The 56820-nt window shown below is 64.8% G+C and carries 48 protein-coding genes (1 of these 48 only partly in view); 13 read left to right on the top strand and 35 right to left on the bottom strand.

Going from position 1 to position 56820, the window contains the following annotated elements; translation table 11 throughout:
• Window positions 1-890 carry the 3' portion of a polysaccharide deacetylase family protein gene (locus tag E8F06_RS22745; protein ID WP_280371276.1) on the top strand. It extends 22 nt beyond the left edge of the window, so 890 of the gene's 912 nt are visible here — the last part of the coding sequence; its start codon lies off the left edge, out of view; the stop codon is at window positions 888-890.
• 233 nt (window positions 891-1123) lie between these two features.
• Window positions 1124-3082: a methyl-accepting chemotaxis protein gene (locus E8F06_RS22740; RefSeq protein ID WP_280371274.1), complete on the top strand. Its 1959-nt coding sequence runs from the start codon at window positions 1124-1126 to the stop codon at window positions 3080-3082.
• 184 nt (window positions 3083-3266) lie between these two features.
• Here the strand turns inward: E8F06_RS22740 and E8F06_RS22735 are convergent, their stop codons facing one another.
• The 7 genes from E8F06_RS22735 to E8F06_RS22705 all read right to left on the bottom strand — a co-directional run bounded on the left by E8F06_RS22735 (window position 3267) and on the right by E8F06_RS22705 (window position 12417).
• Entirely contained in the window at window positions 3267-4226 is a 960-nt protein-coding gene (locus E8F06_RS22735; RefSeq protein WP_280371273.1) for an HlyD family secretion protein, read from the bottom strand.
• Between the two features lie 3 nt (window positions 4227-4229).
• Complete coding sequence (locus tag E8F06_RS22730) at window positions 4230-4580, bottom strand: DUF3302 domain-containing protein (RefSeq protein ID WP_280371271.1); 351 nt, start codon at window positions 4578-4580, stop codon at window positions 4230-4232.
• Window positions 4581-4721: 141 nt separating this feature from the next.
• Window positions 4722-7250, bottom strand: coding sequence for an MMPL family transporter (locus E8F06_RS22725; RefSeq protein ID WP_280371270.1), 2529 nt, complete (start codon window positions 7248-7250; stop codon window positions 4722-4724).
• Between the two features lie 18 nt (window positions 7251-7268).
• Entirely contained in the window at window positions 7269-8321 is a 1053-nt protein-coding gene (locus E8F06_RS22720; RefSeq protein ID WP_280371268.1) for a YCF48-related protein, read from the bottom strand.
• A gap of 71 nt (window positions 8322-8392) precedes the next feature.
• Entirely contained in the window at window positions 8393-9751 is a 1359-nt protein-coding gene (locus E8F06_RS22715; protein WP_280371266.1) for a DUF1329 domain-containing protein, read from the bottom strand.
• Window positions 9752-9792: 41 nt separating this feature from the next.
• Window positions 9793-11715, bottom strand: coding sequence for a DUF1302 domain-containing protein (locus tag E8F06_RS22710; protein WP_280371263.1), 1923 nt, complete (start codon window positions 11713-11715; stop codon window positions 9793-9795).
• A 132-nt stretch (window positions 11716-11847) separates the two neighbouring features.
• The gene (locus tag E8F06_RS22705; protein WP_280371262.1) at window positions 11848-12417 is read right to left on the bottom strand and encodes an alpha/beta hydrolase; all 570 of its coding nucleotides are present in this window, start codon (window positions 12415-12417) and stop codon (window positions 11848-11850) included.
• 375 nt (window positions 12418-12792) lie between these two features.
• On the opposite strand from E8F06_RS22705, the gene E8F06_RS22700 reads away from it, so the two are divergent.
• Window positions 12793-13797 (top strand): AraC family transcriptional regulator, encoded by a 1005-nt coding sequence (locus E8F06_RS22700; protein WP_280371362.1) that lies wholly within the window; start codon window positions 12793-12795, stop codon window positions 13795-13797.
• A 396-nt stretch (window positions 13798-14193) separates the two neighbouring features.
• Here the strand turns inward: E8F06_RS22700 and E8F06_RS22695 are convergent, their stop codons facing one another.
• The 8 genes from E8F06_RS22695 to E8F06_RS22660 form a co-directional block, all read right to left on the bottom strand.
• The gene (locus E8F06_RS22695) at window positions 14194-15204 is read right to left on the bottom strand and encodes a putative sulfate exporter family transporter (protein WP_280371260.1); all 1011 of its coding nucleotides are present in this window, start codon (window positions 15202-15204) and stop codon (window positions 14194-14196) included.
• Window positions 15186-15536, bottom strand: coding sequence for a Rieske 2Fe-2S domain-containing protein (locus E8F06_RS22690; protein ID WP_190833953.1), 351 nt, complete (start codon window positions 15534-15536; stop codon window positions 15186-15188). The genes E8F06_RS22695 and E8F06_RS22690 overlap by 19 nt, the downstream gene beginning before the upstream one ends.
• Window positions 15533-16201, bottom strand: a complete 669-nt coding sequence (locus E8F06_RS22685; RefSeq protein ID WP_280371258.1) for a DsbA family oxidoreductase — start codon at window positions 16199-16201, stop codon at window positions 15533-15535. Before E8F06_RS22685 ends, E8F06_RS22690 begins: the two co-directional genes overlap by 4 nt.
• On the bottom strand, window positions 16201-17502 hold the full coding sequence (locus tag E8F06_RS22680; RefSeq protein WP_280371256.1) for an MFS transporter: 1302 nt from the start codon (window positions 17500-17502) through the stop codon (window positions 16201-16203). Before E8F06_RS22680 ends, E8F06_RS22685 begins: the two co-directional genes overlap by 1 nt.
• A 113-nt stretch (window positions 17503-17615) precedes the next feature.
• Window positions 17616-18668: a 3-keto-5-aminohexanoate cleavage protein gene (locus E8F06_RS22675; protein WP_280371254.1), complete on the bottom strand. Its 1053-nt coding sequence runs from the start codon at window positions 18666-18668 to the stop codon at window positions 17616-17618.
• A gap of 69 nt (window positions 18669-18737) precedes the next feature.
• Window positions 18738-19586, bottom strand: a complete 849-nt coding sequence (locus tag E8F06_RS22670; RefSeq protein ID WP_280371252.1) for a TauD/TfdA family dioxygenase — start codon at window positions 19584-19586, stop codon at window positions 18738-18740.
• 10 nt (window positions 19587-19596) lie between these two features.
• Window positions 19597-20577, bottom strand: coding sequence for a quinone oxidoreductase (locus tag E8F06_RS22665; RefSeq protein WP_280371250.1), 981 nt, complete (start codon window positions 20575-20577; stop codon window positions 19597-19599).
• Between the two features lie 297 nt (window positions 20578-20874).
• Window positions 20875-21837: a hypothetical protein gene (locus tag E8F06_RS22660; protein WP_280371248.1), complete on the bottom strand. Its 963-nt coding sequence runs from the start codon at window positions 21835-21837 to the stop codon at window positions 20875-20877.
• A gap of 363 nt (window positions 21838-22200) precedes the next feature.
• Between E8F06_RS22660 and E8F06_RS22655 the strand changes: the two genes are divergently transcribed.
• On the top strand, window positions 22201-22509 hold the full coding sequence (locus E8F06_RS22655) for a hypothetical protein (RefSeq protein ID WP_280371247.1): 309 nt from the start codon (window positions 22201-22203) through the stop codon (window positions 22507-22509).
• A 31-nt stretch (window positions 22510-22540) separates the two neighbouring features.
• On the opposite strand, the gene prpD is transcribed toward E8F06_RS22655, so the two are convergent.
• A complete protein-coding gene (gene prpD, locus E8F06_RS22650; protein ID WP_280371245.1) occupies window positions 22541-24025 on the bottom strand; it encodes a 2-methylcitrate dehydratase in 1485 nt (494 codons plus the stop codon).
• Between the two features lie 142 nt (window positions 24026-24167).
• Between prpD and E8F06_RS22645 the strand changes: the two genes are divergently transcribed.
• A complete protein-coding gene (locus E8F06_RS22645; protein WP_280371243.1) occupies window positions 24168-24311 on the top strand; it encodes a hypothetical protein in 144 nt (47 codons plus the stop codon).
• A gap of 730 nt (window positions 24312-25041) precedes the next feature.
• Here E8F06_RS22645 and E8F06_RS22640 read toward each other — a convergent pair.
• The 3 genes from E8F06_RS22640 to E8F06_RS22630 all read right to left on the bottom strand — a co-directional run bounded on the left by E8F06_RS22640 (window position 25042) and on the right by E8F06_RS22630 (window position 29122).
• The gene (locus E8F06_RS22640; RefSeq protein WP_280371241.1) at window positions 25042-27492 is read right to left on the bottom strand and encodes a TonB-dependent siderophore receptor; all 2451 of its coding nucleotides are present in this window, start codon (window positions 27490-27492) and stop codon (window positions 25042-25044) included.
• 89 nt (window positions 27493-27581) lie between these two features.
• A complete protein-coding gene (locus E8F06_RS22635; RefSeq protein WP_280371239.1) occupies window positions 27582-28547 on the bottom strand; it encodes a FecR family protein in 966 nt (321 codons plus the stop codon).
• Between the two features lie 83 nt (window positions 28548-28630).
• A complete protein-coding gene (locus E8F06_RS22630; protein ID WP_280371238.1) occupies window positions 28631-29122 on the bottom strand; it encodes a sigma-70 family RNA polymerase sigma factor in 492 nt (163 codons plus the stop codon).
• Window positions 29123-29315: 193 nt separating this feature from the next.
• Between E8F06_RS22630 and E8F06_RS22625 the strand changes: the two genes are divergently transcribed.
• Window positions 29316-29879: a hypothetical protein gene (locus E8F06_RS22625; protein WP_280371237.1), complete on the top strand. Its 564-nt coding sequence runs from the start codon at window positions 29316-29318 to the stop codon at window positions 29877-29879.
• A 137-nt stretch (window positions 29880-30016) separates the two neighbouring features.
• Here the strand turns inward: E8F06_RS22625 and E8F06_RS22620 are convergent, their stop codons facing one another.
• From E8F06_RS22620 to E8F06_RS22610, 3 genes are read right to left on the bottom strand one after another with little or no spacing between them, the layout of a single operon-like run.
• Window positions 30017-30244 (bottom strand): DUF2798 domain-containing protein, encoded by a 228-nt coding sequence (locus E8F06_RS22620; protein WP_280371236.1) that lies wholly within the window; start codon window positions 30242-30244, stop codon window positions 30017-30019.
• 15 nt (window positions 30245-30259) lie between these two features.
• On the bottom strand, window positions 30260-30826 hold the full coding sequence (locus tag E8F06_RS22615) for a flavodoxin family protein (protein WP_280371234.1): 567 nt from the start codon (window positions 30824-30826) through the stop codon (window positions 30260-30262).
• A gap of 38 nt (window positions 30827-30864) precedes the next feature.
• Window positions 30865-31350, bottom strand: a complete 486-nt coding sequence (locus E8F06_RS22610) for a DUF2938 domain-containing protein (protein ID WP_280371232.1) — start codon at window positions 31348-31350, stop codon at window positions 30865-30867.
• An 81-nt stretch (window positions 31351-31431) separates the two neighbouring features.
• Between E8F06_RS22610 and E8F06_RS22605 the strand changes: the two genes are divergently transcribed.
• Window positions 31432-31866, top strand: coding sequence for a helix-turn-helix domain-containing protein (locus E8F06_RS22605; protein WP_280371230.1), 435 nt, complete (start codon window positions 31432-31434; stop codon window positions 31864-31866).
• Window positions 31867-32046: 180 nt separating this feature from the next.
• Window positions 32047-32433: a VOC family protein gene (locus E8F06_RS22600; RefSeq protein WP_280371228.1), complete on the top strand. Its 387-nt coding sequence runs from the start codon at window positions 32047-32049 to the stop codon at window positions 32431-32433.
• 494 nt (window positions 32434-32927) lie between these two features.
• Here E8F06_RS22600 and E8F06_RS22595 read toward each other — a convergent pair whose 3' ends face one another.
• From E8F06_RS22595 to E8F06_RS22570, 6 genes are all read right to left on the bottom strand, one after another.
• The gene (locus E8F06_RS22595; RefSeq protein ID WP_280371226.1) at window positions 32928-34040 is read right to left on the bottom strand and encodes a helix-turn-helix transcriptional regulator; all 1113 of its coding nucleotides are present in this window, start codon (window positions 34038-34040) and stop codon (window positions 32928-32930) included.
• 66 nt (window positions 34041-34106) lie between these two features.
• Window positions 34107-35078, bottom strand: a complete 972-nt coding sequence (locus E8F06_RS22590; RefSeq protein WP_280371224.1) for a PDR/VanB family oxidoreductase — start codon at window positions 35076-35078, stop codon at window positions 34107-34109.
• A gap of 65 nt (window positions 35079-35143) precedes the next feature.
• Window positions 35144-36592 carry an NAD-dependent succinate-semialdehyde dehydrogenase gene (locus E8F06_RS22585; protein ID WP_280371223.1) on the bottom strand — a complete coding sequence of 483 codons (1449 nt, stop codon included), beginning with the start codon at window positions 36590-36592 and terminating at the stop codon, window positions 35144-35146.
• Between the two features lie 58 nt (window positions 36593-36650).
• Entirely contained in the window at window positions 36651-37772 is a 1122-nt protein-coding gene (locus E8F06_RS22580) for a ring-hydroxylating oxygenase subunit alpha (protein ID WP_280371221.1), read from the bottom strand.
• A gap of 237 nt (window positions 37773-38009) precedes the next feature.
• Window positions 38010-39623 carry a BCCT family transporter gene (locus tag E8F06_RS22575; RefSeq protein ID WP_280371219.1) on the bottom strand — a complete coding sequence of 538 codons (1614 nt, stop codon included), beginning with the start codon at window positions 39621-39623 and terminating at the stop codon, window positions 38010-38012.
• Between the two features lie 214 nt (window positions 39624-39837).
• Entirely contained in the window at window positions 39838-40920 is a 1083-nt protein-coding gene (locus E8F06_RS22570; protein ID WP_280371217.1) for a tartrate dehydrogenase, read from the bottom strand.
• A gap of 109 nt (window positions 40921-41029) precedes the next feature.
• Between E8F06_RS22570 and E8F06_RS22565 the strand changes: the two genes are divergently transcribed.
• A complete protein-coding gene (locus E8F06_RS22565) occupies window positions 41030-41941 on the top strand; it encodes a LysR substrate-binding domain-containing protein (protein ID WP_280371215.1) in 912 nt (303 codons plus the stop codon).
• Between the two features lie 253 nt (window positions 41942-42194).
• Here the strand turns inward: E8F06_RS22565 and E8F06_RS22560 are convergent, their stop codons facing one another.
• From E8F06_RS22560 to E8F06_RS22540, 5 genes are all read right to left on the bottom strand, one after another.
• On the bottom strand, window positions 42195-43646 hold the full coding sequence (locus E8F06_RS22560; RefSeq protein ID WP_280371360.1) for a HAMP domain-containing sensor histidine kinase: 1452 nt from the start codon (window positions 43644-43646) through the stop codon (window positions 42195-42197).
• A gap of 298 nt (window positions 43647-43944) precedes the next feature.
• Window positions 43945-44769 carry a class I SAM-dependent methyltransferase gene (locus E8F06_RS22555; RefSeq protein WP_280371213.1) on the bottom strand — a complete coding sequence of 275 codons (825 nt, stop codon included), beginning with the start codon at window positions 44767-44769 and terminating at the stop codon, window positions 43945-43947.
• 139 nt (window positions 44770-44908) lie between these two features.
• On the bottom strand, window positions 44909-46345 hold the full coding sequence (locus E8F06_RS22550) for an efflux transporter outer membrane subunit (RefSeq protein ID WP_280371211.1): 1437 nt from the start codon (window positions 46343-46345) through the stop codon (window positions 44909-44911).
• Between the two features lie 5 nt (window positions 46346-46350).
• Window positions 46351-49482: an efflux RND transporter permease subunit gene (locus E8F06_RS22545; RefSeq protein WP_280371209.1), complete on the bottom strand. Its 3132-nt coding sequence runs from the start codon at window positions 49480-49482 to the stop codon at window positions 46351-46353.
• A gap of 27 nt (window positions 49483-49509) precedes the next feature.
• Window positions 49510-50667, bottom strand: a complete 1158-nt coding sequence (locus E8F06_RS22540; protein WP_280371207.1) for a MexC family multidrug efflux RND transporter periplasmic adaptor subunit — start codon at window positions 50665-50667, stop codon at window positions 49510-49512.
• Window positions 50668-50834: 167 nt separating this feature from the next.
• Here E8F06_RS22540 and E8F06_RS22535 point away from each other — a divergent pair, with 167 nt between their 5' ends.
• On the top strand, window positions 50835-51386 hold the full coding sequence (locus E8F06_RS22535; protein WP_280371205.1) for a transcriptional regulator: 552 nt from the start codon (window positions 50835-50837) through the stop codon (window positions 51384-51386).
• Between the two features lie 35 nt (window positions 51387-51421).
• Here the strand turns inward: E8F06_RS22535 and E8F06_RS22530 are convergent, their stop codons facing one another.
• Window positions 51422-51814, bottom strand: coding sequence for a GFA family protein (locus tag E8F06_RS22530; protein ID WP_280371203.1), 393 nt, complete (start codon window positions 51812-51814; stop codon window positions 51422-51424).
• Between the two features lie 109 nt (window positions 51815-51923).
• Complete coding sequence (locus tag E8F06_RS22525) at window positions 51924-52880, bottom strand: LysR family transcriptional regulator (protein ID WP_280371202.1); 957 nt, start codon at window positions 52878-52880, stop codon at window positions 51924-51926.
• A 463-nt stretch (window positions 52881-53343) separates the two neighbouring features.
• Here E8F06_RS22525 and E8F06_RS22520 point away from each other — a divergent pair, with 463 nt between their 5' ends.
• From E8F06_RS22520 to E8F06_RS22510, 3 genes are all read left to right on the top strand, one after another.
• A complete protein-coding gene (locus tag E8F06_RS22520) occupies window positions 53344-53673 on the top strand; it encodes a DUF485 domain-containing protein (RefSeq protein ID WP_280371200.1) in 330 nt (109 codons plus the stop codon).
• Window positions 53670-55319 carry a cation acetate symporter gene (locus E8F06_RS22515; protein WP_280371198.1) on the top strand — a complete coding sequence of 550 codons (1650 nt, stop codon included), beginning with the start codon at window positions 53670-53672 and terminating at the stop codon, window positions 55317-55319. Before E8F06_RS22520 ends, E8F06_RS22515 begins: the two co-directional genes overlap by 4 nt.
• 124 nt (window positions 55320-55443) lie before the next feature.
• On the top strand, window positions 55444-56706 hold the full coding sequence (locus E8F06_RS22510) for an OprD family porin (protein ID WP_280371196.1): 1263 nt from the start codon (window positions 55444-55446) through the stop codon (window positions 56704-56706).
• The last annotated feature ends 114 nt before the right edge of the window (window positions 56707-56820 follow it).

Genomic DNA, 56820 nt, shown 5'->3' with positions numbered 1-56820 from the left:
GCTACAGCGGCAAGCCGCCCCACCCACACTGGCCGGGCGATGCGCGGGTGGCGCTGCAGTTCGTGCTCAACGTCGAGGAAGGCGCCGAATCCTGCGTGCTCAATGGCGACGCCCAGTCCGAGGCCTACCTGCATGAACTGCCGGGACGGCCGGCGCGCATCGGCGAACGCGACCTGAGCGTGGAAGGCCTGTACGAATACGGGTCGCGCGCAGGCGTCTGGCGCATCCTCGACCTCTTCGCCGAACGCGGCCTGCCGCTGACCGCCTTTGCCGTGGGACGCGCCCTGGAGCTGACCCCGCAGATCGGCCACGCCCTGCGTGCTGGCGGCCATGAGGTAGCCGGGCACGGCTATCGCTGGCTGGACTACCGGGAAATTCCCGAAGACGAGGAGCGGCTCCACATCCGCCTGACCATCGAACTGATCGAGCGCATCTGCGGCCGTCGCCCGCTGGGCTGGTACACCGGCCGGGTCAGCGCCAACACGCGCCGGCTTCTGCGTGAGGAAGGCGGCTTCCTCTACAGCTCGGATGCCTACAACGACGACCTGCCCTACTGGCTCCCCGGCGCGCCGCCACATCTGGTGATTCCCTATACGTTGGTCAACAACGATGCGCGCTACCTGATGCCCCACGGCTTCGCGTCGGGAGAGGACTTCTTCCAGCAGCTCAAGGATGCCTTCGACTACCTCTGGCTGGAGGGCGCACGGCAACCGAAGATGATGAGCATCGGCCTGCACGGCAGGATCAGCGGCCACCCCGCGCGCGCCATGGCCCTGGTGCGTTTTCTGGACCATGTGCAGCGACATGAGGGGGTGTGGGTTTGCCGGCGGGAAGAGATCGCCCGCCACTGGGCCGCCGAACAGAGCACGCCTCACGGCCGGTCGGCGTGAAACTATCCCTGTCCGTTACCGGACTATTCACCTGCGCTGTCCCAGGCGCCTTTTTTGCCAGGCGTTACGGCAGCCGCTACGCCGCCAGCATGCTGCTCTGGCGGCCGGAATCACGGCCTCGCCCGTCCATCGCTCAATTTTATTGACACTACGTCAAACAATTTGCACGCTTCTTGCAGAATTTTTTACGCGTCTACCTCTCTGTCACCCATCTACACGCGGAGTCTCACGACATGCCGTTGCGCGTAAAACTGGCCGTCAGCTTTCTGCTGATCGGCCTGATACCAGTGTTGATCATGGCTTTCACGGTGTATCAGCAGGCCAGCCAGGCCCTGCGCGAGCAGGCGCTTGATGCGCTGGAAGCCGTAGCGAATATCAAACAACAGCAACTGCAAGACAGCTGGCAAGCGCGGCGCAACCAACTCGCTGCCCTGGCGAGCAACCTCGGTACCAGCTACGCCGGACTGGACGCCACATCCTTGATCACCAGCGCCAACTACGACCGGCCGATCTTCGAGAATTTCGTCGCCACGTTCGGCTATCGCGAACTCAAACTGGTTTCCCCTGACGGACAGGTGCTTTTCAGCCTGCAGCGCGGTGCCGACTACCAGCAGAACCTGGGCGATGCCGCCTGGCGCGACACGTCGCTGGGTCGGGTCGTGCGCAGCGCCTTGGACAGTGGTCAGGTGCAAATCGGAGACCTGGCCGTGAACGCAACGAGCAGTGAACCCAGCCAGTTCCTTGCCACGCCGATCCGCGGCGAAGAAGAACTCAAAGCACTGCTGGTGCTTGAGCTGCCGCTGTCCGAATTGAACCGGGTGATGCAGGCTCGCCAGGGCCTGGGCGAAGCCGGCGAAACCTACCTGGTGGGTACCGACGGTCACATGCGTTCCGACTCGGCGCGCTTTGCCGAGCACCGGGTTCAGCGCGCCGACGAACAGGCTGTCCCCCTGCCCGGCGAGGCGATCGGCCGCGCCCTGAATGGCGAGCAGGGACGCCTGGCAGAAGCCGGTCTCAACGGCCAGCCCGTGCTCAAGGCCTTCGTTCCCCTGCAACTGGACGGCCAGCGCTGGGCACTGATTGCCGAGATGGATCAGGAGCAAGCCTTCGCCCCGGTACGTGCATTGATGTGGCGGGTCCTGCTGCTGGTGGCACTGACCATGGCCGCAGTGGCCGTGGCCACCTGGCTGGTCAGCCGCAGTGTGATGCGCCCGCTGGGCGGTGAGCCACGACGCATGGCTGAGTTGGCCCAACGCCTGGCCGCTGGCGAGCTGCGCCTCGGCACCGATACCAGCGGGCACAGTGGCCTGATGCAGGCCCTGCACGAGATGGCCCGGGCCTGGCGTCAGGTGGTCGAGCGAATGCACCAGGCCAGCCATGCGGTGGACGCCGCCAGTGGTGACATCCTCGGGGCCGCCGGACACACCAGCAGCAGCCTGGACCAGCAACAGGAAGCCCTGGAGATGGTGGTCAGCGCCGTCGACCAGATGGCCATCACCGTCCAGGGAATTGCCGACAATGCCAGCCAGAGCGCCGATGGAAGTGCCGCCGCACGCGACGCATTCGCGACCGTGCAGGGCAGCCTGCAACGCATGATCGGCCAGCAGGACCGGCTGCTCGCCGGCCTGCGCGGCGCTGACCAGGTGGTGCAAGCCCTGGCAACCGACAGCCGGCAGATCGGCTCGGTGCTGGAAGTGATCCGCGCCATCGCCGAGCAGACCAACCTGCTTGCCCTCAATGCGGCCATTGAAGCGGCCCGTGCCGGCGATCAGGGCCGCGGCTTCGCCGTGGTGGCCGACGAGGTACGCAATCTGGCGCAGAAGACCCAGCGGGCCACCGAGGAGATAGTCGCGATCGTCGCCGCCCTCGGCGACTCCTCCGGCGAGGCGCAGTCGCGCATGGGAGCCTCAAGCGAACAGGCGCGCGCGCTCGAGCTGGAAACCCAGGCCGTGCTCGCCTCGCTCGCTCACTTGGACGACTCGCTGAAGGACGTCCACGCCCTGGCATTCCAGATCGCTGCTGCGGCCGAACAGCAGGCGGCCAGCACTCAGTCGGTCAATCAGCACATGCACAGACTCAGTGACATGACCGTCGAGAACCGTCGCACCGCTGCTCACACCCGCGAATGCGGCGAGCACTTGCGAAGGGTGGCCGGAAGCCAGGAGCAATTGGTGGCGCAGTTCCAACTCTAGGTGCGGAGCTGCTAGGCGAGTTTCCCCGCCCGCGGAATGTCCGCACCTTTTATGGCAGCAAGCGTGCCCCGGTCCGAAGCGATGCAGGCCTTGACCGGGCACTCAGCAATGGCGGGCTGACGCGGAAACACCCAGGAAAGGCCGCCATGGCCTACAGCGTTCCATGGCGGCCCCTCACCCGAACCTAGTGGAACGGGAAGATGTAGTTCATCCAGGCTGCCATGCGCAGGAGGATCTTGCGCATGATCGCCACATGGTGGAAGTGCTTGCTGTAGAGCGCCGCCTGGCCATAGGAACCTCCGGGCATCAGGGCCGCGTACTGGGCGTATTCCGGATCGGTGATTTCGATGAACACCGGCACGCGGCCCGGTGGTGGCGACCCGGTGAAGCTGATCAGCGTGCCGGACGGTTGCACCTGGCCTTCGCCGATAACGGGAATCACCTGCTTCACCTCACCCTTGAAGACGCGGCCGGGAATGCCGTCGAAGGCCACTTCCGCCTCATCGCCAGTGCTCAGACGCAGCTGGCTGTTCTGCCGCATCCAGGCGATGAAATAGAACCCTTCGTCAGGGATGAAGACCATGGAGGGACGCAGCGGCAACTTCACCGCACGCACGCCCGGACGCAGGGACACATGGGAGACGAAGCCCTTGCTCGGCGCGCGCACCACGGTGTTGTCGAGATCGAACTTGGCGATATTGAGTTGCGCCTGCAGGTCATCCACCCGCGCCGTGGTGAGGTCCACGTCGCGGCGGTTGCCGACATTGCGTGCGGCCAGTTCACGGGCGCGGGACTGGTCGGCACGGGCCGAGATCAATTGCGCCTGGATGGACTTCAACTTGTTCTCGAATGGCGTCGGGTCGATGCGGAACAGCACATCACCCTTTTCCAGGGGCTGGTTGGCCTTGACTGGTACTTCGATCACCTGGCCGGACACCTCCGGCACGATGGGCACCGAAACGAAGTAGGTCCGCGCCACTTCCGAATAGGGGTGGTTGTAGTTCATCAGGAAGATCAGCGCGCCGATCAGCACGATGCCGCCCAGCACGGCGGTGGGCACGCTCCACTTGTTCAACGGGATCTTGAAGATCTTGAAGATGGCAACGCAGAACGCCGTATAGGTGAGGACTAGTAACAGATCCATGGCTTAATCCTTCTTCTCGCCCGGGGAGGCCGGCGTGCGTCCTTCGAGCTGTTCGATGCGCTGGCGCAGCTCCGCCAGTTCCTTTGCCAACTCAGCGTCCTGGGTGGCGCCGGGCTTGCCGTGGTCGAAGCCCCATCCACGGTCCTCGCGGTACAACATGGCCCAGATCCACAGGAAGGGCCACAGCGCATGGAGGGTGAACAGGCTCACCCAGCCGGCGGCATGGATAGCGTCCTGGTGGGGATGGTTACGGTGTACGGCAATTTCGTAGGGAATGTCGTGGAGGACGATGATGCCGTAGAACAGCACGATCCCCACGAAGAAGAGTACGCCCAGCGCGAAGTAATCAAGCATGTTGTTATGTCCTTGGAGACGGCCTTCACAACATGGAAGCAGGCACGTCGACGAATCCGAAAACGGTATCGCCGCCTGCCGCAAAGCGACCGGCGGCGATCCCCCGTTTTCCAGATTAGTCCAAGTTCCTTCGCTTGCGGGTCAGGGTTGCACGGACTCCATCCGGCTGCTTTGCGCGGCCTCGGTGGTCGAGTTTGCGACCGGTTCATCGGCCGGGGTGACCGGACGCGTCGCTTCGCCGCGTTCGCGCAGCAGGAAGTACGACAGCGCCGGAATCAGGATCAGCGCGCCGATCATGTTCCAGACGAACATGAAGGTGAGCAGGATGCCCATGTCGGCCTGGAACTTGATCGGCGACCAGGCCCAGCACACCACGCCGGCGGCCAGGGTAATGCCCACCAGCCCGACGACCCGTCCAGTGAACGACACCGCCTTTTTGTAGGACTCCGCCAGCGAAAGGCCCTGGCGCTGGAACTGCAGCTGCACGCTGAGCAGGTACAACGCATAGTCGACGCCGATGCCCACGCCAAGCGCAATCACCGGCAGGGTGGCGACCTTCACGCCAATACCCATCACCACCATCAGCGCCTCGCAGAGCACCGAAGTGAGCACCAGCGGCAGCAGCGCCACCAGGGTCGCCCGCCAGCTGCGGAAGGTGACCAGGCAGAACAGGGTTACCGCCAGGTAGACGTAGAGCAGCATGGTGCGGTTGGCTTCGCGCACGACGATGTTGGTCGCCGCCTCGATACCGGCGCTGCCCGCCGCCAGCAGGAACTGGCGATCTTCGCTGCTGTTTTCAGCGGCAAAGCGGTCGGCGATGGCCACCACCTCGTCCAGGGTCTGGGCCTTGTGATCCTTCAGGAACGCGATCACCGGCATCAGCGAGCAGTCGGTGTTGAACAACTCGGGGGTGTTCACCGACGCCTGTTGGGCGGCGTAGTTGAGCACGTCCTGGTTGCGCTGCAGGCTGAGGAACTTCGGGTTGCCCTCGTAGGTGCCGGCGGTGATCTGCCGAACCGCGTTGGCCAGGGATGTCGTGGCCTGCACGTTCGGGTGCTGTTGCAGGGCCCAGGCCAGACGGTCGGCCTGGATCAGGGTCTGGTAGTTCAGGCAGCCCTCGGGCGCCGTCTTCACCATGACCGCGAACAGGTCGCTGGACAGTGCGTAATGACTGGTGATGTAGGCGTTGTCACGGTTGTAGCGGGACTCCGGACGCAGTTCCGGTGCGCCGGCATCCAGGTCGCCGATCTGCAGGTGCAGGCTGACCATGAAGCCCGCCACGCCCAGCACCGAGGCCAGGGCGACGGTGGTCAGGGCCCAGCGCTTCTCGGTGAAACGGTCGAGGAAGTCCCAGACATGGCCGAAGCCCTTGTGCGCGGCGGCGTTGGTGTCGATGCGCAGGGCGCGCTCGGCGGCTTTCTTGCCCACGCCAACGTAGGACAGCGCCACCGGCATCATCAGCAGGGTCGTGAGAATCAGTACAGCCACGCCGATGCTGGCGGTGATGGCCAGGTCCTGGATCACCGGGATGTCGATCAGCATCAGCACCGCAAAGCCCACCGCGTCGGCCAGCAGCGCGGTGACGCCGGCCAGGAACAGGCGGCGGAAGGTGTAGCGTGCCGCCACCAGGCGATGGGTGCCCAGGGCGATGTCCTGCATGATGCCGTTCATCTTCTGCGCCGCGTGGGACACGCCGATGGCGAAGATCAGGAACGGCACCAGGATCGAGTACGGGTCCAGCGCGTAGCCCAGCCAGGCGACGATGCCGAGCTGCCAGACCACCGCCAGCAGCGAGCAGACGATCACCAGCAGGCTGCTGCGCAGGCAGCGGGTGTAGGCCAGGATGATGAAGAAGGCGGTGACCACGGCCAGGCCGAAGAAGGCCATGACGCGCATCAGGCCGTCGATCAGGTCACCCACCAGCTTGGCGAAGCCGATGACGCGGATCTTGATCGCGCCCTGCCCTTCTTCGCCCGAAGCCTGGGCCCTGGTATCGCCGGCGTATTCGAAGCGCAGGCGGAACTTGTCTTCCAGGGTGCGGGAGAACTGGTGGTAGTCCACGCCTTGGCCGCCGGCAGTGGCCTGGTCCAGCAGCGGAACCACCAGCATGGTGGATTTGAAGTCGTTGGCCACCAGGCTGCCGACGATGCCGGCGCGGGCGATGTTCTGCCGCAGCTGCTCGATGCTGGCTGGCGAGCCGTCGTAGCCATCAGGCATGACCGGGCCGCCCTGGAAGCCTTCCTCGGTCACTTCGGTCCAGCGCACACCGGGAGCCCAGAGGGACTTCATCCAGGCGCGGTCGACGCCGGGGGTGAGGAACAGCTCGTCATGCACCTGCTTGAGGGCGTCGAGGTAGGCCGGGTCGAAAATGTCGCCCTTGGTGTTCTCCACCACGACCCGCACGCTGTTACCCAGGCCGCGCAGGGCCTTGCGATTGTCCAGGAAGTTCTGGATGTACGGATGCCCCTGGGGAATCATCTTCTCGAAACTGGGCTTGAGCTCCAGGCGGGTAATGGCCATGTAGCCCAGCAGCAGGGTCACCAGGAGGATGCCGGCCACGAACGACAGCCGGTTGTTGAACACCATGCGCTCGAGCAGGTTGCCGCTTCGCGCATCGAAGTCTTTCAGATCCCGGATTACCGGCATCGCGGTTTGTTTAATGCCGCCCATGATGGGGTCGCCTCGCTCTTATTCTTGTTTTCCAGTAGCCACGGTGCGCTGGGCAATGCCCCGCGCGCCCACCAGCAGCAGGCCGTTGTCGGTTGACGCCAGGGCGCCGTAGACCGGTACCGGCTGGCCGATGTCCAGGTGATGGAAGCTGCTGCCCTGATCGGTGCTGGCCAGGGCCTGGCCGGTCTGGCCGAACAGGTAGATCTGGCCGCGCGCATCGCGAGCGGACGCGGTGATGCTGGCGTTAAGCCCGGTCTCGACCTGGCTCCAGCTTGCACCGCCATCGACGCTACGGTAGGCGTGGCCGCGCAGGCCGTAGGCCAGGACCACGTCAGGCTGGACGCTGAGCCCGAAGAAGCTGCCCTGGTAGGGCGACGTCAGGGCCTGGAAGCGCTCGCCGCTGTCGTCGAGGCGCAGCAGCAGGCCTTGTTCCCCGGCGATGAATACCTGCTTGCCATCGCCAGCAATGGCGGCGAGGTGGTAGCCGGAGGGGTTGTCGGTGCGGTCGGCCCAGGGCTGCCAGCTCTGGCCACCGTCGCGGGTGCGGAAGATCAGGTTGAAGGCGCCGACCACGAAGCCGTTTTGCGCATCACTGAACCAGACATCGAGAAAGGGCTTGTCGGCGCCTTCGGTTTCGATGCGCTTGCCTTCGTCGAGCCATTGCGCGGCGTCGGGCTGGGTTGCGTAGTAGTCCTGCATCAGGCGGCCGAGCTGGCGGCCATCGAGCTGTTTCTCCCAGCTGGCGCCGCCGTCACGGCTGTGCAGCACGACGCCGTCGTGCCCTACCGCCCAGCCATCGCTGGCCGTGGGGAACTGTACGGCATTGAGATCGGAGCTGACCGGAACGCTGGCCTGGGTCCAGGTGCCGCCCTGATCGTCGGAATAAAGGATATGGCCACGCTGGCCTACGGCAACCAGCCGCTGACCGGCCTGGGCCAGGTCCAGCAGGGGGCTGCGTACCGCCAGTTCGCTGCGCTGTGCCGGCAGGTCGAGCACATCGACCAGGGACGCGGCTTGGGCATTACCCGCCATGAGGGCCATGCCCAGGGCGATGAACTTGAAAGAAAACATCGGGACTGTCCTCTGAAAAAGAAAGCGGTTGCCGCTCCCCCACACTCAAAGGGAGCGGCAACCAACCTGGCTTAGCGAATGCCGGCGCCAGCCAGGGACTCTGCTGCCCACTGAGCCTTGGTCAGCGGGTCGATATAACGGATGCCGCCGTACGGGCCAACGATGCCGTTGATGTTGTAGGAGTTACCCACCAGGTCGTAGATCACGAACGGGGTGGTGTCCGGTACTTGCTTGTCGTAGCTCTGGCTGAGGAAGGCGAAGGAGCCACGGTAGATCTGCCCACGGGCGTCGTACTGGTCGGAAGCCAGAGCGACCCAGCTGTCCTCATCCAGGTAGAAGCGGCGCTTGGCGTAGATGTGACGGGCGCCGGCCTTCAGCGTGCCTTCCACAACCCAGACGCGGTGCTTCTCCCAGCGCACGTAGTCGGGTGCCAGGTGGTTGGCGGTGGTCAGGGCCTTCGGGTCCTGGGCGTAGGTCAGCTTGTAGGTGTTGTAGGGAACGATGAGTTCCTGCTTGCCAACCAGTTTCCAGTCATAGCGGTCCAGGGCGCCGTTGAAGACGAACACGTCATCGTAGGTGCCGGCACCGGCGGTACCCGGGTTCGGGGTGTCGTAAGCCAGGCTCGGCGCGAGCTTCACGCGGCGCTGGCCGGGCAGGTACTGCCAGGCGCGGCGCGGCTGCTCGACGGCGTTGGCGGCGTCCTTGAGCATGATCGCCTCGCCGGCGCGGCGGGCCGGACCCGAGTAGTACAGCTTCATCTGGTAATACACGTCGGTATTGGCGATGGGCTTGTTCAGGTCTTCGTAGATCGGGTAGTTGATGAAGGCCTGGCCGGTGGTGGCCAGGGTAGCCACGCCCGCGGCGTCAACGTTCCAGGAGTCGTACTTGGAGTTGATGGTCACACCCTGGTAACGCAGCAGGTGGTTCCACATGGCTTCGGCGCCCGACTGCGGGATCGGGAACGGTACGCCCGGCAGGACGTTTTCCAGAGCCAGGCCGTCATTGGCGGTCTTGGCGCCGGTGGCGTTCTTCACCGCGTTGTCCAGCACCGGCTGCGGCATGGCCACGGTACGGTGGGTCGGGTAGACATCAACGCGGAAGTCCGGGTAACGCTTGGCCAGTTCCACGGTAGTGGCGCTGAGCAGGTTCTTGTACTGGTCGACGTTCTTGCCGTCGATCGACATCACCGGCTTTTCGCTGGCGAAGGGATCGGGGCGCATGCTGTCGCCGGCCTTGAAGCCAGCCGGAGCGGTGGTCAGGCCACCGTCATAGGCCGGAATCGAACCATCGGCACTGGCCGCTTTCTCGGCCCCTACCAGGGTCAGGTTGTTGCCCAGCTTTGCGGCTTCGGCGGGCGAAACGGCGGCATGGACGGAACCAGCGAAGGCCACCGCGAGGGAAGCCGCCATCAGAGTTTTCACGAATTTCATCTCGTTGTTCTCCTGCTCTATTTTTTGAGCTATGCGGAATGTCAGAAGGTGGTCTTCAAAGTCAGGTACACCGCGCCACGGTCTTCCGTGGTAGCCCCGCCGCCGGAGAAGGAGGAGTAACCCCCGGCAAAGCAGGTGTAGCGCTGCGTGGCGTCCAATGCGTTAGGTGTCGAGCCGTCGGTGGCTCCGTTTTCACACTTATCGGCATCGCCGAAAGAGTCCACGTACTTCAGGTCCACGAAGTACTGGTTGTAGATGGCCGCGCCGATGCCGACCGAGTAGGTGCCGGTGTCTTCGGCGCCGCCGCCTTGGACCGGAGATACGCCGTCCAGACCAACGTTGACGGACATCGGGGTGGACAGGTCCACGCCCGGGAACACCTGGTACCAGGTGGGGGTGAAGTTCACCGCGACGCCCCAGTTGTCGCGGGTCGGCTTGTCGATGCCGCGGTAGGTGTCCTTGCCCTTGTAGAGGGCCTCGTTCTTGCTATCGAGCTTCAGCAGGTTGCTGTAGTAGAGCTCGCCCAGCAGAGACGCCGAGTCGAACAGCGGCGTGTCGCCGATGGTCATCAGGCCGTTGACGGTCCAGTGCAGCGTGTCGCCGGTGGCGCTCATGCTGTCGCCGCTGCTCGGAATATCGGTGACCACGCCGGTACCCGGAACGCGGGGCGGCAGCAGGCCGAGCCCCCCCGCCAGGCCGCCGCGGCCGGAGGCGCTGACGATGGCCGGGATGCTCGCCAGGGGCATGTTGTGGCGGACGTTCAGGTCACTGGCCACGCTGACGCCACCGACGTCCTTCGACAGGCTCAGGCCGAAGATGTCGATGTCGTCGCCATAGGCGAACTTGTAGTTGGTGGTGCTGATGGAGTTGCGCACGTTGGCGATGGGACCGCCCGCGCCGCGCGCCGTCAGCCCGGTACCATCGAGCACCGCCTGCGGCAGGATTTCCGCAGTATTGCGGTAGTAGGCGCCAAGGGTGCCGTCCAGCCACTCCGGCGACCACTTCAGCATCAGGCCCCAGTCACCGCGCTTGTCCGGGGTGATGTCGTGGCCACGGGCGATGCTGGTGAGGGTGCCGTTCGGACCCGCCAGGCCCGGACCGCCGGTGTGGCCGAGGATGAAGGACTGGGCGCCGGTGCCCACCAGGTCGGAGCTGCCGTAGTAGGTGCCGGCCTCGGGCAGGCGTGCTTCGTCCCAGTCCAGGAAGTACTGGGCGGCAACGGTCAGCTCGGGGTTGATGGTGAAGGACGCGGAAACCTGGTTACGCGGAACGAACAGTTCCTTGGCCTCGGTGCCCGGCGCGGCGGCGAGCTTGGCCAGGTCCAGGCCGGACTGGCCGTAGCTGATGCCATGCACCGGGTTCAGGATGGTCTCGCCCCAGTACACGTTGTGCTGGCCGGCCTTGACGCTGAACATCGACTCTTCGCCAACTTCAGTGCTGTAGAACACGAAGGCGTCGAGGATTTCGCCGGACGGGCCGCTGTAATAGCGCTGGGCGTAGTTGGAAAGGTGCGGACTGCCCAGAACCGCATTGTTGGTGCCGGGCTGGCCGGCAATGCGGGAGAAGGCCTCGTTGCCGTTGACGAACGGGTTCGAGTTGGAGCCGGTGTTGTCGTAGGCCTTGTCGTACCAGCTGGCGGCACTGACGCGGAAGCCCTTGTTGCCCTGGTGGATCACGTCCAGCTCAGTCAACAGGTCGACGCGGTTGGTGATGTTGGTGCCGGAACGACGGAAGTTGTAGTCGCCGTCGTTGTTGTTCGGCGTGGCCAGCATGCGCTTGTCCGCGCTCTCGGTGCGAACGCCGTAGTTGTACTTCACGGTATTGTCGAAGCGAACCGACCAGTCCGGATTCCCGGTGTTGACCTCGAAGGCCTGCACCACGGCCGGCACGCCCAATCCGGCAGCAATGGCCGAGGCGAGCAGGCACCTGCGCAAGTTGAGGTTGTGATTATTCTTGTTGTTCATGCGTTGGCTCCGCTTCTTGTTGTAGTGGCTACCGCAACCCTTTCCGTGCTCCTTGCTTTTCAGCGCGCAGCCGGTTGCTTGGCTGCGTGCCATCTCGCCGGACTCCCCGGCGGACTTCGATTGATTTGTGCTTCAGCGATCCAGCATCTGGATCAGTTCATGAGCGTAGGGCCATTCGCCGTAACCCGATGCCGGGTTGAGGTGCCCTACTTCGCCCAGTTCGACGAGACTGCTTTCCCAGTCGCTGGCCATGCGGCGTACCGCTTCCAGACTGGCGAGGTGGTCGTCGTCGCTGGCGCAAACGAGGGTTGGGAACGGCAACGGCTCGCGCGGCAACGGGGTCCAGCCATTGGCATGCAGGGACGCCGGGCTCGGATAGTTCTCGGGCCAGGTGGCGTCGAGATCCGGCGGGGTCGCCAGCAGCGCGCCTTTGATCGGCCGGCTGTAGCGGGCTGCCCAGTGCACCACCATGAGTGCGCCGGCGCTGTGGGCCACCAGGATCACCGGGCCGTCGATCTGCTCCAGCTCACGCTGGATGGCCTCGACCCGTGCCGGCAGGCTCAGCTTGTCCTGCTCCAGCGGCGGTACGCTGCGGACCTTGGGCAGTTGTTCTGCCAACAGGGTCTGCCAGTGCTCCGGCACATGGTCCCGTAGGCCCGGGACGATGAGGATGGTTGTGCTGTTTTTATCGTTGTCGTTCACGTCATTAACCTGTTGCGTCTGATGGGATCGCCATCGCGGCGGAAGGAACTTCGTGATGCAAACAGTAGAGATGCAAGGGGGTAGCCGCTTTGCATAGAACGTCAGGTGCTTCGCATTTCATGACAGCGCGATTTTGCCCCGCCTGACGGTTCGTTCGAGGGCCATGCCCGCCGTCCGTGGCCTGGGCCAAATTCCACGGATTGGCTTTACTTCCATCTGGCCGGAACAGGGAAAAATGCCGGCGTTGTCATGAAAGACAAATTCAAAGACTATCCGCGACGACAGACTCACTTCGCTTTATCTGACAAGAACAATCGGCGCATGCCTACAGGCAAGCTCCGGTACAACGACAGCGTGGCGATCAACATGACCCCAATGGTTCGCGCGGCGGCCCTTACCAACTACATGGAAGTGGCCCAACACCTCGGTCTCAACCCGCAACAGATGCTGCGCCAGGCTGGCCTCAGCCAGGCACTGATAGAAAACCCCGACCAACGCCTGCCCACCTCGGCGGCCGCTACTCTCCTGGAAGACTCCGCCCGCGCCAGCGGCTGCCTCACCTTCGGCCTGCGCATGGCCGAGTCCCGCCAGCTTTCTGACTTCGGCGCCATCAGCCTGCTGCTGTCGCACCAGCCGACACTGCGCGACGCGCTGGAGACCATCGTCCAGTACCGTCACCTGCTCAACGAATCCCTTGCGCTGTTCGTGGACGAGGTGGGCAAGACGGTGGTGCTGCGGGAAGAGATCATCACCGACCCGCCGGTGGCCGTGCGCCAGGGCATCGAGTTGGCCATCGGCGTGCTGTTCCGCATGTGCAGCGCCCTCCTCGGCTCGGGCTGGCGTCCGCTGGCTGTGAACTTCTCCCACGACGCGCCGCCCGACCTGCAACTGCATCGGCGGGTGTTCGGCTGCAAGGTGGAATTCGGTAGCGAATTCAACGGCATCGTTTGCCAGGCCGCCGACCTGGACAAGGCCAACCCCCTGGCCGACCCCGCCATGGCCCGACATGCGCGGCGCCTGGTGGAGTCCCTGCCCGGCGCTGCCCAGCAGTCGACCCTGAACGACGTGCGCAAGGCCATCTACCTGCTGCTGCCCATGGGCCGCGCCACCATTGAGCAGATCGCCCAGTCCCTCGGGATGAACGTGCGCACCCTGCAGCGGCGCCTGGAAGAAAGCGAATTGACCTTCTCCGACCTGATCAACGAGGTGCGCCGCGACCTGGTCCTGCGCTACATGGAGAATCCCCGCTATTCCCTCTCCCGCATCGCCGACCTGCTGGGCTATTCGGTACCCAGCTCCTTCACCCGCTGGTTCACCACCCAGTTCGGCACCGCTCCGGCGGCCTGGCGTCGCGATCATCAGGTGAAGGCGGAGGAGTAAGCGGCGCCGGCCGGCATTGGATGGTGGATGTGAAGGGCGACATCCTCCCTACGAAACCATGAGCGCCGTGCTCTCGTAGGGTGGATCACGCTTCACCGATCCACCATTCGGGTTCGCTGATGGCACGAATGTTGGGCTTCGCTGCGCTCAGACCAACCTACGAGAAGCCTGCGGCTTCCACCCCGAAAGAGCACCGTAGGATGGGTTGAGCTTGCGATACCCATCAGCCCGGTCCGCATGGGTCCGGTGGTCCGTTTCGCGAACGAATTCGCTCCCACAAAAAACGAAGGCAAAAAAAACCGCGCTACGAAACCCGTCCCAGGAGGCTTCGTCGCGCGGCAAAGTGCCCGCTGTGGCAGGCGTCGATGACCCCCTTACGGGAGCAGGAGTAGGGTTTCAAAACCCCCAATGCAGCATGGCCAGTACCAGGACGGCGAGGAAGGCGGTCTCCCCCACCATCAGCAGGATGGGCTTGATACCCACCGAGGCCAGGTCCTTGAGCTGGGTTTTCATGCCCAGAGCGCTGATGGCGATTACCAGGCACCAGCGCGACAGTTCATTGCCGGCCTCTTGCACCACCGGCGGAATCACACCCGTGCTGTTGATCGCAGCCAGGATCACGAAGCCCACCGCGAACCAGGGCAACAGCGGCGGCCGCTTGCTGCCCGGCTCGGCGCCGCGCATGCGAGTGATCATTGCGGCGCAGACGATCACCGGCAGCAGCATCGCCACGCGCATCAGCTTGACCACGGTGGCGCTGTCGCCGGTCTCGTGACCCATGCTGTAGCCAGCGCCGACCACCTGGGCCACGTCGTGGATGGTGCCGCCGATGAAGAACCCGGCATGCAACGGCGAGAGCCCAAGGGCCTCGGCGATCATCGGGTAGAGAATCATCGCCAGGGTGGACAGCGCCGATACGCCGATCACCGTGAACAGCGTCGCGCGTTCCTTCTGCGGATGGCTCGGCAGCGCCGCCGCCAGGGCCAGGGCCGCCGAAGCGCCACAGATGGCCGTGGCGCCACCGGTAAGCAGGCCGAACAGGCTGTTGAAGCCAAGCAGACGCGCCACTGCGACTGACACAAGGATGGTAACCACCACCAGTGCCACCACCATGGCGACTGGCTGCCAGCCGAGCGACGCGATCTGTTCCAGGGTGATGCGAATGCCCAACAGTGCCACGCCAACCCGCAATACTTCGCGGGCGGTGAACTCGATACCGGGCTTGCACGCACCGTCGGTCGCCAGGAAGTTCACTGCAAGGCCCAGCAGAAGGGCGAAGAGCATCACCGGAGCACCGTAGTGCTCGGAAAGAAAGGTGGCCGCCGCGGCGACCACGGCGCTGACGATCACACCTGGCATCAATACCCGGGTACGCGATCCCAGCGCGGTTATTGCTGTTGCAGACATACGAGTGATTCCTGCGGACGCGGCCGCGACAGATCGATGAAACAACGGCCCTGCTGCAGCTCCACCGCGTAGGTGGCGACACCAAAGCCTTTCACGCCGGCCACGCAGCCGCTGGCGAGATCGAAGCGCAGGCCGTGGGCCGGGCAATGCAGCAGGCGCCCGTCCAGGCGGCCACTGAACAGCGACGCGCCGTTGTGCGGGCAGCCTTCGTCGATGGCGTAGAGCTCGCCGTTCTGGTTGAACAGCACCAGCGACTTTTCTTCATGGCGGAACAGGCTGCGCCCGCCCACGGGCGGCACCTGCGCTGCCGGAACCTCCACCAACCGGGTCATGCGGTGCAGACCTCCGCCGCAGCACGCAGCTCCAGGGCACGTTGCAACTGGGCCAGCATCAGCCACGGCGGTTGAGCGCCGGCCAGCGACAGGCGCTGGTCGATCGCAAAAGACGGCACTGCCTGGGTAGCCGGGACGGCCTCGCTACCGACATAGGGGCGACCGTCGTCGAACAGCGCGGCTTCCAGGCGACGCGGGTCGAAACCACACTGCCTGGCCACGCTCAGCAGCAGCTCGCTGTTGCCCAGGTCTTCGCCGGACTGGAAGTAGCCGGCGAACAGGCGCTCCAGCAGGGTTTCCACCTGCCGCTCACTGCCCTGCTCCTTGGCCAGAGCCAGGAGGCGATGGGCATTAGCGGTATTGGGCATGACTTCGATACGGCGCAGGTCCACATCCACGTCGGCGTGGTAGGCGGCATCCTGCACCTGCTCCTGGCGGGCACGTACCGCGGCTTCGCTACCGAGACGCTGCACGTAGAACTCCATGAAGGGCACGCCTTGCGCCGGCAGATGGGGCAGCAGCTGCACGCCGCGCCAGCGCGTTTGCACCTGCACATCCGGGCGACTCTGCGCGAGTGTGCGCACGGCCTTCTCCAGGTTGCGTTTGCCGATCAGGCACCAGGGACAGATGAAGTCGAAAGTCATTTCGACCAACAGCGGTTTCATTAACGTTCCTCACTTGCCATCAGCGGCGAGAGCTTCTGGATGTCCTTCTGGTAGTGGCGCTTGCCGTACCAGAACACCAGGGCCGCGGCGACGCTGATCAACGGAATCAACTGGAAGGCACGATCCAGGCCGAAGAGATCGGCCAGCACGCCAGTGACATAGGGTCCGGGCGCCAGGCCAAGCAGGTTGTTGGCCAGGGTCAGGGTGGCAAAGGCAGTACCGTGGATCGAGTAGTGGGTCAGGTTGGCGACCATGGCGCCGGCCGGGCCGGAGGTGCCGGTCGCCACCAGCATGGCCATGGCGATGACCACCAGCTGCGGCACGCCTGGCGCCATGCGGAATGCCAGGGAAAGGAGCACGCAGCTGATCAGGCAGTAGGCGATGGCCAGGGCGATCTTGCGGTCCGGGGAATTGCGGCACATGCGGTCGCTGAGCATGCCGCAGAGGATCATGCCGGCACCGCCGGTGAGCACGATGATGGCCGAGACAGCGCCAGCCTGGTCGGTGCCCATGTGGTAGTAACGATTCAGGTAGCTGGGGAACCACACCATCACCGCTGCACCAACGAACAGCTGCAGGCCGCTGCCGACGTAGGCGCAGATCACCGAGCGGCTGGCGAACAGGGTTTTCAGCGGGCGGCGGCAGGGGGATTCGTCCGTCGCGCTGCGCGCCGGCAGCGGACTACCGATGCGCGACTGCTTGACGACCAGCGGATAGACCAGCGCCAGCACCAGGCCGAAGATCGCCATGCCAGCGAAGGACCAGCGCCAACCCAGGTGTTGCGCCAGGACGCCGCCCAGGGCCATGCCCAGTACCGAGCCGAACATGCCACCGGCCATGAAGGCGCCAGTGATGGTGGCGCGCATTTCGCGAGGGAATACCGACAGCACCACGGCGATGCCGACGCTGCCATAGGCTGCTTCACCCACACCCACCAGGAAGCGCGCGACGAACATGTGCTCGTAGTTTTTCGCCAGACCGCAGCCCAGGGTTGCCAGGCTCCAGAGCATGGCCATCAGTACCAGGCTCTTCACTCGGCCCCAGCGGTCTGCCAGCAGCGACAACGGGAAGGTCAGCAGCCCCACCATCAGGGCAACGATGCCGCTGAGCAGGCCAAGCTGGGAGTCGGAGAGCGTCCATTCGGACTTGAGCAGCGGGAATACCGCGTTGAGGACCTGCCGCGACATGTAGTCGGAGATCAGCAGACCGAACGTCAGGGCGAATACCACCCAGGCGTAGGTGCGGGGGACGTTCACGGCCGATTGGTCGAAATCGGCGGTGGCAGCGGAATGAAAGGCCATCGCGGTTACCTTGAATCTGTGCGTGTAGTTGTTTTTGTCACGCTAGCTGGCGGGTATGCGGTTAGCACCCCGCCGGGGCCGACCTTATGGGCCGGCCCTTCTGGCTACGCTGGTCAGGTACGCATCGGAACGTGCTTCTGACCCGGCAGGCGGTTCGGCGCCATGCCGTTCATGCGCAGGGTCTCTTCCACGTCCTTGTACTCCACGCCGATCTTGTAGATCTCGCGTGCTTCCTTGCCACTGGCGATTTCGCGGCCCAGCTCGTGGGCGATGCGCACGGTCTGCTGGATCTGCTGCACGGAGGTGAAGCGCTTGCCGTGCTGGTCGATGATGGTGTCCTCGATGCCGACGCGCGGGTGCAGGCCCATGGCGAGTGCCATGGTGTTGAACGGCAGAACGTTCTTCAGCAGGGACTCGGCAGTGAGGGTGCCGCCGTTCGGCGCACGATGGATGAAGTTGAAGAAGTTGAACGGATTGGGGCCGTCGAAGCCGCCGCCGATGCCGATCCAGGTCAGGTTCAGCGGGCCTTTGTAGACGCCCTTGCGCACCAGACGCTCAAGGGTTTCCAGGGCATGGATACCGGTGAGCTGGAAGTGCGGCTGGATGCCGTTGGCCATCAGGCGCTTGAGGTGTTCCTCGACCCAGGCCGGGCCGGCCGGCACGGTCATCTCGCTGTAGGCAGCCTGGTAGACCGGGTTTTCCAGGGAGGTGCCCTTCAGGTACTCCGGATAGAGGAGTTCCATGATGTTCATCTGGGTGGTGTTGATGGCCACGGTGACCTGGTCGGGCTTCGGAGTCAGCTCGGCCAGCATGTGGCGGGTGTCGTCGGACAGCCACTTGGCCGCCTCGCCTTCGCTCTCGGGAGCGAAGGAAATGGAGCCGCCCACCTGGATGATCATGTCCGGTACGGCTTCACGCACGCCGGCGATCAGCTCGTTGAACTTGGACAGGCGCTTGGAGCCGGTGCCATCCAGTTCACGCACGTGCAGGTGCAGGACAGTGGCGCCTGCTTCATAGCAATCAACAGCCTTCTGGACCTGCTCGTCCATGGTCACCGGAATGTCTTCCGGGAAGTCAGCCGGCATCCACTCGGGGCCATAGGGCGCCACGGTGATGACCACCTTTTCCATGTTTTCCGGGTGCAAGGAATCGTCGAGGAATTGCATGGGGATCTCCTGTTTAAGTTCTTGTTCAGAGGTCCCGGCCGGGTATCACCTGGCCGGGCGGGCAGGTGGTCAGAACGTCTTGTCACCGATGATCCCGGCGCGTTCCATCTTGCGGACGCAGGGCGGGTAATCCATGACGGCGTAGTGCTGGGTGGAGCGGTTGTCCCAGATCGCCACGCTGTTCTTCTTCCAGCGCCAGCGCACCTGGTACTCCGGGATGTACGCCTGGCTGACCAGATAGCGCAGCAGGTCACTGCCGCCCATGCTGTAGTCCTGGCCGTAGCGCACGTGCTCGGGGGTATGGAAGTTGGTGAAGTGGGTGGCAAAGGCGTTGACGAAGAGGATCTTCTCGCCGGTTTCCGGGTGGGTGCGCACCACCGGATGCTCGGCGTCCGGATACATGGCCTTGAGCGCCAGGCGTTTCTCGACGGGCATGGCCGCGCCGAAGCTCGCCTCGATGCTGTGGCGGGCACGCAGGCCCTCGATGCGCTCTTTCACGTCTTGCGGCAGCTTCTCGTAGGCCAGCGCCATGTTCGCCCACATGGTGTCGCCGCCCACTGGCGGGCACTCCACGCAGCGCAGCACGCAACCCATGGGCGGTGCATCGCGCCAGGTGGCGTCGGTGTGCCAGGCGTTCTCGTAGCGGTCGTTGGGCTGGTCCGGGTCCTTGTAGATGCGCACCAGGCCCGGATGCTCCGGGTCACTGCCGGCCACCGGGTGGTCTTCCAGCTCGCCAAAGCGGCGGGCGAAGGCCACGTGCTCGGCACGGCTGATCTTCTGGTCACGCAGGAACAGCACCTTGTGCTTGAGCAGCAGCGCCTTGATCTCGGCGAACAGGCCCTCGTCCCGGGCGGCATCGCCCAGGTTCACACCGCTGATTTCGGCGCCGATGGCGCAAGTGAGTTGCTCTACATTCATGACCAGCGCCTCAGATGACGAAGATGGACGAACCAGTGGTCTTGCGCGATTCCAGGTCGCGGTGAGCCTGAACGGCATCTTCCAGCGCGTAGTGCTGGTTGATGTCGATGCGAATGCGGCCGTTGCCGACGTGGTCGAACAGTTCGCCCACCAGATCCGCCTTCTCCGCCGGATCGGCGATGTAGTCGGCCAGGGCCGGACGGGTGATGAACAGCGAGCCCTTCATCGCCAGCAGTACCGGATCGAAAGCTGGGATCGGGCCGGACGCGGTGCCGACGCAGACCATCAGGCCACGACGCTTGAGCGAGTCCAGGGAAGCCATGAAGGTGTTCTTGCCGACGCTGTCGAACACCACGTCGACGCCGCGACCGCCGGTCAGCTCGCGCACGCGCTTGGCGATGTCTTCTTCGCTGTAGTTGATGACGTGGTCACAGCCGTGGGCACGGGCGACTTCGGCCTTGCCTTCGGTGGACACGGTGCCGATCACGTTCAGGCCGAGCAGCTTGGCCCACTGCGAAACGATCAGGCCGACGCCGCCAGCGGCAGCGTGCAGGAGGATGCTGTCGCCTTCCTTGAAGTCATAGATGCGGCGCATCAGGTAGGCGGAGGTGAGGCCGCGCATGGTCATGGCCGCAGCGGTCTCGAAGGAGATGGTGCCGGGCAGCTTGATCAGCGGCGCAGCGGGCACCAGGCGCTCGGTGCTGTAGGCGCCGAGGGTGTTGAGGAAGCCGGTGTAGGTCACGCGGTCGCCCAGGGCGACGTTGTTCACGCCCTCGCCCACTGCCACTACGACGCCGGAGGCCTCGACGCCGATGCCATTGGGCAGCGGGATCGGATAGGTACCGTTGCGGAAGTAGGTATCGGCGTAGTTGAGACCTACGGCGACGTGACGAACACGCACCTCACCGGGTCCCGGATCACCAACCTCGACCTCTTCATAGCGAAGTACTTCCGGTCCCCCGGCTTCATAAAAGCGAACAGCTTTGGCCATGCCTGTCTCCAATCTGGATTCTTGTAGTCGGGTCACGGACCCATGGATTGGACTCTAGGCATCCCCCTTTTCGGGTGCTTCACATCGCACGACAGCAACTTCTCATTTCATGACAGCCCCCTGGCCGGGCGCCCCAACGGCGCGCCGGCCAGCCGTTTTGCCGCTTAATGGCGCAGCAGGAAAGCCTCCACCGCGTCGAGGAAATCCCCGTGGAGTTCGATGTTAGAAGGGGGTACGACGGGCAGCATCCGCAGCGCCGATCCGGCGTCGATTGGCGAGCGCGGCGGCGCTGTTCGGCTAGTCGTCGGGCAAGGGCACCACACGAGGCAGGGGCTCGAACTGGATCGGCAGGGTCTCCGTCCGCCTCAGGCTGCCCTCGACCGTTCCGGACAGATGGATCACACCGGCCATCACACCCGTCTCCGGATTGCGCATCAGCTCCAGCCACTCTTCGTCGAAGGCCTGGTTGAGGCTCTTGCGCAAGGTCGCCTCACGGTCATGCCGCCCCTCCTCGTGGAGCATGGCGCTGATACCGGTGAAGCCGAGGGACAGCACCGGCCCAGCCACGCGCCCCATGAAGCTGGTGACGACACTGGCGGCACCGCTGGTGGCCAGTTCCGTTTCCAGTTGATCGCTGGTCTCGCGAGTGATGGTGGACAGCCCGTCGTCCGTGGCCCAGGCGCCAGCGCCGCCCGGTGCATTACGTATCCGGTCCATGAGCGATGCGTAGGCCGGCAACTCTTCCAGCGGCTCGGCCTTGAGAACCTGGAACAGCGAGGCCCTCTGCCCCGGCGGCGGTAGCTCGATGGCCGGAATCTTCTGCAAATGCTGGGCGAACTGGTCGCTGGGCACGCCGAAACGCTGAGGGATCACCTGCAGGCGCTCATCCAGCTGCTGGATATAAGTCCGGGTGGCCTGCTCCATGATGTCGTCCGGATCGAGCTGTCGGGAAACCGGCTTGAGCACCTGGTCGTCATATTCTTCCTGCAGGTAAGTGGCCAGCCGATTCACGGTTTCCTCGCGCTTGCCGTCGGAACTCAGGCGGTACCAACCCACCTTCATGCTCAACCACTTGCGGGTCCAGAAGCTGGAGAACCAGGGAATGAATTCACTTTCGGTGCGCTGGTAGACCAGATCCATCCAGCGTTCCATGGAGTCCTGGGCGTAGGTCCTGGCCTGGCCGGTGGCGGCCAGGGAGGCGGCGGCGATATCCCGGTCCACCTGCTGCCAGGTGCTCTGCGAGACAACGACGGGTGCCACGGGAGGCGCCGGCTTCGAAGCACAGCCGCCCAGCGTCAACGCGAGGGAGACGAGCATTATGAACAGGAGCCGGACCGGTACCTCCCCAAGCCAGCCAAGCAGCTGTTCTTCCCGGACTCCGGGAGAACTTTCTGCAGCGTTCATAGGGCTTCTTCCACCCCCGGGGCCTTTCGGCCGGGGTTCCTTGAGTATAGGGACCACCCCACCCCACCGCCCCTCGATCGGACGTACTGCACTTCTGAGCAAAAACGTCCGTCGCGCTGTCTGATCAGTCGCCAGGACGAGCACCGCGTAAACGCGTGTGGCGCCGGCCAACCCCAGCCGTATCGGAATCGAGGTAGTGAAATGAAAACAGGCCCGTCAGTGGGTGTGTTTCTTCTGGTTGCAGTCCTTGCCGGCATCGTGCAGAGCGCACACGCCGAGCACAGGTGGGACAGGGACGATGCCAGGGTCGAGCAGTATCGCGACGGCCCTTGCCGGGTGAAGGAAATCACCGATTACGGCTACTACCGCAAAGTCGTCCGCTGCCCCAATGGGCGCGGCAAGACGTGGCGCCGGGGCGACTGGCACCGCGACTACCGCGACGGCCCTTGTCGCATACGCATCGATGCCTCTCGCGAGGTCTTCGACAAGGAAAAGGTCTGCCGCACGCGGGACCACTACCGCGACTGATCACGCTGGGGCCGGCCATGCCGGCCCCGCTTCAGAGCACGAACAACTCCACGAACCGGTCCACCGGCGTTGCCTCCAGGGCCGCCTGGTCCTTGCACAGGGCGAGGATCTGCGCGCAGCGCTGCGGCGCGAAACGGGTCGCCAGGCTGGTCCTGAACTTCTCTTCCAGCAGCGGCATGCCTTCGGCGCGCCGGCGCCGGTGGCCGATGGGGTATTCCACTTCCACTTTCTCGGTACTCCGGCCGTCCTTGTAGAACACCTGCACGGCATTGGCGATGGAGCGTTTGTCAGGTTCCAGGTATTCGCGGCTGTAGCGCGGGTCCTCCACCACCTCCATGCGTTCTCGCAGGCGGTCGATGATCGGATGTGACTGGTGGAAGCCGTCCTCGTAATGCTCGGCCTGCAGGTCGCCGAAGGCCAGGGCCACTGCCGTCATGTACTGGAGGCAGTGGTCGCGGTCGGCGGCGTTGGCCAGCAGCCCCTCCTTGGCAATGATGCGGATGGCCGATTCCTGGGTGGTGATGACGATGCGATCGATTTCGGTAATGCGGTTGCGCACCAGCGGATGCAGGCGCACTGCCGCCTCGCAGGCCGTCTGGCCATGGAACTCCGCGGGGAAGCTGACCTTGAACAGGATGTTTTCCATCACATAGCTGCCGAACTCCTGGGGCAGACGGAAATGCACCTGCTCTGGCGCCTTGGTCGCCAGATCCTTGTTGGTGTGGCTGAACAGCACGTCGTAGAACCCCCACTGGGGCGCACTCAGCACGCCGGGAACGCCCATCTCGCCGCGCAGGGCGATCTCTGCCAGGCGCACGCCGCGACTGGTGGCATCCCCCGCCGCCCAGGACTTGCGCGAACCGGCATTGGGCGCGTGGCGATAGGTGCGCAGGGCCTGGCCATCTACCAGGGCGTGGGAGATGGCCGAGAGCAACTGGTCGCGGCTCGCCCCCAGCAACCAGGCGCACACGGCGGTGGACGCCAGCTTGACCAGCACCACGTGGTCCAGGCCGACGCGGTTGAAGGAGTTCTCCAGGGCCATCACGCCCTGTATCTCGTGGGCCTTGATCATGGCCTCCAGCACCAGGCGCATGGTCAGCGGTGCCTCGCCTCGGGCCAGGCGGCGCTGGGAAAGGTGGTCGGCCACAGCGAGGATGCCCCCCAAGTTATCGGAGGGGTGCGCCCATTCGGCGGCCAGCCAGGTGTCGTTGAAGTCCAGCCAGCGGATCATCGCGCCCAGGTCCCAGGCGGCCTTCACCGGGTCCATCCGGTAAGACGTACCCGGCACCCGCGAGCCCTGGGGCACCAGGGTGCCGTCCACCAGCGGGCCGAGCAGTTTGGTGCATTCGGGGAAGCGCAGGGCCAGCATTGCGCAGCCGAGACTGTCCATCAGGCAATTGCGCGCGGTATCCAGCGCCTCAGTGGAAGTCGTGCGATCGCCGAGCACATAGTCGGCGATGGCCTGGATCACCGGATCGTACGGAGGGCGCTGGTTCAGGTCTACGTTGCTGCTCATGGCCGTGCCTCTCGATTGCCGAGTGGACTGAGCCTAGCAAACACCATCAGCCAGGCGGCCGGGACCGAAAGCGACCGACGGCCAAGGCGTCGCGCGCGCTGCTGTGCTGGGCTTGGATAAGGTCACAGCCGGAGGGCCCGCCATGAACTCAGATCCCAACGTCCGCACCCCCGCCCCCAGGCCGCCGGGGCCCAGCCAACCGCCGGAGCAAGTGCCGGTGGCGGACGTGAAACGCATCAGCGACAAGGCGCCGAGCAAGGACAAGAAGCCGGATGATTGGGAGTGATCTGCCCTCCCCCCTGCCAACCCTGCACGGGCGAATTGATTCGCCAGGGGACTCCCAGCACAGCTCAACCGCCCTCACCCCAGCCCTCTCCCGCAAGCGGGAGAGGGGGCGGTCCGTGCCGCCAATCAGCCCTGCCGCAACCCTGTGGGGGCGAATTCATTCGCCAAGCGGACCGCAGGTTCGCCCAAGGGACTCCCAGCACAGCCCAACCACCCTCACCCCAACCCTCTCCCGCAAGCGGGAGAGGGTGCTGTCCGTGCCGACGTCCAGACCTGCACAACCCTGTGGGGGCGATTTCAATCGCCAAGCGAACCGCAGGTTCGCCCTAGGCCCCCCCAGAACAACCCAACCGCCCTCACCCCAACCCTCTCCCGCAAGCGGGAGAGGGGGCTGTCCGTGCCGACGTCCAGCCCTGCACAACCCTGTGGGGGCGATTTCAATCGCCAAGCGGGCCGCAGGTTCGCCTGGGGACCCCCAGCACAGCCCAACTGCCCTCACCCCAACCCTCTCCCAGAGGGAGAGGGGGCGGTCCGTGCCGACGTCCAGCCCTGCCACAACCCTGTGGGGGCGATTTCAATCGCCAAGCGGACCGCAGGTTCGCCCTAGGGACCCCCAGCACAACCCAACCACCCTCACCCCAACCCTCTCCCAGAGGGAGAGGGGGCGGTCCGTGCCGGCGTTCAGCCGCTGCACAATCCTGTAGGGGCAAGCGGACCGCAGGCTCCGCGCATCAGAAGCCTACGCTGGCCTGGATGTACCAGGTGCGCGGCTGGCCCACGTAGATGCCCGCGTTGTTGTCACTGGAGCGGGTGAAGTACTGCTTGTCGAAGATGTTCTTCACGCCCACGCCCACCTTCAGGTTGGACAGCTGCTCGCCGAAGTCATAGGCACCGCGCACATGCCAGGTCACGTAGCCGGGAATGTCGCCGAACTGGCCGTCAGCGGTCGGCTCGGTGATGTAATCACCGGTGAAGTTGCCGTTCTTGTCGATGCCGGTACCCGGTGCGCGCTGGCCGGACTGGGCGTAGCCGTCGAAGTTGTAGGTCCAGCGGTCCACCTGGTAGCGCAGCCCGACGTTGGCCACCTGGCGCGAGTAGAACGGCAGGTCGCGGGTCTTGAAGCCCGGGATGTCGCCTTCATAGGTCGCGCGGGTGAAGGTGTAGGTGCCGGTCACGCTCAGGCCGGAGAGCAGTTCGTCCAGGTTGTAGTAGCCGGACAGCTCCACGCCCTGGTGCTTGGTGGCGCCCAGGTTGGTCCAGCCCACATCGTTGCTGATGAATTGCAGCTCGTGGTCGAAGTCGATGTAGAACAGCGTCGCTTCGCCGCCCCAGGTCTGGCTGTTGTAGCGCGTGCCCAGCTCGTAGGTCTTGGCCTTCTCCGGCTCCAGGCCGTTGGCCGTGCTGTCGCCGACGCCGCCCTGGCCAAGCTGGAAGTACTGCAGGCTGCCGAACGAGGTTTCGTAGTTGGCGAACAGCTTCCAGGAATCGGAGAGGTGGTACATCACGCTGAGGGCCGGGAGCGGCTCGTTGTAGTCCTTGCTGCGGTTCTTCTCCTGCACCGGCTTGCCGTTGCTGCCGATCACCGGGCGCTCATGCCAGTCGGTGTTGATGCTCTCGAAGCGAACGCCCGGGGTGACGGTCCATTTGCCCACGTCGATCTTGTCGTCGATGTAGAACGCATTGGCCTCGGTACCTCCCGTACGGTCCTGGAAGACGTGGCCGTCCGTCGCGGGTTTGTTGTCGGGGCTCGGTACGTTGCCCACCAGTGCCACGCCGCTGCTTTGCTCGTGCATCGCCTCCTTCAGGTAGCGGTAGCCGACACCCACTTCATGGGTGCTCTCGCCGGCGAAGAAAATGCGCGAAACGCGCGGCTCGAAGCCGTAGGTGTAGTAACTGCGCGGGTAGGAGTTGAGGACCTTCTGGTCGCGGCTGGCGATGTTGCTGCCCCGGAAGCTGTCGCTGTAATAGGTCAGCACTTCCACCTGGGTCACGTCGTCCACCTGGCGCAGGTATTTCAACGAAACGTCCTTGCGGCGGCCGCTGAAGTTGTCCCAGTCGCGGTCGGACTGGAAGGGATTGTCGTCGTACTGCGCCTGGGTGAGGCCACCCGGCATATCGGCGGTGGCGTCGTAGTAGTGGAAGTTCAGCGACAGGTCGTCCTGCTCGGTGGGCGCCCAGTGGGTCTTGAGCATCACGTCGTCGATGTCGTTGTTGTTGTTGCCATCGCGGTAGCCGTCGCCGTTGACGCCCGAATAGAGCAGCGCCGCGCCGATGCCGTTATCCGCGGTGCCGCCCAGGAACGCGCTGTTCAGGTACTTCCAGCCACCGTGGGCGGTGTCTTCCAGGGTGGTGGAAACATCACCGGAGAATTTCTCCGGGATGGCGCGGGTCACGAAGTTGATCACGCCGCCGACGTTCTGCGGGCCGTAGCGCACGGAGCCGGCACCGCGTACGACGTCAATGCTGTCGAGGTTGCCGACGGAGATAGGCGCCATGGACAGCTGCGGCTGGCCGTAGGGAGCGAAGGCGGCGGGCACGCCGTCGATCAGCACGGTGGAACGGGGCGAGAGGCGCGAGGTCAGGCCGCGCACGCCGAAGTTCAGGGCGATGTCGCTGCCGCCGGTGCCGTTGGATTCCTGCACCTGCACGCCGGGCACACCACGCAGGGCATCGCGTACGTTCATCGTGCCCTTCTCGATCATGGCTTCACGGCGCACCACGGTACGAGCGCCGGGATGGTTCTGCACCACGGCGTCTTCGGCGGTACCCAGCCAGTCGCCGACCACGGTGATGCTGGACGCCGGCAGCTCCATGGCGGATGCGCCCTCATCGCTGGAAACACGACGCAGGATGGCGGTGCCGTCCGCCAGGTCGAAGGTCAGGCCGCTGCCCTGCAGCAGCGTGGAGAGGACTTCTTCCGGCAGCAGGTTGCCGTCCACCGCCGGGGCCTGCTTGCCGGCCACCAGGTCAGGGCTGAAGAAGAGTTGCAGCGAGGTCTGCTGGCCCAGTTGGCCAAGGGCGCTGGCAAGGGACTGCGCCGGAATGTGCACGTCCTTGCGCTCGGAAGCCTCGGCACCGAGGCTGGCCACCGCCAGGGCAACGGCCAGGCTCAGGGGCAGCCAGGGCTGGGTCTTGCGGGAGGAAACTGCGGATGCCGCTTGTTGCTGTACTTCGTTGTTCACGTTCGTTCGGTCCTGAAAGAATGCCCCCAGCCATGCGCTGGGCGTGAAGAGTCGGACAGGAAGACGAACGAGCTGGAAAAAACCTGAATCTAAAACGGAATAATTTCGTTTGAGCCGTCAGAAAGGGTTCTGACCTTCACCGGCAGGATGCGCGGCAAGGCCACCAACAGGGCGTTGGTGTCATCGGCACGGGACACGCTGGAGAAGCGCAAGCCCGCCACTTCCGGGGCAACGTGCAGGGGTTTGTCGCGGTAGCGGGACACTTCTTCGGCCACCTCGGCCAGGGGCACGTCATTGAAGATCAGCTTGCCCTGTCGCCAGGCCGTGATGGCGGCGATGTCGATGCGCTGCACCGGACCGACGGCGCCATCGGCCGCGATGCGAATGCCGTCACCGGCCACCAGCGGTCGGCTGGCCTCCGCGCCCTGCCCGCCTGCCACCAGCACCCGTCCCGATTCCACCGCCACGCGCACGTCCTGTTCGCCGTGGCGCACGTTGAAGCGGGTGCCGGTGACGGTCACGCGACCGGCGCCGGCTTCCACGACAAAGGGGCGGGTCTTGTCCGGCGTCACGCTGAACAGCGCTTCCCCGGTCTCCAGCCGTACCAGGCGGCGGTTGGCGGAATAGATGACCGTGACACGGGTACGGCCATTGAGATCGAGGGTCGAGCCATCGGCCAGGGTGACCTGGCGACGTTCGCCGAGCGCCGTCACGTAGCTTTCGCCGCGCAGTGAGAAGGGATCGAACAGATAGGTCGCACCACCCGCCAGCACCACGCTGGCCGCAGCCGCCAGCGCACCCTGCAGGAAGCGACGGCGCGACGGCACCGGCAAGGGCCGGACCTCGGCGTTGCACAGCTCACGCAGGCGCTGCTCGGGAATCAGGTCGGCGGCGCTCCAGAGGCGTTCGAGCAGTTGGTACTCGGTCCGGTGCGACGCATCCGCCGCCAGCCAGGCTTCAAAAGCGCGACGATCCTCGTCGCCCTGCTCGGGGTCACGATTGCGGCTGAACCAGTAGGCGGCTTCGTCTCGCGCGCGGCAGTCGGCATTCGTCATCGGTTGGCCATCCAGGTGGCGGGAATCAGGCTGCGGTCGTTGTCCATATCTCGGGTCTTGGTGCCCTGTCGTGCTCTGTCGGCTCATGTGGCGCTCAGGTCCAGGCGCTCACGCAGGTGACGGAGGGTGCGGATCATATACCGCTCCACCATGTTCTTGGATAACCCCAGGCGCTCGGCGATCTCCGCCTGGCTCTGCCCTTCCAGCTTCTGCCAGATGAACACCTGGCGGCAGTTCACCGGCAGCTCCGCCAGGGCCTTCTCGATCGAGTCGGCCAACTGGACGGCATGCATGTAGAACTCGGGGTCATTCGTCGACTCCTCCCCCGACTCGGCCATGTCCAGCTCGATCTGGGCACGACGCTCCTCGCGGCGGAAGTGGTCGACGGCTATGTTCCGCGTGGTCTGGTGCAGGTAGGCGCGCGGTTGCTGGACGTTGTCCTGGTCGGCTTCCAGGACCCGAACGAAGGCGTCGTGGGCCAGATCCTCGGCGCGATGGCGGTTCCTCAGCCGGCGCGTCCACGTGCCGATGAGTTCTTCATAGTGCTCGAAGAAGCCGTGATTGCGCTGAGGCATCTGAGGGGAGGAAGGAAGGATCAGGAATCGAAAGGCGCGAATGATAATAGCTCGCAAATATTCCCGCAATTTCCGCTCACCCTCCGGGTTTGGCCATCCGACGAAAGCCTCTTTTCAGGTCATATGGAGACTTGGCACCTTTTTTCGGTATCTTCTCCGACCATCCAACAGTTCCCCAGAAAGAGCCTGCTCCATGAGCCGTACCGCAATCCAGGCTGCCGTCTTCTGCCTCGCCACCCTCTGCTCGGCGGCCACCTTCGCCAAGGTGGAAGTCCAACCCGTGCAGCACACCAAGGCGGGCCGGATTCTCGCCGTGCAGATTTCCGAAGACATCGCCCCCGGCGATTACGAAGTCTTGATGAAAGGCCTGCGTGCCAACCCCGGCAAGTTCGACCGCAAACTGGCCCTGCTGGACAACATCGGCGGCAGCGTCACCGAGGCCATCCGCATGGGCCGCCTGCTGCGGGAAACCGGCTTCGACGTGATGGTGCCCTCCGAAGGCGTGTGCCAGGGCAGCTGCGTCTACCTGCTGGCCGCCGGTCGCAACAAGACCGTGCGCGGCTACGTGGGCCTGCACCGCCCGTACTTCCCCCATGGCGACTCCGCCCTCGCCGCCGTCGGCAGCGGCTACAGCCCCACCGCCTACCTCAAGGACATGAACGTCCCCCTGAGTCTGCTGGATGACATGAACGGCATCGAGCCGACGCGCATGCGGGTGCTGACGAAGGATGAGCTGGCGCGTTATCGGTTGAACTGACGACGACTGCTCCGTCACGGCGTGTAGGGTGGATGACGCCCTTTTCATCCACCATCGGGGTCGAGCCAATTTCGTAGCCCGGGTGAAATCCGGGTGAAAGTCTCACCGTCTGACTAGCAGGCTGAGAGTCGTAGGTGTCACTCCTTTCCCACTAGCCCCTCCACCAGCCGCCGCGCCACCGGCGATACCAGCAGCACCACCGGAAAGGCCACCAGCCAGGCCATGAGCCAGGCGCCGAGCCAGAGGCTGGGAAAGTCCACCACCGGGCCGGCGGCGCGCCAGGTGGAGATACCGGATACGAGCAGGGACATGAGCCCGGAGAGGATCAGGCCGAACAGCAACGGGGCGAAACGGCGGGGAATCATGTGGGCACCTCCGTCTCAGGCACCGGCGAGCCGGTGCAGGGTCTTGGAGAAATTCCAGCCGAACATTCGCGCGGTCTTCACATCCCCCGGGACGAAATGGTCGGCGGGAGCCGAATGGCTGGACTGGGCCATCAGTCCGGACCATGAACCCAACCGGTTGGCGGCTTCTTCAATGGGCACGCCGGCATGCTGCTCCGGCAGGATGGGGTTACCCACCCAGAGCATGCCGTGCTGCATGCAGAACACGAACAGCGCCATCAGGGTCGACTGCTTGTCCCCCGCCGCCAGTGACGACACGGTAAAGCCCGCCGCCAGGCGTCCCTTCAGCTGCTGGCTACGCCAGATCGGCCCGGTGGCGTCCATGAAGGACTTGAAGACCCCGGAAACACCGCCGAAATAGGTCGGTGAGCCCAGGACGAAGCCATCGAACGCCAGCAGTTGGCCGGGATCGCCGGCAATGTCTTCCGCCTTGAGCAGGTGGACTTCCGTATTGGCGACGCCCTGGGCGCCTTCGCAGATCTGCCGGGCGATGTGTTCGGTGTGGCCAAAGGCGCTGTGGTAGATGACGGCGAGCTTTTTCATGGTGAGTGATCCCATTTGGAGTGATGAAGGAGCCGGATTCAGCGGGTGACCCAGCCCAGCAGGGCAGCGGCCAGGAACAGTCCCAGGCCGAAGACGCTGTGGTTGGTCAGGCTGCGCAGGCAGTTCTTCAGCGGCGTAGGCGTTTTGCTGGCGAAGAAGCCCGCCCCCATCGCTGGCTGCATCACCAGCAGCGGCGCGACGACCGTGCCCATGCCCACCAGCAGTGCGGGCAGCAGCGTCGGACTGGCGGTCCAGTCGACGCCGATAAGCCCCACCAGCAGGGCCGCGAAGGCAACGCCGATGGCGTAATGGGTGATCCAGCCCAATGCCGTTTCACCCGGGACAGGTTCCGCCTTGGCGATTGCGTCGTGACTGAAGCGGCCACGCAGCAGGTGGCCAATCCAGCGGCCGATGAAGGCGAAATTGAGCGTCTGGACGCCCATTCGCTTGAGGAAGACCAGCCAGATATCCATGACGGCGGTGGCGCCGATGCCGATGCAGATCACCGTGATGATGTCGTTCATGTGAGCCCCTTGTGCGTTGACGATGGGAGGTGTCGGGGCCACTCTAGAAGTTGAAGTCAACTTCAAGTCAAGGGATCACAGATGGACATTGCCGAGGTCGCCCGACGCACGGGTCTGCCGTCATCGACGTTGCGTTATTACGAGAAGAAAGGGCTGATCACATCCCTCAGCCAGCAAGGGATGCGGCGCTGGTTCGCGCCCGGCATCCTCGATCAGTTGGCGCTGATCTCCCTCGGCCAGGCTGCGGGGTTGTCGCTGGATGAGATCCGCTCGATGTTCTCGCCCAACGGCGAACCGGACATCGACCGTGAATTGCTCGCGGCCAAGGCCGATGAAATCGATGCGCTGGTCAAGCGCTTGAAAGCCATGAGCGACGGCCTGCGTCATGCCGCAGCCTGCCCTGCGCCGAGCCATTCGGAATGCCCGACCTTCAAGCGACTGCTGAAGGCCGCGTCGAGCGGCGCCATCGAGCGGCGCTGGAACAAGGCGGCGCCCAAGCCCAGGAACACGTCGTAGGGATGCGCCCTGGTCGCGCTGTTCGGCGGCAGACCGGGCATGGTGTCCGAGCGTTTCAAGAAGCTGCTCAAGCGGGTCGGCGAACAGCACTGCCCCCTCGTCAGGCCGGCTGGCAGGGGTAGCGGTTCTGCGCTGCAGTTAGTTCGGGGATGGAAGGCGCAAACCTGCAAGGAGGTTGCCATGGCCATTCAACTCGATCACCTGATGGTGCCGGCGCGGGACAAGCTGCGCTCGGCGAAACTCCTGGCCGAACTGCTCGACGTGCCCTGGTCGGAGATCGGCATCGGGCCGTTCGCGCCAGTGTATGTGAACGACGGGCTGACCCTGGATTTTGACCAGTGGGGCGAGCCGTTTCCGCTGATTCACTTCTGCTTCCGGGTGAGTCCGGAGGAATTCGAGGCGATCCTGGGGCGCATCCGCGCGGCGGGCATCGACTACCGCAGCGCCGTTCATGGGCCAGTCGACCATCAGGTCGACAGGGAACACGGCGGCTCCATCGTTTACTGGAACGAGCCGGATGGGCATCAGTGGGAAATGCTGACGGTGAGTTATGCGCGGCAGGGCTGAGATGCTTGTCGCGGGGGGATTCATGTAGGGGCGATTTCAATCGCCAAGCAGACCGAAGGTCTGCCCTAATGGTCCGAGCTGCCGGTAATCCCCTCACCCCCGGCCCCTCTCCCAGAGGGCGAGGGGTGACTCGCGCCGGCGGCGCCGTGCATACCCGGGATTCCCTGCCTGTGAAGAGCGCCCCGTAGGGTGGGCTTTAGCCCACGCTGACCTGCGATGGTGGGCTGAAGCCCACCCTACGGGTTGAGACCGTTTTGGCTGGCACTTTTACTGTAGGGGCGAATTTATTCGCCAAGCAGGCCGAAGGGCTGCCCTGATACTCCGAGCTGCCGGTAATCACCCTCTCCCCCGGCCCCTCTCCCCGAAGAGGAGAGGGGTGACTCGCGCCGGCGGCTCTGTAGATCCCGGGGGCACCCTTCCTGTGGGGGCGAATTCATTCGCCAAGCAGGACGCAGTCCTGCCCGACCTCTACAGAAGGGGCAGCTCCGCCGCCCTCAGCGTTTGAAATCGCCCCCACACGGGGCCTTCACCAAGCCCAGTCGCTGCTCCAACTCCGCAATACGCGCCGTCAGCGCCTGGTGTTCGGCGCGCAGGGCGGTGATGTCGTCGTAGACGCTGATCATGTGTTCCGGGCTGCCGTCGCGGGGGTTGCGTTGGACCGAGGTGCGGACCTTCACCCAGATGTAGCTGCCGTCCTTGCGGCGGAAGCGTTTTTCCATGGTGCTGACGGTTTCCTGGCCATCCAGCAGGCGCTGGACCTGGGCCAGGTTGGCGGAAAGGTCCTCGGGGTGGGTCAATTCCTGGAAGGTCAGGTCGGCAAGTTCCTCGGCGCTGTAGCCCAGCAGTTCGCACAGCGGCTGATTGACCCGCTGCCACTTGCCGTCCAGGCCGATGTAGGCCAGGGCGCCGCCGGCCAGTTCGAAGATGGCGCGGAAGCGTTCCTCGCTCTGGCGCAGCTCGTCTTCCACCCGTTTGCGCTCGGTGCTGTCCAGGCTTACGCCGACCATCTTCACCGAACGGCCGGAGCTGTCCTGCAGCGACGTCGCGCGGGAGGTGATCCAGCGCTGCTCACCGTTGGGATGAAAGATGCGGAAGTCGAACTCGTAGCCTTTGCCCTCGGCCACGCAATCCCGGTAGATGGCCTGCAGCGCGGTGACGTCGTCCGGGTGCAGGTGGCACCAGAAGTCTTCGTTGCGGCGCACCGGCCAGCCGTACACGGCTTCGACGTTGGCCGAGTAGGAGACTTCGTCGGTGATCAGGTTCCATTCCCAGTTGACGATGCCGGCGCTTTCCTGGGCCAGCTTCATGCGCGCTTCGCTTTCCATGATCTGGGCGGTGTACTTGCGTCGCACGTCAGTCATGGGGAGGTCCTGCACCTCGACGTGCTGGGCATCCTGCAGAGCTTCGTCGCCATAGCGCAGCCAGATCCAGTTGACCTTGAGGAAGGTGGCCAGCATGCGCAGGTTGTCGTAGTCGATCTCGCCGCCACGGGTCCACTTGTGGACGGCCGTACGCGAAATACCGAGCACGGTGGCCACGGCCTGAAGCGTCAGTTTCTGGTGTTCGAGCAGTTCTTTGAGGCGGAAGGCGAAGCTGTTTTCTGTCATGGCGAGCATGTCCCTGAGCCAGGCGACGCAGTATACACGTCGCCGGTTCCGCCCTATCCCGCTGCCTTACAGGTCTAGAACAAGACGCTGCCCCTTCGCGCGGGAGACGCACAGCATCATGGTCTGCTGAGCCGCTTTCTCGTCGTCGGAGAGGTACTGGTCGAAGTGCTCGGCTTCCCCTTCGAGGATGCGGGTCTCGCAGGTGCCGCAAACACCCTCGCGGCACAGGCATTCCACCTGGGCGGCGTTGGATTTCTCGATGGCCTGGAGGATGGTCATGCCCTCCTCCACCTGCAGCTCGCGACCGGACTGGGCCAGCACTACGGTGAAGGCACCGCCGGTGACCGGCGCGGCGGCGAACTGTTCCCAGTGCACGCGGGCGTCCGGGATGCCCTGGGCCTTGGCGGTGGCGATCACCGCGTCGATCAGCGGCTTGGGACCGCAGACGTAGACATGGGCATCCGCGTCCATGCCACCAATGAGTTCCGCCAGGTTCAGCGAGGTGCCCAGGCTGTCGACGTAGAAGCGCACGTTCCCGGCATGGGGACCGTCGGCCAGTTCACCCTGGAAGGCACCGTGTTCCGGGCTGCGGAAGGCGTAATGCAGCTCGTAGCGGGCTTCCTGGGCGCGCAGCTCGGGGAGCTGGGCAAGGAACGGCGTGATGCCGATGCCACCGGCGATCAGCACGTGCCTGCCGGCGGCAGGATCGATGGCGAAGAGATTGTTGGGGCTGGAGATGACCAGTTCGGTGCCCACCTCGACCTGTTGGTGCATGAACGCCGAACCGCCTTTGGACTGTTCTTCCAGGCGCACGCCGATCTGGTAGCTGGCGGTATCGGCCGGGTCGCTCATCAGCGAGTAGGCATTGCTGAACTGGCGGCCGTCGGCGCCCTTCATCTGCACGATGATGTGGCTGCCGCCGGTGAAGGCCGGCAGCGGCTGGCCATCGACGCGCTCCAGGGTGAAGCGCTTGATCTGGGGGGTTGCCTGCTCCACCGCGGTCACGCGGGCAGACATCATTTCGTAGGAGTTGGCCATCGCTCACCTCTGTTGCGACTGCGGGCGGCGCCGGGCGCCGCCCTGATGGTGCGTGGTGCCCGCCGTCAGACGGCGAGGCACAGGTACTTCATTTCCAGGTAGTCCTCGATGCCGTACTTCGAGCCTTCACGGCCGAGGCCGGACTGCTTGACGCCACCGAAAGGGGCCACCTCGTTGGAGATCAGGCCGGTGTTGATGCCGACCATGCCGTAATCCAACTGCTCGGCGATCTTCCACACGCGGCCGATGTCGCGGCTGTAGAAATACGCCGCCAGGCCGTAGAGGGTGTCGTTAGCCAGGCGTACCACTTCCTCGTCAGAGGAGAAGCGCACCAGGGGCGCCACCGGACCGAAGATTTCCTCATCCAGCAGCTGCATGCCCGGCGCCACGCCGGTCAGCACCGTGGGTTGCAGGAAGTTGCCGCCCAGTTCGTGGCCATCGCCGCCCACCAGGATGTCGGCGCCCTTCTCCACCGCGTCGGCGATCAGGCTCTGCACCTTGTCCAGCGCCTTGCCGGTGATCAGCGGGCCGATCTGGGTAGCGCCTTCCAGGCCATGGCCGACGCGCAGGTCGCGCACACGGGCGGCGAAGCGTTCGGCGAAAGCGTCGTAGATGGCGTCATGCACGTAGAAGCGGTTGACGCAGACGCAGGTCTGGCCAGCGTTGCGGTACTTGGCGACCAACGCCCCTTCCACGGCGGCGTCGATATCGGCGTCGTCGAAGACGATAAAGGGCGCGTTGCCGCCCAGCTCCAGGGACACCTTCTTGATGGTGGGCGCGCACTGGCCCATCAGCAGGCGGCCCACCGGCGTGGAGCCGGTGAAACTCAGTTTGCGCACCAGCGGGTGGCTGGTGAGCTGGGCGCCGATGGCGATCGCGTCGCCGGTGACGATGCTGAGCACGCCGTCCGGCACGCCCGCGCGTTTCGCCAGTTCGGCCAGTGCCAGGGCGGAAAACGGGGTTTCATTGGCCGGCTTGACCACGATGGTGCAGCCCGCCGCCAGGGCCGGCGCCACCTTGCGGGTGATCATCGCCGAGGGGAAGTTCCAGGGCGTGATGGCGGCGCAGACGCCGATGCCCTGCTTGATCACCACCAGGCGCTTGTCGCCGGCCGGCGAGGGAATCACGTCGCCATAGATGCGTTTGCCCTCTTCGGCGAACCACTCGATGAACGACGCGGCATAGCGGATTTCGCCCACGGCTTCGGTCAGAGGCTTGCCCTGCTCCAGGGTCATCAGGCGCGCCAGGTCGTCTTCGTGCTGGAGCATCAGCTCGAACCAGCGCCGCAGGATCTGCGCACGTTCCTTGGCGGTGCGCGCACGCCAGGCCGGCAGTGCGGCATCGGCGGCTTCGATGGCGCGCAGGGTTTCGCTGCCGCCCATGTTCGGCACGCGGCCCAGCAGATCGCCGCTGGCCGGGTCGGTCACGTCCACCGTGCGAGCGTCATCGGCGTCGCACCAGGCGCCGGCGATGAAGGCCTGCTGGCGGAACAGGTCGTTGTCTTTCAGGTTCACTCGGGAATTCCTCATACACGTGACGCAGGCCGCCGCACGCGGGCGGCGGCCACGGTCATCAACGGTCCAGGTGGGCGACGGCGATCAGGTTGTGGAAGTGGGCGATGCCGTGCTCGCTCTGGCCGCTGCGCTGGCTGTCCACCATGATCCGGCCCTGGCCACGGTAGCCGCGGGACTTCAGGCCCTTCTGCACGCTTTCCACCAGGCGCAGGTCTTCCGGACGGAACACATCGCGGTACCACTCGATCAGCGACTGCTGCTCGGGGGTAATGTCCTTGTTGAGGAAGTAGATGTCGTAGTGCTGCAGGGTCACTTCGGCGCTGACCGGGAACTCGTAGATCACGGTCATGAAGTTGCCACCGGGCGGCGCGTTGAACATGGTGCACGGCCAGACCCAGAAGCCGCTGAAGGACGGGTCCTTCACCGACTCGTCGAACTTGAAGGACTTCTCCGACGGTTTGGCCAGGCCGTACTGCAGGGACCAGTTGCCGTGCATGGTGTGGGTGTACTGGCCGACGTCGACGGAGTCGGAGAATCCCGGGTGAGCCGGGGCGCAGTGGTAGCACTCCATGTAGTTGTCGACGATGGACTTCCAGTTGGCCGGGGTCTCGGTGACAAAGCGGGCAGCGAGGTGCAGGTCGTCCACCACCGGGCAGGCCTGGCGGATGCGTGCTTGCAGACCGGGCAGCTGCTCTTCGACTGAACCTGCGTCCTTGTTCATGTTGACGAAGATGAAGCCGGCGTATTCCTCCACGCGCAGCTGCACCAGGCTGGAGTTGGCCTTGTCGAAGTTGGCGACGTGGTCGCAGTTGCGCGCGTGGGCCAGCTCGCCGTCGAGCTTGAAGGTCCAGGCGTGGTACGGGCAGGTGATCACGTTCTTCGCCTTGCCGTCGCCCTGCAGCAGCTGGTGGCCACGGTGCGGGCAGACGTTGTAGAAGGCGCGCAGTTCGGCATCGCGGCCGCGCACGACGATGATGCTCTCGCCGATGATCTCGCGGGTGATGTACGCGTTGTTCTCGGCTACTTCGCTGCGATGGCCCACGCAGACCCAGCTGTTGGCGAAGATCTTTTCTTTCTCGAAATCGAAGACTTCCGGGCGGGTGTAGTAGCTGGCAGGAATTGTGTAGGCCTCATCGGCGTTGGCGCAGAAGTCAGCAGGCAGGCGTTGGATATCGTTCATCTTATGTACTCCAGGCATTAAGGGCGCCGGTTCGGGCCGGGCCATCACAGCTTTTTACTTTTGGTTAACACAAATCTGTCAGTTAACAGATCGGGCAAAATTTTTTGGCCCGTAGGTTGGTCCGAGCCCCGCGAGGCCCAACGTGGGTGTATGACAATCACGCCGGAATCGTTGGGCTTCGCATAGCTCAGACCAACCTACAAGTTCCTGCACATCCGTGTGCAGGTACAACTCAACTCATTGCGCGGTAGCGGCTTTCAGGCGCACGCCCTCTTCCGCTTTCGGCGGCTCGACGCTGTCGTCCAGGCCGCGGCGTACCGCTTCTTCCTCGATCAGGTGGGCCGGCATGCTGCCGTAGTCCTGGATCATCCACTTGAAGAAGCCGTAGATCTTGGTCAGCAGGATCACCAGGAAGGGGATCGCGGTCAGCACCACGGCGGTTTTCATGGTGGACAGCGACGCCTTGGCGAACAGCATGGCCAGCGGGATCAGGGTCAGCATCACGCACCAGAACAGGCGATGGGTCGGCGTCGGGTCCTGGCCTTCTTTCAGGTTGCGGGTGCTGGTGGCAGCCACGGCGTAGGCCGCTGCGTCCATATGGGAAGCGCAGAACACCGCCATGATGAACAGGTACACCGCCAGGAACACTTTGCCGAAGGGCAGCGAGGTCAGGAGCATTTCCACGGCTGTCTCGCCGCCCTGCTCGCTGAGGATGCGCGGCACGTCGATGGCGCCGGTGATGAACTGGTGCATGCTGTAGCTTTCCAGCGCGCCGAAGAAGAACCAGCAGCCCACGCTACCGCCGAGCAGCAGTGCAGCGACCACTTCCTTGATCTTGCGGCCCTTGGATACACGGGTGACGAACATCGCCACGCCCGGCGCGTAGGACACCCACCACAGCCAATAGAACACCGTCCAGTTGCGGGTGAAGGCACCGTCGCCCGCCGGGTCGGTGAACAGGCTCATGTGCACGTAGTTCTGGATCATCAGGCCGATGGCATTGGCGGTGTTGTTCAGGGTGAACTGGGTCGGACCGACCAGGAACACCACGCCAGCGAAGGCCAGGGCGCCGACGCACACCATCTTCGACAGGCGCTGCATGCCACCGTCGATGCCAATGTAGGAGCTCAAGGAGAAGATCACCGCGACGGCACCGATCACCACCAACTGGGTGACGAAGGTGTCCGGAATGCCGGTGAGGCCGGACAGGCCGCGGGTCAGGGTGGACGCGGTGAGCGCCAGGGACACGGTCAGCGCGCCGAACATGGTGAGCAGGAAGATCAGGTCAACCAGGCGACCCACCGGGCCGTTGGCACGGAAGCCGGTGACCGCTTCGATGATCGAAGCCAGGCCCAGACCGCTCTTCTTGCGCACGTGGAAGTGATAGGCGAGCGCCAGCGACGACAGTGCATAGAGCGACCAGGCGCTGATGCCCCAGTGGAAGAAGGAATAGCTGACGCTGAAGTCCAGCGCTTCACGGCTGCCGGCAGCGATGTTCAGGCCAGGCGTCTGGTAGTAGTACGCCCACTCCATCACGCCCCAGTAAAGGGTCGAGGAGCCCATGCCGGCGCAGATGAACATGAACACCCAGGTCATGTTCGTGTACTCGGGCTTGCCGTTGCCCAGGCGGATGTTGCCGTACTTGCTGAACGCCAGGTACAGCACGGCCAGGGCGGTGCCGAACACGAACAACTGCACGGTGGTGCCGAAGGTGCGGGTGGAAATCTCGAAGAGCCGGTTGGCCATGGCCTCCGACTCGGCAGGGAACGCAGCAAGGCCGATCACGGTCAGCGCCACGGCGATCAGGCTCGCCGTGATCAAGAACATGTCTTTCTTATTGTTGTTGGACATCGATGTCTCCTGGAACTGGATAACCCGGCGCCCCATCAGGCAGGGGGTTCGCCGGACTACGCTACTTGTTAATCATTGGTTTACGTTAATCCATTGGTTAACAGCTTGTCCGAAATGTGCCTTCAACGCAACTCCTGTCGGACAATTTGCAGGCCGTCTGTCACCTGCGGAAAAGCGCCGGCCGCCTCGTTCTCACGGGGCGGCCGGATAAGTCTTACAGTGCGTCAGCGATGGCCTTGCCCACTTCCTGGGTCGAGGCCTTGCCGCCCAGGTCCGGTGTCACCGGGCCTTCGGCAATCACCCGCTCGATGGCTTGCAGGATGCCGTCGTGGGCTGCCTTGTAGCGCTCGTCGCCATTGCCCAGGAAGTCCAGCATCAGCGCGCCGGACCAGATCATGGCGATGGGGTTGGCTATGTTGCGGCCGTAGATGTCCGGGGCCGAACCGTGGACCGGCTCGAACAGCGACGGGAAGTTGCGCTCCGGGTTGAGGTTGGCCGAGGGCGCGATGCCGATGGTGCCGGCACAGGCCGGGCCCAGGTCGGAGAGGATGTCGCCGAACAGGTTGGAGGCCACCACCACGTCGAAGCGATCCGGCTGCAGCACGAAGCGCGCGCAGAGGATGTCGATGTGCTGCTTGTCCCACTTGATCTCCGGGTACTTCTCGGCCATCGCAGCCACCCGCTCGTCCCAGTAGGGCATGCTCACGGCCATTCCGTTGGACTTGGTGGCGGCGGTCAGCTGCTTGCGCTCGCGGGTCTGGGCCAGGTCGAAGGCGTACTTGAGGATGCGGTCGACGCCACGACGGGTGAACACCGACTCCTGCAGCACGAATTCGTGCTCGGTGCCTTCGAACATGCGGCCGCCCAGGGAGGAATATTCGCCCTCGGTGTTCTCGCGGATCACCACGAAGTCGATATCGCCGGGCTCACGGCCGGCCAGCGGGCACGGCACGCCAGGGAACAGTCGCACCGGACGGATGTTCACGTACTGGTCGAACTCGCGGCGGAACTTCAGCAGCGAGCCCCAGAGGGAGATGTGGTCGGGCACCTTGTCCGGCCAGCCCACGGCGCCGAAGTAGAGCGCGTCAAAACCCTTGAGCTGCTCGAACCAGTCGTCCGGCATCATCTTGCCGTGCTGCAGGTAGTAGTCGCAGCTGGCCCATTCGATGGTCTCGAAGGAAAGGTCCAGGCCCCACTTGCGAGCGGCTGCTTCGACGACCCGCAGGCCTTCGGGGAGAACTTCGTTGCCGATGCCGTCGCCGGGGATCGCGGCGATCTTGAATGTCTTCTTGTTCATCTGGTCGTGCCCTTGGTGAAGGCGCCCTGTTCAGGCGGGGTGATGACCATGCTATAAGGGCCAACAGCAAAGATAATCCAGCACTTCATTGATAGATAAGACACGAATCGTGAATAGTCTGCCGAACCTGGAAGACCTCCGCGTCTTCGTCCTCGTCGCCCGCCGCTCCAGCTTCGCCGCTGCCGCCAGCGAGATGGGCACCTCCCCCGCCTTCGTCAGCAAGCGCATCCGCCTACTGGAAGAAAGCCTCGGCGTGCGCCTGCTGCACCGCACCACCCGTCGCGTAGCGGTGAGCGAAGACGGCGAGCGGGTCTACCGCTGGGCGCAGACCATCTTCGACGCGGTGGAACGGATGACTGACGAAGTGTCCGAGCTGCACCAGGAACCGCGCGGGCAACTGCGCATCGTCAGCAGCTTCGGTCTCGGCCGGCGCCTGGTGGCCCCGGCGTTGTCGGCGCTGTCGGAGCGGTATCCAGCGCTGGATATCCGCCTGGACCTGTTCGACCGGCTGGTGGACCTGATCGACGAAGGCTTCGACCTGGACATCCGCATCGGCGACAACATCGCCCCCAACCTGATCGCCAAGCCGCTGGCCGAGAACAGCCGCATCCTCTGCGCCGCCCCCTCCTACCTGGCGCGCCATGGCGAGCCCGGCAACCTCGCGGAGCTGGCCGGGCACGACTGCCTGGTGATCAAGGAGCGCGACCACCCCTTCGGTGTCTGGCGCCTGCACGGACCGGCCGGAGAAGAAAACGTGAAGGTCACCGGCCCCCTCTCGGCCAATAACGGCGAGATCGTCCACCAGTGGGCCGTGGACGGACGCGGCATCGCCCTGCGCTCCTGGTGGGACGTGGGCGAAAGCCTGGAGAACGGACGCCTGGTGCAGGTGCTGCCCGAGTATCGGCAGCCGGCGAACATCTGGGCGGTGTACGCCGCGCCCCTTGCCACCTCGGCCAAGATCCGCGTGACCGTGGAGTTCTTCCGCCAGTATTTCCAGCAACAGCGAGGCGGTGCGCGTTAGGTCCGCAGGCAGTACCCATGTGGGGGCGATTTCAATCGCCTTGCGGACCGCAGGTGCGCCCTGCGGTCTTGCTGGGGCAGCTACGCTGCCCTTCGCGAATGAATTCGCCCCCACAAGACACTCACGTAGAGTGGGCTTCAGCCCACCACGAGTTAGCCCCTTGCCCCTGAAGTAACCACAGGGTGGACCAGAGTCAGCGCCTTCAGGCCGATGCCCATCAACGAGGAGCTACGCCAGCTCCTCAGCTGAAGCTTCAGGCGGTGCGCTCCGCCACCTTGAAGCTCAGGCACACGGCGGTTCCTTCGTTCTCGCGGCTGGTCAGGCTGGCCCTGCCGCCGAAGCGCTCCATGATCTGCTTGACCATGATCAGGCCGATACCCAGCCCGCCCTGCTTGGTGGTGTAGAAGGACTTGAAGGCCATCATCTCCTGCTGCCGCGACATGCCCTTGCCGGTGTCACTGATGGTGAGGTTGAGCCACTGGCCGCTGCTGTCGGGGGTGGCCGTGATGCTCAGTCGGCCACCATTGGGCATGGCCTCGATGGCATTGGCGATCACACTGTTGAGCACCTGCGCCAGCAGGAGCTGGTGGCTGACCACCATGGGCGCGGCGGTGGCGCTGCAGTCCACTTCGATGTGGGAGCGCGTCAGTTGCTGGTCGAAATTGCCCAGGGTGGCGCGCACCGCTTCCAGGGTGTCCACCTGCTCCGAGTCGCCCTGCAACGGCCGCAGGCAGAGCAGCAGGTCCCGCACCCAGGCAGACATACGGTCGACCTGGGTGATGATGTCGTCGACGCACTTGCGCGCCTGCGGCCCCTCCATCTCCTGGGCCAGCTCGGCGCTGGAACGGATCGAGGCCAGCGGATTGCGCAGGCTGTGAGCCACGGCCGAAGACATTTCCCCCAGCCCCACATAGGTGCTGTTGGCCACCAACTGGTTCTGCTGCGCCGCGAGCAGCAGGGACGCACGGCGCACGATCCAGTACAGGCCGAAGTACATCAGCAGGCCGCCGATCGCCGTGGCCAGCCAGATCATCCGGTAGCCGCGGTTGACCCGGTCGATCAGGTCCACCGGCTCCTTATAGATCTCCACCATCGCCTTTACCTCGCCCTTGGCGTCGGTGAGCGGGATGTAGTTCTCGATGAAGAACATCTTCGGCGGGCTCAGGAACTTCTGTTCCACCCGGCCTTCCTCTACCTCGTTGTACTCGGCGGACACGCGGCCACCGGACTCGAAGGCCTCGTCCAGCGCTTCGTCGGCCTCGATCTGCAGCCCGATCAGGTCAGGGTTGGTGGACCAGACCACCGTGCGGTCCGGGGAGAAGATGGTGGCCAGCAGGGAATCCGGCACATGGGACAGGTGATCGAGGAATTCGGAGCGGGCCCGTTCGCGGCTCTCCGCCGTGGACCGGGTAAGCATTCCGTAGTGATGGGGCACCAGTACGTCACCCATCTCCATGCCCTCCAGCCCGTGGTGGCGCATCTCGCCGAGGGCCAGGGTCTGGATGAACTGCGCGGAGAGCATGGCGTCGCGCTCCAGGCTTTCGCTCACCAAGAAGCGCGTCGACACGGTGCCAACACCGATGGCCACGCTGCCGATGATCACCAAGCTGACCAGCGAGAACCAGCGCAGCAGGTTGAACTGCTGGACCGGCGCATTCGCCCCGCCCCCAGCTTCCGATGCCTGCCTGCCGAGGATTGCTGCCATGTCCATCCGGAGTCCCCCACCTGGAGCCTTCCAGACTTATAGCAGCCGCTGCGATGTAGCGGAGGCAATCGTTCTGCAACTGCGGGGGCAAGACACCTTGTCAAAAAGCGTTACATCTCCGGCGGCGTTCCGACGGGAAATCGACGCACGTTTTACTGGCATCGACTACCGTGAAATTTGTCCCCTTGCAGAGGACAGCTGGAGTCGCCACGGTCGCCACCTCCCCCCGTAAGCTGACCGCACCGTGGCGACTTTTTTTATGCGTTCGATCCATTCATGCAGGGGCCCGAAATCTGCCCTACCCCAGCTTTACCGCCTGCAGGGTGTAGCTCAGCGGCAACCGCCAGCGCTCCTTCGCCAACCGCCATTCGCCGCACTCGTCCAGCACCATCCGACCGGGCAAGGCTTCCCAGGGGATGCTGTCATGCTCCTCCAGGGCTGTGAGCTGCAAGCCATGCCGGAACAGCGCGGAAATGATCTCGCCCAGGCCATGATTCCACTCATGGGTTCGGGTAGCGGTAAGCGCGGTATCGGTTTCCACATAGGTGCTGTCGTCGTCCCACACCGTGGGCTCGGCCCGCTCGAAATAGGGGTACTCGATCACCAGGCCGTCTTCCCGATCCTCGTTCACCGCCCAGAGCATCGGGTGGCCCTCGCGGATGAACAGGCGCCCGCCCGGTTTCAACAGTGCCGCCACAACGCGCGCCCAGTCGTCGATGCGCGGCAGCCAGCACAGGGCGCCGATGCCGGTGTAGACGAAATCGAAACCGCCAGCCGGCAGCACCCGGTCGGCGGCACACACATCGGACTCGACGAAACCGATTTCCGCGCCGCAACGCTGCGCCAGCAGTCGTGCCTGTTCCAGGGATGCAGGCGAAAAGTCGAGGCCGGTCATCCGCGCACCGAGCCGCGACAGGGAAAGCGTGTCGGTGCCGATATGGCATTGCAGGTGCACGCCACGCTGGCCGGCGATGTCACCCAGGCGCGGAAGGTCGAAGCGCACCACATCCGAAAGGTGCGCAGGGTCCTTCACGAACGCCTCGGTCCCGTAGCCGCTGGACGCTGCGTGCAGGGGCGCGCGCTGGTCCCAATTGGCCTTGTTCAGGTGCAGGTAGTCACTCATCGGCATCATTCCGTGATCAATTGACATGACGATCGCCCGGCAGAGGGAGAAACCACCCTGCTTAGCGCGGCTCACCTTAATTAAAACTCCTGGAAAAAAGCACCCCGTAAGCTCCTCTGCGCGAGGTATCCCAGCCTACCTACCCACCCGACACCCCATTCGAACCGCTGACGGACTGCTGCGCCCAGCCCCCACCAAGGGCACGGAACAGGTCGACCAGGGCGATCTGCCGCTCGGTGCTGGTCTCGATAAGCGCCAGTTCGTTGAGGAAGTCGCTGCGCTGGGCATCCAGGTAGCGCAGATGGCTGTCCACGCCGCCCTCGTAGCGGGCCTTGGCCAGCTTCAGGGTTTCGTTGCTGGTGTTGGCCAGGGCACGCCGCGCGACCTCTTCGCGACGCAACGTGTCGGTGGCCGCCAGGGCGTCCGCCACCTCGCGGAACGCCGTCTGGATGGTGCCTTCGTATTCAGCCACCGCGGCGTCCTTGCGGACTTCGGCCAGATCCAGGTTGGCGCTGTTGCGTCCGGCATCGAACAGCGGCAGCGACAGGTTCGGCACGAAGCTCCAGGACCGTGATCCGCCACCGAACAGCCCGGACATTTCCGCGCTGGAGGTGCCGAAGCTGCCGGTCAGGCTGATGCGCGGGAAGAACGCCGCGCGCGCCGCGCCGATATCGGCATTGCGCGCTTTCAGGCGGCGTTCGGCGGCGAGGATGTCCGGGCGCCGCTCGATCAGGTCGGACGAGGTGCCGGGGGCAATGTCCTGGATCAGCCGCAGTTCGTCCCGTGATACCGCTGGAAGCTCCTTCGCGGCGTCCTGCGTACCGAGCAACAGCACCAGGGCGTTGAACGCCTGCTGCTTCTGCCGCTGGTTCCGCTCCAGCTCGGCGCGGGACTGTTCCACCAGTCCCAGCGCCTCCTGGTAGTCCAGCGCGGTGGCGGCACCGGCGGCTCGGCGCTGCTCGATCAGCACAAAAGAGTCCTCGCGGCTGGCCAGGGTGCGATGGGTCAGTTCCAGGCGACGCTGCGCGCCGTCGTAAGTCAGGTAGGCCTGGCTGACTTCGGCGACCAGCGCGATCTGCGCACTACGGCCCGCTTCCTCAGTGGCGAGGTACTGCTCCAGCGCCGAGTCTGTCAGGCTCTTCACCCGGCCGAACAGGTCCAGCTCGTATTCGGGCAGCGAAAGCCCGACCTGGTAGCTGCTGGTAACGTCCGAGACGCCTTCGCTGGCCAGGTCAGCCGGGACCCGCTGGCGATTGCCCGAGGCGCCGGCGCTGAGCCCCGGCACCCGGTCGGCGCGCTGGATGCGGTACTGCGCGCGGGCCTGTTCGATGTCCAGCAGCGTCTGGCGCAGGGAACGGTTGTTGTCCAGGGCGATCTCCACCAGGCGGTGCAACTCGGCGTCGGTGATGAAGGCCTGCCAGTCGAGGCCGCCGACTTCGGCGCCGGACTGACTGCTGTCGGTGTTCCAGGCCTGGGGAACAGGCGCTGCAGGGCGCTCGTAGGTCGGGGCCATGGAACAGCCGCCAAGGGACAGGGCGAACACCAGCGCCGAAACGGTAAAGACGGATTTGCGCATGGCGATCACTCCAGGGCCTGGGTCGGTTGTTCAACGGGGGCGGGTTTGCTCCGCAGCAGCGACAGCACCCAGACGAAGCAGATGGGCACGAAGATCACCCCCAGCAACGTGGCGCCGAGCATGCCGCCGATCACGCCAGTGCCGATGGCGCGCTGGCTGGCCGCGCCGGCGCCCGTGGCCAGGGCCAGCGGCACCACGCCGAGGATGAAGGCCAGGGAGGTCATCACGATGGGACGGAAGCGCAGGCGCGCGGCCTCGATGGCAGCTTCGCGCAGGCTGCGCCCCTGCTCCCAGAGCTCCTTGGCGAACTCGACGATGAGGATCGCGTTCTTCGCCGCCAGGCCGATGATGGTGATCAGGCCGACCTTGAAGTACACGTCATTGGGCATGCCGGCGACGATCACCGCCAGCACCGCGCCCAGCGCACCGATGGGCACGATCAGCATCACCGTCAGCGGGATCGACCAGCTCTCGTAGAGCGCCACCAGCACCAGGAAGACCACCAGGATGGCCAGCGCGAACAGCTGCGATGCCTGGCCGCTGGCCACCTTCTCCTGATAGGACAGGCCGGTCCACTCGTAGCTGATGCCCGCCGGCAGCTGGGCGGCCAGGCGCTCCATTTCGGCCATGGCTTCACCCGTACTCACGCCGTACATGGCATCACCGGAAATGCGGATGGACGGGTAGCCGTTGTAGCGCACGATCTGCACCGGCCCCTCTTCCCAGTGAGTGCTGACGAAGGCACTCAGCGGCACCAGTTCGCCGCCGGTGTTGGGCACATAGAGCTTGAGCACGCTGTCCGGGGTCATCCGCGCGCCCTGCTCCGCCTGCACCACCACGCGCTGCTGGCGACCACCATTGGTGAAGTCGTTGATCACCGCCGAACCGAAGGCGGTGGACAGCGCACTGTTGATCGACTCGAAGCTCACGCCGAGGGTGCGCGCCTTGTCTCGATCGATCTCAAGCCGCAGCTGCGGGGCTTCCGCCAGGCCCTCCATCATCGCGTAGAGGATCTTCGGGTTGCCGTTGGCCTGGCCAAGCAGTTGGTCACGAGCGGCCAGCAAGGCCTCGCGCCCCAGCCCGCCACGGTCCTGCAGGCGCAGGGCGAAGCCGCCGGAGTTGCCCAGGCCATCGATGGGCGGCGGCGTCACCGCCATGATGGCGCCGTCGCCCGGCACGGCGAAGTGCTCGTTCACTGCCTGGGCTTCCGCCTCGGCGGACTGATCCGCGCCACGCAAGGACCAATCCTTGAAGGTGGGGAAGGCCAGTGCGGCGTTCTCGCCCATGCCGGAGAAGCTGAACCCCGTCACCAGAAACGAGGACGCAACCGCCTCGCGGGATTGCAGGAAGCCCTCCAGCTCCTGGGCGGTGGCGTCGGTGCGCGCGCGGGTTGCGCCGGGCGGCAGCTGGATGTCGACGATGTTGTAGCCCTGGTCCTCCACCGGCACGAACGACTCCGGCAGGCGCAGGTAAAAGAAGCCCAGCAGCGCAACGATGCCGACGTACACCAGCATGAAGCGCCCGGCACGCTGCACCAGGCCGTTGTTCAGCACCGTGTAGCGTTCGGTCAGGCGATCGAAGGTACGGTTGAAGGCGCCGAAGAACCCGCGTTTCTCGTGGTGCCCATGGGGAACCGGCTTGAGCAACGTGGCGCACAGCGCCGGCGTGAAGGTCAGCGCGAGGAAGCCGGAGAACAGGATGGACACCGCCAGCGACAGCGAGAACTGCTGGTAGATCACCCCCACCGAACCGGCCATGAAGGCCAACGGCAGGAACACCGCCGATAGCACCAGGGTGATGCCGATGATGGCGCCGGAGACCTGGCCCATGGCCTTGACCGTGGCCGCAGCCGGGGACAGTCCCTCTTCGGCCATGATTCGCTCGACGTTCTCCACGACCACGATGGCGTCGTCCACCAGGATGCCAATGGCCAGCACCATGCCGAACATGGTCATCATGTTCACCGAGAAGCCCAGCAGGTACATCACCGCCAGCGTCCCCAGCAGGCACACCGGCACCACGATGGACGGAATCAGCGTGTAGCGGACGTTCTGCAGGAACAGGAACATCACCAGGAACACCAGCACCATGGCTTCGAGCAGCGTGTGGATCACCTTCTCGATCGCCACGTCGACGAAGCGCGAGGTGTCGTAGGGCACCGAGTACTCGACGTCCGCGGGGAAGTTCACCGACAGCTCGGCCAGGCGTTCCTTCACCAGGGCGGCGGTCTGCAGCGCGTTGGCGCCGGGGGACAGCTGGATGGCCCCGGCCACTGCCGGCTTGCCGTTCAGGCGCGAGTCGAAGTTGTAGCTCTCGCTGCCCACTTCCAGACGCGCGACGTCGGCGAGCTTCACCGTGGAGCCGTCGGCATTGGCGCGCAGAACGATGCGGCCGAACTCCTCCGGGCTGTCCAGGGTGCCTTTCACTGCCAGAGTCGCGGTCAGCTCCTGCTCGGTGCTGCCCGGCGAGCTGCCGAAGCTGCCAGCCGGCACCTGGACGTTCTGCCCGGCAATGGCGGCACTCACGTCATCGATGGACAGCCCGTAGCCGACCAGCTTCTGCGGGTCGATCCACACGCGCATGGCGGCTTCGGAAGAGAAGAACTGCAGCTTGCCGACGCCGGGTACACGGCGCAGCTCGTTATTGATGTTGCGCGCGGCAAAGTCGCCCAGCGCCGTGGTGTCGGCGTGCTCGGCGCCGTCTTTGTAGTTGAGCGCGTAGATCAGCAGGAAGCCGGCACTGGTCTGCTCCACCTGGAGCCCCTGGCTGAGCACGGCCTGCGGCATGCGCGCCTCGGCTTTCTTCAGGCGGTTCTGCACGTCCACCTGGGCCAATTGCGGGTCGGTGCCGGGCTGGAAGGTGACCACCACTTCGGCGATGCCGTTGGAGTTGTTGGTCGACTCGAAATAGAGCAGGCCCTTGGCGCCATTGAGCGACTCCTCGATAACGCTGGTGACCGACTCCACCAGCACCTTCGCCGAGGCGCCCGGATAGGTGGCGGTGACCGAGATCTGCGGCGGTGCCACGCTGGGATACTGCGCCACCGGCAGCAGCGGGATGACCAGCAGGCCGGCCAGGGAAATGAACAGCGCCACCACCCAGGCGAAGTTGGGGCGTTTGATGAAGAACAGAGACATTGGGAATTCCTCGCGGCGAAGCCGACCTTATTGGCGCGACGCCTGCTGGTCCTGCGCCTGCTGCGGCGCGACCTTGGCACCGGGCTGCAGTCCGGCGAGGCCACCGACTATGACCTGGTCGCCGCCCTTCAGCCCTTCACTGATCTGCCAGCGCGCGCCCTGCATGACACCGGTTTTCACGGTGCGCACTTCGGCACGGCTGTCCTCGCCTACCACCAGCACCAGGGCACCGCCGTCGGCGGTACGCTGCACAGCGCGCTGCGGTACCAGGGTGGCCTGGTCGTCCATGCCCTGGGGGGCCTGCACGCGCACATACATGCCCGGGAGCAGGACGCCGTCCGGATTCGCGAACTTGCCGCGCAGGGAAACCTGGCCCGTGCTCGGGTCCACCGCCACGTCGGTGAACATCAGCGAACCCTTGCTCTCGTATTCGGTGCCCTCGACGCGGATGGAAAGCGCGCCACTGTCGCCAGCGGAGAGATTTCCGGCTTTCAGCGCTTCGCGCAGGCGCAAGGCGTCTGTCGCCGATTGCGTGAAATCGACATAGACGGGGTCCAGCTGCTGGATGCGCGCCATCAAAGTGGCGTCGCCCTGCCCCACCAGTGCGCCCTCGGTCACCAGCGCGCGCCCGATGCGCCCGGAAATCGGCGCCTTGACCGAGGCATAGCCCAGGTTCAGGCGCGCGGTTTCCAGGTCGGCCTGGGCCGTGCGGGTCGTCGCCTGCGCGGCGCTGAGGTCAGCCATGGCGCTGTCGAAATCCTGGCGACTCACTGCCTCGATCTCCACCAGCGGCGCGTATCGCTTCACGCGCGCTTGAGCCTCGTACAGCGCGGCCTTGGCGCGGGCCAGTTCACCATCAGCACGGGAAACCGCCGCCTTGAGCGGGGCCGGGTCGATCTGGAACAGCAGGTCGCCGGCCTTGACGTCCGCGCCTTCTTCGAAACGCTTTTCCAGGACGATGCCAGCCACCCGCGCCCGCACCTCGGCGACTCGCACGGGCTCGATCCTGCCCGGCAGCTCCGAGGTCAGCACCAGCGGCTCGGTGACCACGGTCAACACGGCAACCGGCCGTGCTACCTCGGCTTGCGCCTCCTGCTCCTGCGCAGGGCCGCACCCCACCAGCGTGATCAATGTCATCAGCGCCACCAGGGCGCAGACCATCCCTACTACACGTACACCACCCATGATTCACCCACGGCAGATTGAAAACGGCGCAGATGATCGCCTCAAGATTTAAATGAGTCAATATTGTCTCATTTGATTCTTTTGTGTTTGCATGTGTCATTGCCTTTGGATGCGCTGGACTTTTTCTGCACAATGCGCGCAACCCGAAACCGAGCCGAGACCCGCTGATGTCCCTGACTGCCCATGACGAACGACTCCTGAAGGCGCTGGCCGTGGCCATCGTCGACCGCCCGCGTGCAACGTTGAAGGAGTTGGCGGAATCGGCCGGAGTGAGCAAGGCGACGCTGCACCGCTTCTGCGGCACGCGCGACAACCTCGTGGACATGCTGGAGGGTCACGGCGAGGAGCTGCTCCACCAGATCATCGTCGCCGCCGACCTGGAACGTGCCGAACCGCTGAAGGCACTGCGTTGCCTGATCGATGGGCACCTGACCCACCGCGAGATGTTGGTGTTCCTGATGTTCCAGTACAGCCCCGAGTTCCTCACTCCAGAGGGAGGTGGCGCGCGCTGGCTGTCCTACATCCACGCCCTGGACGCCTTCTTCCTGCGCGGCCAGCAACAAGGCGTGTTTCGCATCGACATCAGCGCGGCGGTCTTCAGCGAGCTGTTCACCACCATGGTCTGCGGCATGGTCGATGCCGAGCGCCGTGGACGGGCGGCCAGTTCCAGTTCAGCCAATGTGCTGGAGCAGATGTTCCTGCACGGCGCGGGTGTCTGAGTTCGCTGGACCTCATCCCGCGCCATGCGCGCTGCTTATTCCTCAGTACGCCCCGTGCTTTCGCGATCGCGCTCGTAGCGCCGCGTGAGTGGAAACGGCGGTAACCAGGACTCGCGACGGATGGACCAGAGCTCGTAGGTTGGCCGCAGCTGGTCAGGGGCATCCAGAGACCCGAGGTTCACTTCGATTTCGTCAGCGGTGCGCGAGAAGACGGACGAGCCGCAGCGGGGACAGAAAAACCGCCCGGCGTAGTCGCGTGTTTCGCCCTCTATCGTCACCGCCTCCTGGGGGAACACCGCGGACGCGTGAAACAGCGCCCCATGAAACTTGCGGCAGTCCAGGCAATGGCAAATGCCGACCCGGTACGGGCGCCCCGACGCCACGAAGCGAACGTTGCCGCACAGGCAACCGCCGGTGAATCGGTCCATAGCGCATCTCCTCTTCCCGTGTGACTTGCGGTAGCTCCCTGGAAGGAGGCGGATCCACCACCGGGCACAACGCCGACCTCTTTATCCCGGGCCTGGACCCACCCGATCATCACTCCAGCGTTGGAATCTGCAACCGGTGTTCTTCCCCCATCAGCCATCCGCGATTGAGGTCGGCGCAACGATGGAGATGTTCGGCGACGAGGGTTATGCGCTTGAGGCGCCGCAGATCCTCGCTGTAGTAGATCCAGAATTGCCGGGTCACTTCCACCTCGTCCGGCAGCACCGCCTGCAACCGGGGATCACCGGCGACCAGGAAGCACGGCAGGATGGCCAGCGCCCGGCCCTGCAATGCTGCCTGGTACTGGGCGATGACACTGGTGCTGCGCAGCTGGCTCATGGCTCCCGGCAGCAGGTCGTTCAGATAGAGCAGCTTGGGGCTGAACGCCAGGTCTTCGACGTAGGTGATGAAGGGGTGGCCCGCCAGATCCTCGCGGGTCTCGATCGGTGCATGCCCGGCCAGGTACTCAGGCGTGGCGTAGAGGCGAAGGCGATAGTCGGCCAGTTTCGAACAGACGTAGGGACCGCGTTCGGGCCGCTCCAGGGTGATCGCGATATCCGCTTCACGCCGTGACAGGCTGACGAAGTGCGGCACCGGCAGGATGTCGGCGGAGATGTGCGGATAGCGTTCGAGGAAGCGGCTCATCTGTGCCGTCACGAAGTAGGAACCAAAGCCCTCGGTACAGCCGATGCGCACATGGCCGGAGAGCCCCAGGCGCGTACCCGACACCTGCTCGCAAGCCGCCTGCAAGGTGCTTTCCAGGGTTTCGGCATGGCCCAGCAAACGCTGCCCTTCCACCGTCAGGACGAAGCCGGCCGCGCGCGATTTTTCGAACAGCAGCGCACCGAGTGCCTGCTCCAGGGCGCGCACGCGTCGCGATACGGTGGTGTAGTCGACGCCCAGGCGCCGCGCGGCCCCGGTGGCAGTACGTGTACGGGCGACCTCAAGGAAGAATCGCAGGTCATCCCATTTCACCTGGTCGAGGCTGGCACTTTTTTGCATGTCCATCAGGATTTTTTGTCTGTTCATTGGTGGATGGATGCCTACATATACTCACAGCCATCGCCCCACGGCCAAGTGATTTTTTCGCGGCCTGGCCAGCCCCTCAGCCAACAAGAACACAGGGCTACGAGCATGAGTGCATGCCTGATTTCCGGCCTCCGTGCCGGGCACATGCCTTGCCAGAGCATCGCCGGACGCGCGATGCCCCGATCATGGACGACCGGTTCCGGCGCTGCCGCGCCCTGCCCTCCCGTTTCCCCTGTGCCGCCGCGCCTGCCGGCGGCCAGACGCCATAGCGCTACCCATCACCTGCTGGCCCCTGGAGGGGCCGGCGGTCGCTGATAGCACTCCCCGCTCGCACAGCGACGACGAACTTGGCGACGTCCCACGGGACGCCGCCGGGAATGCTGCATGCCTGAAAAAGGCGGCAGCCAAAGGCACGACAACAACAACTAAAGCGGAGCCCGAAATGACCCCTCACCACACCACCCACTCCCCGGCCTATGAGCGCATCAAGGCCAACCCCAAGTTCCAGCGCCTGGCCCGCCAGCGGGCGATCCTCGCCTGGTCCCTCAGCGCCCTGGTGCTGGCGATCTATTACCTGTTCATCATGCTGGTGGCCTTCGTGCCCGGCTGGCTGCACCTGCCACTGTACGAGGGCAGCCACCTCAGTCGCGGCATTCCACTGGGCGCCGCCATCATCATCTTTTCCTGGCTGCTGACCGCCTGGTACGTGCGCCACGCCAACACCCGCTTCGACGCCCTGAGCGCGGAAATCCTCGAGGAGAACCTCGCATGAAAGCGCTCATCGCCCTGCTCGCCCTCGCACCTCTGACCAGCTTCGCCGACCCGATCACAGCCGAAAAGCAGCCACTCAATCTCCATGCCATCGGCATGTTCTTCGTCTTCGTCCTGGCCACCCTGGCCATCACCTGGTGGGCCGCCCGGCGTACCCGTTCCACCGCTGACTTCTACACCGCAGGCGGTGGTATTTCGGGCTTCCAGAACGGCCTGGCCATCGCCGGCGACTACATGTCGGCGGCGACCTTGCTGGGGCTCTCCAGCCTGGTATTCGCCAAGGGTTATGACGGCTTCGTCTACATCATCGGCTTCTTCGTCGGCTGGCCCATCGTGACCTTCCTGATGGCCGAGCGCCTGCGCAACCTGGGGCGCTACACCTTTGCCGACATCGTCTCCTATCGTCTCGACCAGACCCGCGTACGCAGCTTCGCCGCCCTCGGCTCGCTCACCGTCGTCTGCTGCTATCTGGTGGTGCAGATGGTCGGCGCCGGCCAGCTGATCAAACTGCTGTTCGGACTGGACTACCAACTGGCCGTAGTGGTGGTAGGCCTGCTGATGCTGATCTACGTGATCTTCGGCGGCATGATCGCCACCACCTGGGTGCAGATCACCAAGGCCGTGCTGCTGCTCGCCGGCGGTACCGCACTGGTCCTGATGGCGATGAGCGAATTCGGCTTCAGCTTCGAGGAACTGGCTGGGCGCGCCGTTGCCGTACACGCCAGCGGCGCCAAGATCATGGGCCCCGGCACCCTGCTGGCGGACCCGATCAGTGCGGTATCCCTGTCGCTTGGCCTGGTGTTCGGCATCGCCGGCCTGCCGCACATCCTGATGCGTTTCTTCACCGTGCCCAACGCCAAGGAAGCACGTCGCTCGGTACTGTTCGCCACCTTGTTCATCGGCTTCTTCTTCCTGGTGGTCTGCGTGCTCGGTTACACCGCCATCGTCATCGTCGGTACTGACCCGAAGTACTTCGTCGACGGCAAACTCGGCGGCGCCCTGATCGGCGGCGGCAACATGGTCGCCATGCACCTGGCCCAGGCGGTTGGCGGCAACCTGTTCCTCGGTTTCCTCTCCGCGGTGGCCTTCGCCACCATCCTCGCGGTGGTCGCCGGACTCGCCCTGGCCGGTGCCTCGGCCATCTCCCACGACCTCTACGCCACCGTGCTGAAGAAAGGCGGGGCCAGCGAGAAGGACGAAATGCGTGTGTCGCGCATCGCCACCGTGGCAATCGGTGTGATCGCCATCGGCCTGGGCATTCTCTTCGAGCAGATGAACATCGCCTTCCTGGTGGGCCTGACCTTCGGTGTGGCCGCTTCGGCCAACTTCCCGGTGCTGATCATGGCCATGTACTGGAAGGGCCTGACCACCCGTGGCGCGCTCTGGGGCGGGATGACCGGCCTGGTCAGCGCACTGGCCCTGGTGATCTGCGGACCTGCGGTGTGGGTCGGGGTACTCGGCCACGCCCAGGCGATCTTCCCCTATGACCAGCCGGCGCTGTTCTCCATGCCCCTGGCCTTTGTCGTGATCGTGCTGGTGTCGAGCCTCGACCGCAGCGCCCGCGCCAGCCGTGAACGCGCCGCCTACTCCGACCAGTTCGTGCGTGCACAGACCGGCCTGGGAGCGGCAGCCGCCAGCAGCCACTGACCATCGCGTTATCCGGGCACGCCGGTCGCTCCTTTGCGGCGTGCCCTTTTTCCCATTGCCATTCCGTTACTGGCCACCTGGCCGGTACGGCACCCTTCGTCCACTACAACTACAAGAGGCCTCCATGCAACGCTCCATCCTCACCTCCAGCCTGCTGCTAAGCGGCGGCGCCATGCTCCTCTCGTCCCCCGCCAGTGCCGAGTTCATCAAGGATTCGAAAGCCAGCCTGGAGCTGCGCAACTTCTACTTCAACCGCGACTTCCGCCAGCACGCCGCCCCGCAGGCCAAGGCCGAGGAATGGGCGCAAGGCTTCCTCCTGCGCTACGAGTCGGGTTTCACCGAAGGCAGCATCGGCGTCGGCCTGGACGCCATCGGCCTGCTCGGCGTGAAGCTGGACTCCAGCCCCGACCGCGCCGGCTCCGGCCTGCTCAAGCGAGATCGCGAAGCGCCCAAACGCGCCCAGGACGAGTACGGTGAGCTGGGCCTGACCGCCAAGCTGCGGGCCTCGAAAAGCACCCTCAAGCTGGGCACCCTGATGCCCAAGCTGCCGGTGCTGCTGGCCAACGACTCGCGCCTGCTGCCGCAGACCTTCGAAGGCGGCCAGCTCAACTCGCTGGAGATCGACGGCCTGACCGTCGACGCCGGACGCCTCACCCAGGTGAACCAGCGCGATTCCTCCGATTACGAAGACATGAGCATCACCACGGTGGGCGTGAAGAACATCCGCGCGCGCCAGACCACCAGCGACGCCTTCGACTTCGCCAACCTCAGCTACAAGTGGAACGACGCCCTGACTACCGGCTATGGCTTCAGCCGCCTGGACGACTTCTACCGCCAGCACTACCTGAGCCTGAACCACCTGCTGGCGCTCGGCGACGGCCAGAGCCTGAAGAGCGACCTGCGCTTCGCCCGCTCCACCGACGAGGGCGGCAGCAATGTCGACAACAAGGCCTTCGGCGCCATGTTCACCTACGGCTTCGGCGGCCATGCCGTCGGCCTGGGCTACCAGCGCATGAGCGGCGACACCGGCTTCGCCTACGTCAACGGCAGCGACGCCTACCTGGTGAACTTCGTGCAGATCAGCGACTTCGCCAACCGCGAAGAACGCTCCTGGCAAGCCCGCTACGACTACAACTTCGCCGCTGTGGGGATTCCGGGGTTGACCTTCATGACCCGCTACCTCAGCGGCGACGACGTGGAACTGGGCGCCGGCCGCGAGGACGGCAAGGAGTGGGAACGCGACACCGACATCGCCTATGTGGTGCAGAGCGGCCCCCTGAAGAACCTCGGCCTCAAATGGCGCAACGCGACCGTGCGCACCACCAACTTCGGCAACGACCTCGACGAGAACCGCCTGATCCTCAGCTACACCCTGCCGCTCTGGTAAGGGTTCACCGCGGCAGGACGGCGTCCTGCCTGGCGAATGAATTCGCCCCTACAGGATGTCCGGCTCTACAGAGCGGGCTCCTGTAGGTTGGCGCAGCGCGCAGCGAAGCCCAAC

Origin of the sequence: Pseudomonas sp. BN411, from assembly GCF_029871235.1 — a bacterium.
Classification (GTDB): domain Bacteria; phylum Pseudomonadota; class Gammaproteobacteria; order Pseudomonadales; family Pseudomonadaceae; genus Metapseudomonas.
Note: the sequence above shows the minus strand (reverse complement) of the source record. Positions and strands in the feature narration are given on the sequence as shown.

What these genes read in the sequence shown, in the direction of transcription:
- E8F06_RS22740 (WP_280371274.1), top strand. Translation starts at nt 1,124, where the DNA reads ATGCCGTTGCGCGTAAAACTGGCCGTCAGCTTTCTGCTGATCGGCCTG.
- E8F06_RS22735 (WP_280371273.1), bottom strand. Translation starts at nt 4,226, where the DNA reads ATGGATCTGTTACTAGTCCTCACCTATACGGCGTTCTGCGTTGCCATC.
- prpD (WP_280371245.1), bottom strand. Translation starts at nt 24,025, where the DNA reads ATGAGCAGCAACGTAGACCTGAACCAGCGCCCTCCGTACGATCCGGTG.
- E8F06_RS22700 (WP_280371362.1), top strand. Translation starts at nt 12,793, where the DNA reads ATGGTTCGCGCGGCGGCCCTTACCAACTACATGGAAGTGGCCCAACAC.
- E8F06_RS22615 (WP_280371234.1), bottom strand. Translation starts at nt 30,826, where the DNA reads ATGAAAAAGCTCGCCGTCATCTACCACAGCGCCTTTGGCCACACCGAA.
- E8F06_RS22710 (WP_280371263.1), bottom strand. Translation starts at nt 11,715, where the DNA reads ATGAACAACAAGAATAATCACAACCTCAACTTGCGCAGGTGCCTGCTC.
- E8F06_RS22620 (WP_280371236.1), bottom strand. Translation starts at nt 30,244, where the DNA reads ATGATTCCCCGCCGTTTCGCCCCGTTGCTGTTCGGCCTGATCCTCTCC.
- E8F06_RS22695 (WP_280371260.1), bottom strand. Translation starts at nt 15,204, where the DNA reads ATGTCTGCAACAGCAATAACCGCGCTGGGATCGCGTACCCGGGTATTG.
- E8F06_RS22605 (WP_280371230.1), top strand. Translation starts at nt 31,432, where the DNA reads ATGGACATTGCCGAGGTCGCCCGACGCACGGGTCTGCCGTCATCGACG.
- E8F06_RS22535 (WP_280371205.1), top strand. Translation starts at nt 50,835, where the DNA reads ATGTCCCTGACTGCCCATGACGAACGACTCCTGAAGGCGCTGGCCGTG.
- E8F06_RS22510 (WP_280371196.1), top strand. Translation starts at nt 55,444, where the DNA reads ATGCAACGCTCCATCCTCACCTCCAGCCTGCTGCTAAGCGGCGGCGCC.
- E8F06_RS22665 (WP_280371250.1), bottom strand. Translation starts at nt 20,577, where the DNA reads ATGGCCAAAGCTGTTCGCTTTTATGAAGCCGGGGGACCGGAAGTACTT.
- E8F06_RS22635 (WP_280371239.1), bottom strand. Translation starts at nt 28,547, where the DNA reads ATGACGAATGCCGACTGCCGCGCGCGAGACGAAGCCGCCTACTGGTTC.
- E8F06_RS22525 (WP_280371202.1), bottom strand. Translation starts at nt 52,880, where the DNA reads ATGGACATGCAAAAAAGTGCCAGCCTCGACCAGGTGAAATGGGATGAC.
- E8F06_RS22560 (WP_280371360.1), bottom strand. Translation starts at nt 43,646, where the DNA reads ATGGCAGCAATCCTCGGCAGGCAGGCATCGGAAGCTGGGGGCGGGGCG.
- E8F06_RS22515 (WP_280371198.1), top strand. Translation starts at nt 53,670, where the DNA reads ATGAAAGCGCTCATCGCCCTGCTCGCCCTCGCACCTCTGACCAGCTTC.
- E8F06_RS22600 (WP_280371228.1), top strand. Translation starts at nt 32,047, where the DNA reads ATGGCCATTCAACTCGATCACCTGATGGTGCCGGCGCGGGACAAGCTG.
- E8F06_RS22545 (WP_280371209.1), bottom strand. Translation starts at nt 49,482, where the DNA reads ATGTCTCTGTTCTTCATCAAACGCCCCAACTTCGCCTGGGTGGTGGCG.
- E8F06_RS22590 (WP_280371224.1), bottom strand. Translation starts at nt 35,078, where the DNA reads ATGGCCAACTCCTACGAAATGATGTCTGCCCGCGTGACCGCGGTGGAG.
- E8F06_RS22680 (WP_280371256.1), bottom strand. Translation starts at nt 17,502, where the DNA reads ATGGCCTTTCATTCCGCTGCCACCGCCGATTTCGACCAATCGGCCGTG.
- E8F06_RS22580 (WP_280371221.1), bottom strand. Translation starts at nt 37,772, where the DNA reads ATGAACGATATCCAACGCCTGCCTGCTGACTTCTGCGCCAACGCCGAT.
- E8F06_RS22595 (WP_280371226.1), bottom strand. Translation starts at nt 34,040, where the DNA reads ATGACAGAAAACAGCTTCGCCTTCCGCCTCAAAGAACTGCTCGAACAC.
- E8F06_RS22630 (WP_280371238.1), bottom strand. Translation starts at nt 29,122, where the DNA reads ATGCCTCAGCGCAATCACGGCTTCTTCGAGCACTATGAAGAACTCATC.
- E8F06_RS22575 (WP_280371219.1), bottom strand. Translation starts at nt 39,623, where the DNA reads ATGTCCAACAACAATAAGAAAGACATGTTCTTGATCACGGCGAGCCTG.
- E8F06_RS22530 (WP_280371203.1), bottom strand. Translation starts at nt 51,814, where the DNA reads ATGGACCGATTCACCGGCGGTTGCCTGTGCGGCAACGTTCGCTTCGTG.
- E8F06_RS22725 (WP_280371270.1), bottom strand. Translation starts at nt 7,250, where the DNA reads ATGGGCGGCATTAAACAAACCGCGATGCCGGTAATCCGGGATCTGAAA.
- E8F06_RS22520 (WP_280371200.1), top strand. Translation starts at nt 53,344, where the DNA reads ATGACCCCTCACCACACCACCCACTCCCCGGCCTATGAGCGCATCAAG.
- E8F06_RS22610 (WP_280371232.1), bottom strand. Translation starts at nt 31,350, where the DNA reads ATGAACGACATCATCACGGTGATCTGCATCGGCATCGGCGCCACCGCC.
- E8F06_RS22555 (WP_280371213.1), bottom strand. Translation starts at nt 44,769, where the DNA reads ATGAGTGACTACCTGCACCTGAACAAGGCCAATTGGGACCAGCGCGCG.
- E8F06_RS22720 (WP_280371268.1), bottom strand. Translation starts at nt 8,321, where the DNA reads ATGTTTTCTTTCAAGTTCATCGCCCTGGGCATGGCCCTCATGGCGGGT.
- E8F06_RS22730 (WP_280371271.1), bottom strand. Translation starts at nt 4,580, where the DNA reads ATGCTTGATTACTTCGCGCTGGGCGTACTCTTCTTCGTGGGGATCGTG.
- E8F06_RS22685 (WP_280371258.1), bottom strand. Translation starts at nt 16,201, where the DNA reads ATGAAACCGCTGTTGGTCGAAATGACTTTCGACTTCATCTGTCCCTGG.
- E8F06_RS22670 (WP_280371252.1), bottom strand. Translation starts at nt 19,586, where the DNA reads ATGAATGTAGAGCAACTCACTTGCGCCATCGGCGCCGAAATCAGCGGT.
- E8F06_RS22645 (WP_280371243.1), top strand. Translation starts at nt 24,168, where the DNA reads ATGAACTCAGATCCCAACGTCCGCACCCCCGCCCCCAGGCCGCCGGGG.
- E8F06_RS22550 (WP_280371211.1), bottom strand. Translation starts at nt 46,345, where the DNA reads ATGCGCAAATCCGTCTTTACCGTTTCGGCGCTGGTGTTCGCCCTGTCC.
- E8F06_RS22570 (WP_280371217.1), bottom strand. Translation starts at nt 40,920, where the DNA reads ATGAACAAGAAGACATTCAAGATCGCCGCGATCCCCGGCGACGGCATC.
- E8F06_RS22715 (WP_280371266.1), bottom strand. Translation starts at nt 9,751, where the DNA reads ATGAAATTCGTGAAAACTCTGATGGCGGCTTCCCTCGCGGTGGCCTTC.
- E8F06_RS22675 (WP_280371254.1), bottom strand. Translation starts at nt 18,668, where the DNA reads ATGCAATTCCTCGACGATTCCTTGCACCCGGAAAACATGGAAAAGGTG.
- E8F06_RS22625 (WP_280371237.1), top strand. Translation starts at nt 29,316, where the DNA reads ATGAGCCGTACCGCAATCCAGGCTGCCGTCTTCTGCCTCGCCACCCTC.
- E8F06_RS22540 (WP_280371207.1), bottom strand. Translation starts at nt 50,667, where the DNA reads ATGGGTGGTGTACGTGTAGTAGGGATGGTCTGCGCCCTGGTGGCGCTG.
- E8F06_RS22690 (WP_190833953.1), bottom strand. Translation starts at nt 15,536, where the DNA reads ATGACCCGGTTGGTGGAGGTTCCGGCAGCGCAGGTGCCGCCCGTGGGC.